Annotated in this window: 51 protein-coding genes (1 of these 51 cut by a window edge); 30 read left to right on the top strand and 21 right to left on the bottom strand. The window is 72.0% G+C overall.

All coding sequences use genetic code 11. From position 1 onward, the window contains the following. The 12 genes from glyA to ABZ404_RS07400 all read left to right on the top strand — a co-directional run. Nucleotides 1-1,236, top strand: partial view of a serine hydroxymethyltransferase gene (gene glyA, locus ABZ404_RS07345; RefSeq protein ID WP_358833305.1) — the 3' portion only. 51 nt of this gene lie to the left of the window's left edge; 1,236 of the gene's 1,287 nt are visible here — the last part of the coding sequence; the start codon falls outside the window, past its left edge; the stop codon is at nt 1,234-1,236. Nucleotides 1,237-1,329: 93 nt separating this feature from the next. Continuing rightward, on the top strand, nt 1,330-2,721 hold the full coding sequence (locus ABZ404_RS07350; protein ID WP_358833309.1) for an MraY family glycosyltransferase: 1,392 nt from the start codon (nt 1,330-1,332) through the stop codon (nt 2,719-2,721). A 261-nt stretch (nt 2,722-2,982) separates the two neighbouring features. Then, complete coding sequence (locus tag ABZ404_RS07355; protein ID WP_358833304.1) at nt 2,983-3,417, top strand: hypothetical protein; 435 nt, start codon at nt 2,983-2,985, stop codon at nt 3,415-3,417. Nucleotides 3,418-3,690: 273 nt separating this feature from the next. Next, nucleotides 3,691-4,461: a F0F1 ATP synthase subunit A gene (gene atpB, locus ABZ404_RS07360; RefSeq protein ID WP_358833308.1), complete on the top strand. Its 771-nt coding sequence runs from the start codon at nt 3,691-3,693 to the stop codon at nt 4,459-4,461. Nucleotides 4,462-4,539: 78 nt separating this feature from the next. Next, complete coding sequence (gene atpE / locus ABZ404_RS07365) at nt 4,540-4,776, top strand: ATP synthase F0 subunit C (RefSeq protein ID WP_067163944.1); 237 nt, start codon at nt 4,540-4,542, stop codon at nt 4,774-4,776. A gap of 38 nt (nt 4,777-4,814) precedes the next feature. After that, nucleotides 4,815-5,372, top strand: a complete 558-nt coding sequence (locus tag ABZ404_RS07370) for a F0F1 ATP synthase subunit B (RefSeq protein ID WP_358833303.1) — start codon at nt 4,815-4,817, stop codon at nt 5,370-5,372. Next, nucleotides 5,369-6,184 (top strand): F0F1 ATP synthase subunit delta, encoded by an 816-nt coding sequence (locus ABZ404_RS07375; RefSeq protein ID WP_358833302.1) that lies wholly within the window; start codon nt 5,369-5,371, stop codon nt 6,182-6,184. Before ABZ404_RS07370 ends, ABZ404_RS07375 begins: the two co-directional genes overlap by 4 nt. Before the next feature lie 139 nt (nt 6,185-6,323). Further along, on the top strand, nt 6,324-7,919 hold the full coding sequence (gene atpA / locus ABZ404_RS07380) for a F0F1 ATP synthase subunit alpha (RefSeq protein WP_358833301.1): 1,596 nt from the start codon (nt 6,324-6,326) through the stop codon (nt 7,917-7,919). 20 nt (nt 7,920-7,939) lie between these two features. After that, nucleotides 7,940-8,857, top strand: a complete 918-nt coding sequence (locus ABZ404_RS07385) for a F0F1 ATP synthase subunit gamma (RefSeq protein WP_358833300.1) — start codon at nt 7,940-7,942, stop codon at nt 8,855-8,857. Next, the gene (gene atpD, locus ABZ404_RS07390) at nt 8,857-10,299 is read left to right on the top strand and encodes a F0F1 ATP synthase subunit beta (RefSeq protein WP_358833299.1); all 1,443 of its coding nucleotides are present in this window, start codon (nt 8,857-8,859) and stop codon (nt 10,297-10,299) included. Before ABZ404_RS07385 ends, atpD begins: the two co-directional genes overlap by 1 nt. A gap of 119 nt (nt 10,300-10,418) precedes the next feature. After that, nucleotides 10,419-10,793 carry a F0F1 ATP synthase subunit epsilon gene (locus ABZ404_RS07395; protein WP_358833298.1) on the top strand — a complete coding sequence of 125 codons (375 nt, stop codon included), beginning with the start codon at nt 10,419-10,421 and terminating at the stop codon, nt 10,791-10,793. A 138-nt stretch (nt 10,794-10,931) separates the two neighbouring features. Continuing rightward, nucleotides 10,932-11,378 carry a DUF2550 domain-containing protein gene (locus tag ABZ404_RS07400; protein ID WP_358833297.1) on the top strand — a complete coding sequence of 149 codons (447 nt, stop codon included), beginning with the start codon at nt 10,932-10,934 and terminating at the stop codon, nt 11,376-11,378. Nucleotides 11,379-11,586: 208 nt separating this feature from the next. Here the strand turns inward: ABZ404_RS07400 and ABZ404_RS07405 are convergent, their stop codons facing one another. The 3 genes from ABZ404_RS07405 to ABZ404_RS07415 form a co-directional block, all read right to left on the bottom strand. Beyond that, nucleotides 11,587-13,434 carry a glycoside hydrolase family 18 chitinase gene (locus tag ABZ404_RS07405; RefSeq protein WP_358833307.1) on the bottom strand — a complete coding sequence of 616 codons (1,848 nt, stop codon included), beginning with the start codon at nt 13,432-13,434 and terminating at the stop codon, nt 11,587-11,589. A 179-nt stretch (nt 13,435-13,613) separates the two neighbouring features. Continuing rightward, nucleotides 13,614-14,261: a response regulator transcription factor gene (locus ABZ404_RS07410; protein ID WP_358833296.1), complete on the bottom strand. Its 648-nt coding sequence runs from the start codon at nt 14,259-14,261 to the stop codon at nt 13,614-13,616. After that, nucleotides 14,258-15,457 (bottom strand): histidine kinase, encoded by a 1,200-nt coding sequence (locus ABZ404_RS07415; RefSeq protein WP_358833295.1) that lies wholly within the window; start codon nt 15,455-15,457, stop codon nt 14,258-14,260. The genes ABZ404_RS07410 and ABZ404_RS07415 overlap by 4 nt, the downstream gene beginning before the upstream one ends. A gap of 173 nt (nt 15,458-15,630) precedes the next feature. Between ABZ404_RS07415 and ABZ404_RS07420 the strand changes: the two genes are divergently transcribed. Then, the gene (locus tag ABZ404_RS07420) at nt 15,631-16,182 is read left to right on the top strand and encodes a hypothetical protein (protein ID WP_358833294.1); all 552 of its coding nucleotides are present in this window, start codon (nt 15,631-15,633) and stop codon (nt 16,180-16,182) included. A 41-nt stretch (nt 16,183-16,223) separates the two neighbouring features. On the opposite strand, the gene ABZ404_RS07425 is transcribed toward ABZ404_RS07420, so the two are convergent. Then, nucleotides 16,224-16,796, bottom strand: a complete 573-nt coding sequence (locus ABZ404_RS07425; protein ID WP_358833293.1) for a cob(I)yrinic acid a,c-diamide adenosyltransferase — start codon at nt 16,794-16,796, stop codon at nt 16,224-16,226. A 271-nt stretch (nt 16,797-17,067) separates the two neighbouring features. Here ABZ404_RS07425 and ABZ404_RS07430 point away from each other — a divergent pair, with 271 nt between their 5' ends. The 3 genes from ABZ404_RS07430 (at nt 17,068) to ABZ404_RS07440 (ending at nt 21,395) form a co-directional block, all read left to right on the top strand. After that, nucleotides 17,068-17,916 carry a 3-hydroxyacyl-CoA dehydrogenase family protein gene (locus tag ABZ404_RS07430; protein ID WP_358833292.1) on the top strand — a complete coding sequence of 283 codons (849 nt, stop codon included), beginning with the start codon at nt 17,068-17,070 and terminating at the stop codon, nt 17,914-17,916. 159 nt (nt 17,917-18,075) lie between these two features. Beyond that, the gene (locus ABZ404_RS07435; RefSeq protein WP_067163978.1) at nt 18,076-18,399 is read left to right on the top strand and encodes an STAS domain-containing protein; all 324 of its coding nucleotides are present in this window, start codon (nt 18,076-18,078) and stop codon (nt 18,397-18,399) included. A 311-nt stretch (nt 18,400-18,710) separates the two neighbouring features. After that, a complete protein-coding gene (locus ABZ404_RS07440) occupies nt 18,711-21,395 on the top strand; it encodes an ATP-binding protein (RefSeq protein ID WP_358833291.1) in 2,685 nt (894 codons plus the stop codon). A gap of 299 nt (nt 21,396-21,694) precedes the next feature. On the opposite strand, the gene nucS is transcribed toward ABZ404_RS07440, so the two are convergent. Further along, on the bottom strand, nt 21,695-22,366 hold the full coding sequence (gene nucS, locus ABZ404_RS07445; protein ID WP_358833290.1) for an endonuclease NucS: 672 nt from the start codon (nt 22,364-22,366) through the stop codon (nt 21,695-21,697). A gap of 214 nt (nt 22,367-22,580) precedes the next feature. Here nucS and ABZ404_RS07450 point away from each other — a divergent pair, with 214 nt between their 5' ends. Beyond that, nucleotides 22,581-22,973, top strand: a complete 393-nt coding sequence (locus ABZ404_RS07450) for an SCO5389 family protein (RefSeq protein ID WP_351666312.1) — start codon at nt 22,581-22,583, stop codon at nt 22,971-22,973. A 111-nt stretch (nt 22,974-23,084) separates the two neighbouring features. Here ABZ404_RS07450 and ABZ404_RS07455 read toward each other — a convergent pair whose 3' ends face one another. Continuing rightward, nucleotides 23,085-24,116, bottom strand: coding sequence for an LLM class flavin-dependent oxidoreductase (locus tag ABZ404_RS07455; RefSeq protein WP_358833306.1), 1,032 nt, complete (start codon nt 24,114-24,116; stop codon nt 23,085-23,087). A 216-nt stretch (nt 24,117-24,332) separates the two neighbouring features. Between ABZ404_RS07455 and ABZ404_RS07460 the strand changes: the two genes are divergently transcribed. Then, nucleotides 24,333-24,659: an ATP/GTP-binding protein gene (locus ABZ404_RS07460; RefSeq protein WP_358833289.1), complete on the top strand. Its 327-nt coding sequence runs from the start codon at nt 24,333-24,335 to the stop codon at nt 24,657-24,659. Between the two features lie 18 nt (nt 24,660-24,677). On the opposite strand, the gene ABZ404_RS07465 is transcribed toward ABZ404_RS07460, so the two are convergent. The 7 genes from ABZ404_RS07465 to mce form a co-directional block, all read right to left on the bottom strand. Then, nucleotides 24,678-25,514 carry an ABC transporter permease gene (locus tag ABZ404_RS07465; RefSeq protein WP_358833288.1) on the bottom strand — a complete coding sequence of 279 codons (837 nt, stop codon included), beginning with the start codon at nt 25,512-25,514 and terminating at the stop codon, nt 24,678-24,680. Further along, complete coding sequence (locus tag ABZ404_RS07470) at nt 25,511-26,704, bottom strand: ABC transporter ATP-binding protein (RefSeq protein ID WP_358833287.1); 1,194 nt, start codon at nt 26,702-26,704, stop codon at nt 25,511-25,513. Before ABZ404_RS07470 ends, ABZ404_RS07465 begins: the two co-directional genes overlap by 4 nt. A 180-nt stretch (nt 26,705-26,884) precedes the next feature. Then, on the bottom strand, nt 26,885-27,664 hold the full coding sequence (locus ABZ404_RS07475) for an ABC transporter permease subunit (protein WP_358833286.1): 780 nt from the start codon (nt 27,662-27,664) through the stop codon (nt 26,885-26,887). Between the two features lie 3 nt (nt 27,665-27,667). Further along, nucleotides 27,668-28,690, bottom strand: coding sequence for an ATP-binding cassette domain-containing protein (locus tag ABZ404_RS07480; RefSeq protein ID WP_358833285.1), 1,023 nt, complete (start codon nt 28,688-28,690; stop codon nt 27,668-27,670). A 104-nt stretch (nt 28,691-28,794) separates the two neighbouring features. Then, complete coding sequence (locus ABZ404_RS07485) at nt 28,795-29,733, bottom strand: cellulose-binding protein (protein ID WP_101390172.1); 939 nt, start codon at nt 29,731-29,733, stop codon at nt 28,795-28,797. Nucleotides 29,734-29,847: 114 nt separating this feature from the next. Beyond that, entirely contained in the window at nt 29,848-33,975 is a 4,128-nt protein-coding gene (gene scy / locus ABZ404_RS07490; RefSeq protein WP_358990230.1) for a polarized growth protein Scy, read from the bottom strand. 169 nt (nt 33,976-34,144) lie between these two features. Continuing rightward, a complete protein-coding gene (mce, locus tag ABZ404_RS07495; protein ID WP_358834620.1) occupies nt 34,145-34,573 on the bottom strand; it encodes a methylmalonyl-CoA epimerase in 429 nt (142 codons plus the stop codon). 137 nt (nt 34,574-34,710) lie between these two features. Here mce and ABZ404_RS07500 point away from each other — a divergent pair, with 137 nt between their 5' ends. Both ABZ404_RS07500 and meaB read left to right on the top strand, forming a co-directional pair. Then, on the top strand, nt 34,711-35,913 hold the full coding sequence (locus ABZ404_RS07500; protein WP_358834621.1) for an acetyl-CoA C-acetyltransferase: 1,203 nt from the start codon (nt 34,711-34,713) through the stop codon (nt 35,911-35,913). A 52-nt stretch (nt 35,914-35,965) separates the two neighbouring features. Then, complete coding sequence (gene meaB / locus ABZ404_RS07505) at nt 35,966-36,940, top strand: methylmalonyl Co-A mutase-associated GTPase MeaB (RefSeq protein ID WP_358834622.1); 975 nt, start codon at nt 35,966-35,968, stop codon at nt 36,938-36,940. A 728-nt stretch (nt 36,941-37,668) separates the two neighbouring features. Here meaB and ABZ404_RS07510 read toward each other — a convergent pair. The 4 genes from ABZ404_RS07510 to ABZ404_RS07525 form a co-directional block, all read right to left on the bottom strand. After that, nucleotides 37,669-38,145: a MarR family transcriptional regulator gene (locus ABZ404_RS07510; RefSeq protein ID WP_358834623.1), complete on the bottom strand. Its 477-nt coding sequence runs from the start codon at nt 38,143-38,145 to the stop codon at nt 37,669-37,671. A 135-nt stretch (nt 38,146-38,280) separates the two neighbouring features. Then, the gene (locus ABZ404_RS07515) at nt 38,281-39,078 is read right to left on the bottom strand and encodes an AIM24 family protein (RefSeq protein WP_358834624.1); all 798 of its coding nucleotides are present in this window, start codon (nt 39,076-39,078) and stop codon (nt 38,281-38,283) included. Continuing rightward, complete coding sequence (locus ABZ404_RS07520) at nt 39,075-39,725, bottom strand: AIM24 family protein (RefSeq protein ID WP_358834625.1); 651 nt, start codon at nt 39,723-39,725, stop codon at nt 39,075-39,077. The genes ABZ404_RS07515 and ABZ404_RS07520 overlap by 4 nt, the downstream gene beginning before the upstream one ends. Beyond that, entirely contained in the window at nt 39,725-40,363 is a 639-nt protein-coding gene (locus ABZ404_RS07525; protein ID WP_358834626.1) for an AIM24 family protein, read from the bottom strand. The genes ABZ404_RS07520 and ABZ404_RS07525 overlap by 1 nt, the downstream gene beginning before the upstream one ends. A gap of 178 nt (nt 40,364-40,541) precedes the next feature. Here ABZ404_RS07525 and ABZ404_RS07530 point away from each other — a divergent pair, with 178 nt between their 5' ends. The 4 genes from ABZ404_RS07530 (at nt 40,542) to ABZ404_RS07545 (ending at nt 45,127) form a co-directional block, all read left to right on the top strand. Further along, complete coding sequence (locus ABZ404_RS07530; protein ID WP_358834627.1) at nt 40,542-40,886, top strand: DUF3817 domain-containing protein; 345 nt, start codon at nt 40,542-40,544, stop codon at nt 40,884-40,886. Further along, nucleotides 40,883-41,176: an MTH1187 family thiamine-binding protein gene (locus tag ABZ404_RS07535; protein ID WP_358834628.1), complete on the top strand. Its 294-nt coding sequence runs from the start codon at nt 40,883-40,885 to the stop codon at nt 41,174-41,176. Before ABZ404_RS07530 ends, ABZ404_RS07535 begins: the two co-directional genes overlap by 4 nt. A 165-nt stretch (nt 41,177-41,341) precedes the next feature. Further along, the gene (locus tag ABZ404_RS07540) at nt 41,342-43,168 is read left to right on the top strand and encodes a cellulose synthase catalytic subunit (RefSeq protein ID WP_358834629.1); all 1,827 of its coding nucleotides are present in this window, start codon (nt 41,342-41,344) and stop codon (nt 43,166-43,168) included. A 3-nt stretch (nt 43,169-43,171) separates the two neighbouring features. Continuing rightward, entirely contained in the window at nt 43,172-45,127 is a 1,956-nt protein-coding gene (locus ABZ404_RS07545) for a kelch motif-containing protein (protein ID WP_358834630.1), read from the top strand. A 35-nt stretch (nt 45,128-45,162) separates the two neighbouring features. Here ABZ404_RS07545 and ABZ404_RS07550 read toward each other — a convergent pair whose 3' ends face one another. After that, nucleotides 45,163-46,200 carry a glycoside hydrolase family 6 protein gene (locus ABZ404_RS07550; RefSeq protein ID WP_358834631.1) on the bottom strand — a complete coding sequence of 346 codons (1,038 nt, stop codon included), beginning with the start codon at nt 46,198-46,200 and terminating at the stop codon, nt 45,163-45,165. Nucleotides 46,201-46,359: 159 nt separating this feature from the next. Here ABZ404_RS07550 and ABZ404_RS07555 point away from each other — a divergent pair, with 159 nt between their 5' ends. The 3 genes from ABZ404_RS07555 (at nt 46,360) to ABZ404_RS07565 (ending at nt 49,081) form a co-directional block, all read left to right on the top strand. Continuing rightward, on the top strand, nt 46,360-46,869 hold the full coding sequence (locus ABZ404_RS07555) for a MarR family transcriptional regulator (protein WP_329401795.1): 510 nt from the start codon (nt 46,360-46,362) through the stop codon (nt 46,867-46,869). A gap of 88 nt (nt 46,870-46,957) precedes the next feature. After that, complete coding sequence (locus ABZ404_RS07560) at nt 46,958-47,296, top strand: DUF3817 domain-containing protein (protein ID WP_358834632.1); 339 nt, start codon at nt 46,958-46,960, stop codon at nt 47,294-47,296. An 84-nt stretch (nt 47,297-47,380) separates the two neighbouring features. Next, nucleotides 47,381-49,081 (top strand): methylmalonyl-CoA mutase family protein, encoded by a 1,701-nt coding sequence (locus ABZ404_RS07565; protein ID WP_358834633.1) that lies wholly within the window; start codon nt 47,381-47,383, stop codon nt 49,079-49,081. 517 nt (nt 49,082-49,598) lie between these two features. Here ABZ404_RS07565 and ABZ404_RS07570 read toward each other — a convergent pair. Both ABZ404_RS07570 and ABZ404_RS07575 read right to left on the bottom strand, forming a co-directional pair. Further along, nucleotides 49,599-50,975, bottom strand: coding sequence for a HAMP domain-containing sensor histidine kinase (locus tag ABZ404_RS07570; protein WP_358834634.1), 1,377 nt, complete (start codon nt 50,973-50,975; stop codon nt 49,599-49,601). After that, nucleotides 50,972-51,679, bottom strand: coding sequence for a response regulator transcription factor (locus ABZ404_RS07575; RefSeq protein ID WP_358834635.1), 708 nt, complete (start codon nt 51,677-51,679; stop codon nt 50,972-50,974). Before ABZ404_RS07575 ends, ABZ404_RS07570 begins: the two co-directional genes overlap by 4 nt. 63 nt (nt 51,680-51,742) lie before the next feature. On the opposite strand from ABZ404_RS07575, the gene ABZ404_RS07580 reads away from it, so the two are divergent. Both ABZ404_RS07580 and ABZ404_RS07585 read left to right on the top strand, forming a co-directional pair. Further along, nucleotides 51,743-52,906, top strand: a complete 1,164-nt coding sequence (locus ABZ404_RS07580) for a UDP-N-acetylglucosamine--N-acetylmuramyl-(pentapeptide) pyrophosphoryl-undecaprenol N-acetylglucosamine transferase (protein WP_358990233.1) — start codon at nt 51,743-51,745, stop codon at nt 52,904-52,906. Then, nucleotides 52,903-53,892, top strand: coding sequence for a GDP-mannose 4,6-dehydratase (locus ABZ404_RS07585; RefSeq protein WP_358835420.1), 990 nt, complete (start codon nt 52,903-52,905; stop codon nt 53,890-53,892). The genes ABZ404_RS07580 and ABZ404_RS07585 overlap by 4 nt, the downstream gene beginning before the upstream one ends. A gap of 530 nt (nt 53,893-54,422) precedes the next feature. Here ABZ404_RS07585 and ABZ404_RS07590 read toward each other — a convergent pair. Beyond that, on the bottom strand, nt 54,423-55,046 hold the full coding sequence (locus ABZ404_RS07590) for a TetR/AcrR family transcriptional regulator (RefSeq protein ID WP_358835421.1): 624 nt from the start codon (nt 55,044-55,046) through the stop codon (nt 54,423-54,425). Between the two features lie 297 nt (nt 55,047-55,343). On the opposite strand from ABZ404_RS07590, the gene ABZ404_RS07595 reads away from it, so the two are divergent. After that, nucleotides 55,344-56,309, top strand: a complete 966-nt coding sequence (locus ABZ404_RS07595) for a tetratricopeptide repeat protein (protein WP_358835422.1) — start codon at nt 55,344-55,346, stop codon at nt 56,307-56,309. Nucleotides 56,310-56,654: the final 345 nt, after the last annotated feature.

The following is a 56,654-nucleotide window of genomic DNA, read 5'->3' on the forward strand; positions in this document are numbered from 1 at the left end:
GGGGCGCTCGACGCCCTGCGGCGGCAGGACCCCGAGATCGCCGACGTGCTGCTCGGCGAGACACGGCGGCAGGCCACCTCGCTCCAGTTCATCGCCGCCGAGAACTTCACCTCGCCCGCGGTCCTCGCCGCCCTCGGCTCCCCGCTGAGCAACAAGTACGCCGAGGGCTACCCCGGCGCCCGCCACCACGGCGGCTGCGAGCTCGTCGACGTGGCCGAGCGGATCGCCGTGGACCGGGCCAGAGCGCTCTTCGGGGCCGAGCACGCCAACGTACAGCCGCACTCCGGCTCCTCCGCGGTCCTGGCGGCCTACGCGGCGCTCCTGCGCCCGGGTGACACCGTCCTCGCCATGGGCCTCCCGTACGGGGGACACCTCACCCACGGCTCGCCCGCCAACTTCTCCGGCCGGTGGTTCGACTTCGCGGGCTACGGCGTCGACGCGGAGACCGGCCTCATCGACTACGACGAGGTCGCCGCCCTCGCCGAGCGCCGCCGTCCCAAGGCGATCGTCTGCGGCTCGATCTGCTACCCGCGCCACCCCGACTACGCGGCGTTCCGCGAGATCGCGGACTCGGTGGGCGCCTATCTCATCGCGGACGCGGCGCACCCCATGGGCCTGGTGGCCGGGGGAGCGGCGCCCAGCCCCGTCCCGTACGCGGACGTGGTGTGCGCGACCACCCACAAGGTGCTGCGCGGGCCGCGCGGCGGGATGCTGCTGTGCGGCGCGGAGCTGGCGTCCCGGATCGACCGGGCGGTCTTCCCCTTCACCCAGGGCGGCGCCCAGATGCACACCATCGCCGCCAAGGCGGTCGCGTTCGGGGAGGCGGCGGCGCCCGCGTTCACGGGGTACGCCCATCAGGTGGTCGCCAACGCCCGCGTCCTCGCGGCCGGGCTCGCCGACGAGGGGTTCTCCGTGGTCACCGGCGGCACCGAAACCCACATCATCCTGGCCGACCCGGGACCCCTGGGGCTGGACGGACGGGCCGCCAGGGGCCGTCTGGCGGGCGCGGGCATCGTCCTGGACGCCTGCGCCCTGCCGTACGACGGGGCGCGCGGCATCCGGCTCGGCACGGCCGCGGTGACCACCCAGGGGATGGGCGAGGCGGAGATGGCCAGGCTCGCGGTGCTCTTCTCCGCGGCGCTGCGCGAGGACGGCGGCGCGGACGGCGACGGCCTCGCCTGGGTGCGGGCCGAAGTGCGGGAGCTGGCGGGGAGATTTCCCCCCTATCCGCACTAGAGGGGGTCGTCTGCAACCATCTCGTGTACCCGCGTGTCCTCAACCACGTAAGCGCGAAGCTAGTGTGTGGGGCTGAGATGGCCAGCGATACCTCTGGGGCAGCCCGTGCGTGAATACCTGCTGACGCTCTGCGTCACGGCCGCGGTGACCTACCTGCTGACCGGGCCGGTGCGGAAGTTCGCCATCGCGGCCGGCGCGATGCCCGCGATCCGCGCCCGGGACGTGCACCGCGAACCGACGCCACGGCTCGGCGGCATCGCCATGTTCGGCGGACTCTGCGCGGGCCTGCTCGTCGCCGACCACCTCGACAGCCTCAACGGCGTCTTCGAGCGCTCCAATGAACCGCGCGCGCTGCTCTCCGGCGCCGCGCTGATCTGGATCATCGGCGTCCTGGACGACAAGTTCGAGATCGACGCCCTGATCAAGCTCGGCGGCCAGATGATCGCCGCCGGCGTGATGGTCGTCCAGGGTCTGACGATCCTGTGGCTGCCCATCCCGGGCGTCGGCGCGGTCTCGCTCACCTCCTGGCAGGGCACGCTGCTCACGGTCGCCCTGGTGGTGATCACCATCAACGCGGTGAACTTCGTGGACGGCCTGGACGGCCTGGCCGCCGGCATGGTGTGCATCGCCGCCGCGGCGTTCTTCATGTACGCGTACCGGATCTGGTTCGGGTACGGCATCGAGGCCGCGGCCCCGGCCACCCTCTTCGCCGCCATCCTGATGGGGATGTGCCTGGGCTTCCTGCCGCACAACATGCACCCGGCGCGGATCTTCATGGGCGACTCGGGCTCGATGCTCATCGGGCTCGTCCTCGCCGCCGGCGCGATCTCCATCACCGGGCAGGTCGACCCGGACGCGCTGCGGATGAACCTCAGCCTCAGCGGCAGTGAGCGAGAGGCCACCCACGCGATGCTCCCGGTCTTCATCCCGCTGCTGATGCCGCTGACCATCATCGCCATCCCGATGGCCGACCTGGTGCTCGCGATCGTGCGGCGCACCTGGAAGGGCCAGTCGCCGTTCGCCGCCGACCGCGGGCATCTGCACCACCGGCTCCTGGAGATCGGGCACAGCCACAGCCGCGCGGTGCTGATCATGTACTTCTGGGCGGCGCTGATCGCCTTCGGGACGCTGGCGTACTCGGTGCACTCGGCGTCGATGTGGATCGTCTTCGTGATCGTGGCGCTGAGCGCGGTCGGTCTGGTCCTGCTGCTGCTCCCGCGCTTCACCCCGCGCGCCCCGCGCTGGGCCGAGGCGTTCGTCCCGCCGCGCTACCGCCGCCGCAAGCGGCCCGCCGGGGCCCGGACGGGCGAGGAGGCCGACGGGGTCGATGAGGCGGGTGGGGCCGATGGGGCCGACGGGGGAGCGGACGGCGAGGGCGAGGAGCGCGCGCCGGTCGTCGCGGGCGTCTCCGGCGTCAACGGGGCGACCGCCATCGGCCCCCGTTCGCGCTTCCCCGACCGGCGGAAGACCGGCGCCTCGCGCTGACGAATTGCCGCACCGGATCCCAATACCAGACAAGTTGCCGCCGTTCTTGCACATGCGCGCGCGTTCACTCTCATGTGTGACAGGCAGCACACCACCTTGGTAAAGACCTCATCAAATAGTTTGTGATACCGTTCACGAGACCCGGCAACAGAGCCGAAGGACCGTAGTGCGACGGCCCATTGGCCCGAGGGACCACCTCGGCCGGGGCCTACGCTCGTCCATGACGACACCCTGCCCCCACCAGTAAGCGGAGCTGCCGCCATGCCGTCCAACGACGCCCGCACCCTCCTTCGGACCGCCCTGCCCACCGCTGCCGCCGGCGTGATCGCCGTCGCCGTCAGCGCCGGGGTCGCGGGCGGCAAGGGGGCCGTCGGCGCCGCCATCGCGACGGTCGTGGTCATCGGCTTCATGGGCGTCGGGCTGCTCGTCCTGGAACGCACGGCGAAAAACCTGCCCCACCTGTTCCAGGCCATGGGGCTGATGCTGTACACGGCCCAACTGCTGTTGCTCTTCATCTTCGTCGCGGTCTTCAAGGACACGACGCTGTTCAACCCCAAGGCATTCGCCGCCACACTCGTCGCGCTGACCCTCGTCTGGATCGGCATGCAGGCACGTGCGCACATGAAGGCCAAGATCCTTTACGTCGAGCCGGATTCGGAGGCTCAGAAGCCCCAGAAATCCGGGTCTTCGTCGTGAAAGGTAGGGGCGGAATAAAAGCGAGTTCGAGACCCTGCTATCGTCCGGTGCCAACTGCGGCACTGCGGGCGCGGGCATCTGAGCTGACGCCTGCTCGAACGCGAGGCTTGATGCCCGACCGCCGCCCCATCATCCGTAACACCAGTCCAGTGCCGAACCGCGGCTGTGCGCCGCGCCGACACAACGAGGTTGCCGTACCTATGCGCCACGCTGAAGGAGCCCGCGGTGAGTGCTGACCAGACCCAGCTCGCCTTCGACTGGAACTGCCGCATCCTGTCCGACAACGGCTGTGGCTTTCCGGCTCCGGGCCTGCACTCCTTCCTCTTCAAGCCGCTCTTCACCGTAAACGGCTATGAGTTCAACAAGGTGATGATGCTCGCGCTCATCACCACGGTGCTCATCAGCAGCTTCTTCTGGGCGGCCTTCGGCAAGGCCAAGGTGGTCCCGGGCAAGCTCCAGATGGTCGGCGAGGCCGGCTACGACTTCGTACGCAAGAACATCGTGTACGAGACGCTGGGCAAGCGGGAGGGCGAGAAGTACGTCCCCCTGATGGTCTCGCTGTTCTTCTTCATCTGGATCATGAACATCTGGTCCGTGATCCCGCTGGCGCAGTTCCCGGTGTCCTCGGTCATCGCCTTCCCGATGGTGCTCGCCGCCCTCGTGTGGGTGCTCTGGGTGAGCGTGACCTTCAAGCGTCACGGCTTCGTCGGCGGCCTGAAGAACATCACCGGGTACGACAAGTCGCTCGGCGGCGTGCTGCCGCTCGTCATGGTCATCGAGTTCCTCTCGAACCTGTTCGTCCGGCCGTTCACCCACGCGGTGCGACTGTTCGCCAACATGTTCGCCGGTCACCTCATGCTGGTCATGTTCACGGTCGCCTCCTGGTACCTGATGAACAGCTACATGATCCCGGCCGCCGGTGTCTCGTTCGTCATGACCATCGTCATGATCCTCTTCGAGCTTTTCGTGCAGGCCGTCCAGGCGTACGTCTTCGTGCTGCTGGCCTGCTCGTACCTCCAGGGCGCTCTGGCCGAGCACCACTGAGTCCTGGCCCGCCCCGCAAACCCCCAGTCGTCCGGTGGCCAACCCCCACCGGTCCATGAAAGAGAAGGAAGAACTGGCATGTCCCAGATCCTCGCTGCCTCCGAAGTCACCGGCTCGCTCGGCTCGATCGGCTACGGCCTCGCGGCCATCGGTCCCGGCGTCGGCGTCGGCATCATCTTCGGTAACGGCACCCAGGCCATGGCCCGTCAGCCCGAGGCCGCCGGTCTGATCCGCGCCAACCAGATCCTGGGCTTCGCCTTCTGTGAGGCGCTCGCCCTCATCGGCATCGTTATGCCGTTCGTGTTCGGTAAGTAAGCACCGATTACTGACACGCATCGACGAAAGGCACTGATGTGATCGCCAACCTGGCTGCACTCGCGGCCGAGGAAGAGCAGAACCCGCTCGTACCCGCGGGCCCCGAGCTGCTCGTCGGCGCCATCGCCTTCGCCATCGTCTTCTTCGTCTTCGCCACGAAGCTGCTTCCGCGTATCAACAAGACGCTGGAAGAGCGCCGCGAAGCCATCGAGGGCGGTATCGAGAAGGCCGAGGCCGCGCAGACCGAGGCTCAGAGCGTGCTGGAGCAGTACAAGGCCCAGCTCGCCGAGGCCCGCCACGAGGCCGCCCGCCTGCGCCAGGAGGCGACCGAGCAGGGCACCGCGCTCATCCAGGAGATGAGGGCGGAAGGCCAGCGGCAGCGTGAGGAGATCATCGCTGCCGGACACGCTCAGATCGAGGCCGACCGCAAGGCCGCCGCGCACGCGCTCCGCCAGGACGTCGGCAAGCTCGCCACCGACCTGGCCGGCAAGCTCGTCGGCGAGTCCCTGGAGGACCACGCCCGGCAGAGCCGCACCATCGACCGCTTCCTCGAGGGTCTTGAGGACAGCGCTTCGAAGGCCGAGGCCACGCGATGAACGGAGCGAGCCGCGAGGCACTGGCTGCCGCGCGCGAGCGGCTCGACGCGCTGATGGACCACACGTCCGTCGACGCGGCGAAGCTCGCCGGGGAGCTGGCGGCCGTCACCGCGCTGCTCGACCGCGAGGTGTCGCTGCGTCGGGTCCTCACCGACCCGTCGCAGCCCGCCGAGGCCAAGGCCGAGCTGGCCGGGCGCCTCCTCGCCGGCCAGGTCGGCGGCGAGAGCACCGACCTGGTGAGCGGCATGGTCCGCGCCCGCTGGTCGCGCTCGCGCGACCTGGTGGACGCGCTGGAGGACCTGGCGGACACCGCCGACCTCACCGCGGCCCAGCAGAGGGGCGCGCTGGACGACGTGGAGGACGAGCTGTTCCGGTTCGGCCGGATCGTCACCTCCAACGCCGACCTGCGCTCCGCGCTGACCCACCGCGCCGCCACCGAGTCCGCCAAGGGCGAGCTGCTGCGCAGCCTGCTCGGCGGCAGGGCGAACGCGGCCACCGAGCGGCTCGTCACGCGTCTGGTGACCAAGCCGCGGGGACGTAGCCTGGAAGCGGGACTCGAGTCCCTCTCCAAGCTCGCCGCGGAGCGCCGGCAGCGGATGGTCGCCGTGGTCACCTCGGCGGTGCCGCTGACCGACGTACAGAAGCAGCGCCTCGGCGCCGCTCTGGCGAAGGTGTACGGCCGCCCGATGCACCTGAACCTCGACGTGGACCCGACGGTCCTCGGCGGGATCTCGGTGCGGGTCGGCGACGAGGTCATCGACGGCACCATCGCGCAGCGTCTCGACGAGGCGAGCCGGCGACTGGCCGGCTGACCTGCCTCGGCAGCGTCACCAACAACACAGGCAACACAGCGGCCCGGTTGGGCCGTGCAGAACTTGCAGAAGATTCCTGGGGGTCGCCCCCAGACCCCCTAAGAAGCTTCAGGCCCAACAAGGAGAGCAGGGAACCCAGATGGCGGAGCTCACGATCCGGCCGGAGGAGATCCGGGACGCACTGGAGAACTTCGTCCAGTCGTACCAGCCGGACGCGGCCTCGCGCGAGGAGGTCGGAACGGTCAGCGTTGCCGGCGACGGCATCGCGAAGGTGGAGGGTCTGCCCTCCGCCATGGCGAACGAGCTGCTGAAGTTCGAGGACGGCACCCTCGGTCTCGCCCTCAACCTCGAGGAGCGCGAGATCGGTGCGATCGTCCTCGGCGAATTCAACGGCATCGAGGAGGGTCAGCCGGTGCAGCGCACCGGTGAGGTCCTCTCCGTCGGCGTCGGCGAGGGCTACCTCGGCCGCGTCGTCGACCCGCTCGGCAACCCGATCGACGGTCTCGGCGAGATCGCGACCGAAGGCCGCCGCGCCCTCGAGCTGCAGGCCCCGGGCGTCATGGTCCGCAAGTCGGTGCACGAGCCGATGCAGACCGGCTACAAGGCCGTCGACGCCATGGTGCCGATCGGCCGTGGCCAGCGGCAGCTGATCATCGGCGACCGCCAGACCGGCAAGACCGCGCTGGCCGTCGACACGATCATCAACCAGCGCGACAACTGGCGCTCGGGCGACGTGAACAAGCAGGTCCGCTGCATCTACGTCGCCATCGGCCAGAAGGGCTCGACCATCGCGTCCGTTCGCGGCGCCCTGGAAGAGGCCGGCGCGCTCGAGTACACGACGATCGTCGCCGCCCCGGCGTCCGACCCGGCCGGCTTCAAGTACCTGGCGCCGTACACCGGTTCCGCCATCGGCCAGCACTGGATGTACGCCGGCAAGCACGTCCTGATCATCTTCGACGACCTGTCGAAGCAGGCCGACGCCTACCGCGCCGTGTCGCTGCTGCTGCGCCGCCCGCCGGGCCGCGAGGCCTACCCGGGCGACGTCTTCTACCTGCACTCGCGTCTGCTGGAGCGCTGCGCCAAGCTCTCCGACGACATGGGCGCCGGTTCGATGACCGGTCTGCCGATCGTCGAGACCAAGGCGAACGACGTGTCGGCGTTCATCCCGACCAACGTCATCTCCATCACCGACGGCCAGTGCTTCCTGGAGTCCGACCTGTTCAACGCCGGCCAGCGCCCGGCCCTGAACGTCGGTATCTCGGTCTCCCGCGTCGGTGGCTCGGCCCAGCACAAGGCCATGAAGCAGGTCTCCGGCCGGCTTCGCGTGGACCTCGCCCAGTACCGCGAGCTGGAGGCGTTCGCCGCCTTCGGTTCCGACCTGGACGCGGCCTCGAAGGCCTCGCTGGAGCGCGGCAAGCGCATGGTCGAGCTGCTGAAGCAGGGCCAGTACCAGCCGATGCCGGTCGAGGAGCAGGTCGTCTCCGTCTGGGCCGGTACCACCGGCAAGATGGACGACGTCCCGGTCGCCGACATCCGCCGCTTCGAGTCGGAGCTGCTGGAGCACCTGCGCCGCGAGCGCAAGGAGCTCCTCACCTCCATCGCCGAGGGCGGCAAGATGTCGGACGACACCCTCCAGTCGATCGCCGACGCCATCACGGCCTTCAAGCGGCAGTTCGAGACCTCGGACGGCAAGCTCCTGGGCGACGACGCGCCGGCCGTCAACGTCTCCAAGTGACGACGGAAGGGACCTGACTCATGGGAGCGCAGCTCCGGGTCTACAAGCGTCGCATCCGTGCCGTCACGGCGACCAAGAAGATCACCAAGGCGATGGAGATGATCGCCGCCTCGCGCATCGTCAAGGCGCAGCGCAAGGTGGCGGCGTCGATGCCGTACGCGACCGAGCTCACCCGCGCGGTGACGGCGGTGGCGACCGGCTCGAACACCAGCCACGCCCTGACCACCGAGGTCGAGACGCCGACCCGGGCCGCGGTCCTGCTCATCACGAGCGACCGCGGTCTGGCCGGCGGGTACTCCTCGAACGCCATCAAGCAGGCGGAGCGGCTCACCGAGCGGCTGCGCGGCGAGGGCAAGGAGGTCGACGCGTACATCGTCGGCCGCAAGGGTGTGGCGTACTACGGCTTCCGTGAGCGCAAGATCACGGAATCGTGGACCGGTTTCACCGACAGCCCGGCCTACGCGGACGCCAAGCGCGTCGCGGCGCCGCTGATCGAGGCCATCCAGACGGACACGGCCGAGGGTGGCGTCGATGAGCTGCACATCGTCTACACGGAGTTCGTGTCGATGATGACGCAGAACGCGGTCGACGGCCGGATGCTGCCGCTCAGCCTCGACAAGCCCGAGGAGGAGACCGGCGCGAAGGGCGAGATCCTTCCGCTGTTCGACTTCGAGCCGTCGGCGGAGGACGTCCTCGACGCCCTGCTGCCGCGCTACGTCGAGAGCCGTATCTACAACGCACTGCTGCAGTCGGCCGCTTCCGAGCACGCCGCCCGCCGCCGCGCGATGAAGTCGGCGACCGACAACGCCGGGGATCTCATCAAGAGCCTCTCCCGGCTTGCCAACGCGGCCCGCCAGGCCGAAATCACCCAGGAAATCAGCGAGATCGTCGGTGGCGCGAGCGCCATGGCCGACGCGACCGCGGGGAGTGACAAGTAATGACGACCACTGTTGAGACGGCCGCCGCCACGGGCCGCGTCGCCCGGGTCATCGGCCCGGTCGTCGACGTGGAGTTCCCCGTCGACGCGATGCCGGAGATCTACAACGCCCTCAAGGTCCAGGTCGCCGACCCGGCCGAGGACGGCAAGCTCAAGACGCTGACCCTGGAAGTCGCCCAGCACCTGGGTGACGGCCTGGTCCGCACCATCTCGATGCAGCCCACCGACGGTCTGGTCCGCCAGGCCCCGGTGACCGACACGGGCGAGGGCATCACCGTCCCCGTCGGTGACTTCACCAAGGGCAAGGTGTTCAACACCCTGGGCGAGGTGCTGAACTACCCGGAGACCAACGCCGAGGTCACCGAGCGCTGGCCGATCCACCGCAAGGCGCCGTCCTTCGACGAGCTCGAGTCGAAGACCGAGATGTTCGAGACCGGCGTCAAGGTCATCGACCTCCTCACCCCGTACGTCAAGGGTGGAAAGATCGGTCTGTTCGGTGGTGCCGGTGTCGGCAAGACCGTGCTGATCCAGGAAATGATCTACCGCGTCGCCAACAACCACGACGGTGTGTCGGTGTTCGCGGGCGTCGGTGAGCGTACCCGTGAGGGCAACGACCTCATCGAGGAGATGGGCGACTCGGGCGTCATCGACAAGACCGCCCTGGTCTTCGGCCAGATGGACGAGCCCCCGGGCACCCGTCTGCGGGTCGCGCTGGCCGGTCTGACGATGGCGGAGTACTTCCGTGACGTCCAGAAGCAGGACGTCCTCTTCTTCATCGACAACATCTTCCGGTACACCCAGGCGGGTTCCGAGGTGTCGACCCTGCTCGGCCGTATGCCCTCCGCGGTGGGCTACCAGCCGAACCTGGCCGACGAGATGGGTCTCCTCCAGGAGCGCATCACCTCGACCCGTGGTCACTCGATCACCTCGATGCAGGCGATCTACGTCCCCGCGGACGACCTGACCGACCCGGCGCCGGCGACCACCTTCGCCCACCTCGACGCGACGACGGTTCTCTCCCGTCCGATCTCCGAGAAGGGCATCTACCCGGCCGTGGACCCGCTGGACTCGACGTCCCGCATCCTCGACCCGCGGTACATCGCGGCGGACCACTACGCGGCCGCCATGCGTGTCAAGGGGATCCTCCAGAAGTACAAGGACCTCCAGGACATCATCGCGATCCTCGGTATCGACGAGCTGGGCGAGGAGGACAAGCTCGTTGTCCACCGTGCCCGCCGTGTCGAGCGCTTCCTGTCGCAGAACACCCACGTCGCCAAGCAGTTCACCGGCGTGGACGGTTCGGACGTGCCGCTCGACGAGTCGATCACCGCGTTCAACGCGATCTGCGACGGTGAGTACGACCACTTCCCCGAGCAGGCGTTCTTCATGTGCGGTGGCATCGAGGACCTGAAGGCCAACGCCAAGGAGCTCGGCGTCTCCTGACCCGAGCCGGTTTCCGTGACGACGAGGGGGCGGGTGCGTCCCGCCCCCTCGCTCACGCCCACTAGACTTTGACCCAACACCCGGCAGCAACCGCCGGGTGGTGACCCGAGGAGCCCACCTTGGCTGCTGAGCTGCACGTCGAGCTCGTCGCCGCGGACCGCAGTGTCTGGTCCGGCGAGGCCACCCTGGTCGTCGCGCGTACCGCGTCCGGCGACATCGGCGTCATGCCCGGTCACCAGCCGCTCCTCGGAGTGCTGGAGTCCGGCCCGGTGACCATCCGTACGAGCGAGGGCGGCACCGTCGTCGCCGCTGTGCACGGCGGGTTCATCTCGTTCGCGGACAACAAGCTCTCCCTGCTGGCGGAGATCGCGGAGCTCGCGGACGAGATCGATGTCCAGCGCGCCGAGCGTGCGCTGGAGAGCGCCAAGTCGGCCGAGGACGGCGCCGCCGAGCGCCGCGCCGAGGTCCGGCTGCGTACGGTGTCGGTGCGCTAGCACCCCGCCGAGGAGTTTTGCCCTCAGCCGCGGTCACGGGTCTGGAATCTTCCGGACCCGGCCGCGGCTGAGGTCGATGCAGGCACAAGTGACCGGGGCGATCCCCCGGCCCCGAATGGAGCGAGGAGGTCGGTGTAGATGACCCTCGTTCTGCTTGTGGGCGGCCTGGTCGTCGCGCTGGTACTGGTGGGACTCTTCGTCTTCGGTCTGCGCCGGCGGCTGATCCAGCGTTCCGGCGGGACCTTCGACTGCAGTCTGCGCTGGGACGTGCCCGAGGGCGGCGATCCCGGCGGCAAGGGCTGGGTGTACGGAGTCGCGCGGTACAGCGGTGACCGGATCGAGTGGTTCCGGGTCTTCTCCTACGCGCCTCGGCCGCGGCGGCTCCTGGAGCGCTCCGCGATCGAGGTCGTGACCCGGCGCAAGCCGGCGGGGGAGGAGGAGCTGGCGCTCCTGTCCGACGCGATCGTGCTCGGCTGTACGCACCGGGGCGTGCGCCTGGAGCTGGCGATGAGCGAGGACGCGCTGACGGGCTTCCTGGCGTGGCTGGAGGCGGCGCCGCCGGGGCAACGGGTCAACGTGGCGTAGCCGGGGCTTCGCCCCGGACCCCTGTTTCGTTTCGTCCGAGGGCCGTGGTCGGCTGGTCGCGCAGTTCCCCGCGCCCCTCGGGCACCCCCGCTGTGGCAGTCGTTCCGCTGGGGCGGAACGGGTGGGCACAGCGGACCACCGGCCCACGGACAAAGGGGCGACACCGGGGGAGGGGGACGGGCCCTCGCCCCGATGCCGGAGCCGAGGGCTACCTCAGGCCCGAGTCGATCGCCGTCATCAGCTCGCCGCCAGGCGTGTCCCCGCTGAACTCCCAGAAGAACGCCCCCTTGAGGCCCTGGGACTTCACGTACGCCATCTTGCCCGCGATCGTCGATGGCGTGTCGTAGCTCCACCAGTTGGAGCCGCAGTGGGCGTACGCCGTGCCCGCGATCGTGCCCGTCACCGGGCAGGTGTTCTTGAGGATCTTGTAGTCCTCGATGCCCTGCTCGTACGTGCCGGGCGCCGGGCCCGTCGCCGTGCCGCCCGGGGCGTCCTGGGTGACGCCGGTCCAGCCGCGGCCGTAGAACCCGATCCCCAGGTTGAGCTTGCTCGCGGGGACGCCCTTGCCCCGGTACTTCTGGATCGCCGAGTCCGTGTCGAAGCCGGCGATCGGGATGCCGTTGTACGAGGTGAGCGGGGAGTGCGGGGCCGTGGGGCCCTTCGCGTCCCAGGCACCGAAGAAGTCGTACGTCATCACGTTGTACCAGTCGACGTAGCTCGCCGCTCCGGCGTAGTCGGCCTGGTCCATCTTGCCGCCCGCGGAGCCGTCGGCCGTGACCGCCGCCGTCACCAGGTTCGAGGGGCCGAACTTGGCGCGCACCGCGGCCAGCAGGTTCTTCAGCGCGGCCGGGCCGCTGGTGTCGCAGGAGAGCCCGCAGGCGTTGGGGTACTCCCAGTCGATGTCGATGCCGTCGAAGACGTCGGCCCAGCGCGGGTCCTCGACCAGGTTGTAGCAGGAGTTGGCGAAGGCGGTGGGATTGGCCGCCGCCGCGCCGAAGCCGCCCGACCAGGTCCAGCCGCCGAACGACCACAGCACCTTGATGTTCGGATACTTCTTCTTCAGCTCGCGCAGCTGGTTGATGTTGCCCGCGACGGGCTGGTCCCAGGTGTCCGCGGTGCCGTCGACGCTGGAGGAGGCGTCGTACGTCTTCTGGTAGTCGGCGTAGGCGTCACCGATGGCGCACTGGCCGCCCGTGACGTTGCCGAAGGCGTAGTTGATGTGGGTCAGCTTGGCCGCCGAGCCCGAGGTGACGATGTTCTTCACGTGGTAATTGCGCTGGTAGACGCCCCAGTCGGTGAAGTAGCCGAGCTTGACCGCGGAGCCGGGTCCGGGTCCGGGGCCGGGGCCGCCGCCCGTGGTGGTGACGGTGACCGAGCCGGAGGCCGGGCCGGTCCGGTCGGCGGTGTCGCGCGCGGTGACGCTGTACGTGTAGGTCGTCCCGGCGGTCAGGCCCGTGTCGGCGTACGTGGTCCCGGTCACCGTGGCGACCTTCGCGGAGCCCCGGTAGACGTCGTAGTTCTTGACGCCCTTGTCGTCGGTGGCGGCGGTCCACGCCAGGCTCACCGAGGTGTCGGTGACGCCGCTCGCCCTCGGGGTGCCGGGCGCTGACGGGGGGCTGTCGCCCGGCGGGGTCGTACCGCCGTCGCAGGGGCCGCCGTTGAGTTTGCAGCCCGAGGGGGAGCCGGAGCCCGCGCCGTTGAAGCCGAACGTGACGCTGGCGCCGGGCGCGAGCGTGCCGTTGTACGCCTTGTTCTTGGCGGTCCAGTGGTTGGCGTCATGGGTGACGTCCGCGTCCCAGGACGAGGTCACGGACGTACCCGACGGGTAGTCCCACTCCACGGTCCAGGAGTTGAGCGCGGCGGTGCCGGTGTTCTTCACCGTCCACTGGGCGCCGAAGCCGGAGCCCCAGTCCTGGGTCTTGGTGTAGGTGGCGGTCGCGGAGGCGGCGGCCGCGGCGGGGGAGGCGCCGGCCAGGCCGACGAGTGCGGCCAGGGGAAGGGCCAGCGCGGTGAGGGTGGCGGCGGCGCGGGTTCTGAGGCGGGTGCGGGTGCGGATGCGCGTGGGAGTGCTCAAGGAAGCTCCTCGAGTGAGGTCCGACGGGTGTGGGGGTGGGACCTTGCTCCGCCCGGTGAGCGCACGGCCACGGTGTGGGCACGCTCACACAGCAGTGCCGTGAGCGTAGAAAGGTCTGGACCAAGCGTCAAGAGGTCCAGACCAACGGCCGGAAGCCGTCCTCAGAGGCCCAACTCCTGCGCCAGCACCGCCGCCTGGACCCTGCTGCGCAGCTCCAGCTTGCCCAGCAACCGGCTGACGTGCGTCTTCACGGTGGCCTCCGCCATCGTCAGCCGCGCGGCGATCTCCGCGTTCGACAGTCCCTCGCCCAGACACGACAGCACCTCGCTCTCGCGCCGGGTGAGCGTGTCCAGCGCGGCCGGGCGCTCGGCCGGGGGCCGTGCGGAGGTGGGGGCGGCGAACTCCGCGATCAGCCGCCGGGTCACCGCCGGGGCGATCATGCCCTCGCCGCGCGCCACCGTCCGCACCGCCTCGATCAGGTCCCGGGCGTCGGTGTTCTTCAGCAGGAACCCCGCGGCCCCCGCCCGCAGCGCCCCGAACACGTACTCGTCGAGGTCGAACGTCGTCAGCACGAGCACGTCCGCGAGCCGCTCGGCGACCACCTGACGGGTCGCCGACACCCCGTCCAGCCGTGGCATCTGCACGTCCATCAGGACCAGATCGGGCCGCAGCTCCCGGGCGAGGCGCACCGCCTCCTCGCCGTCCGCCGCCTCCCCGGCCACCTCGATGTCCGGGGCGCTGCCCAGGATCAGGACCAGCCCGGCCCGTACCGCCGACTGGTCCTCCGCGACCAGCACCCGGATCGTCATGCTCGCGACTCGCCTTCCCCCAGGGGCAGTTCGGCCCGTACCCGCCAGATCCCACGGCCGTCCGCCGCCGCCTCGGGCCCCGAGGCGAAGGTGCCGCCGAGCAGTATCGCCCGCTCCCGCATCCCCACCAGACCCGCCCCCGACCCGGGCGCCCGCGGCCCCGGACGCCGTCCCTCACCGTACGGGCTGCTCACCTCGACGGTCAGCGCCCGCCCGGTGTGCGCGAGCGAGGCGGTGACCGTGCCGGGGGAGGCGTGCTTGAGGGCGTTGGTCAGCGACTCCTGGACGATCCGGTACGCGGCGAGCTCCACCGGCGCGGGCAGCGCGGCCCCGGCCGGGCGGTCGTCCCGGAGCGTGAAGCCGAGTCCGCTGGAGGCGCCGTTGGTCCGCGCCTGGGCGACCAGCGCGTCCAGCCCGGCCAGCGTCGGCGCGGCGGCGGGCTCGTCGTCGGCGCCGCTGTCGCGCAGCAGCCCGATGAGGCGGCGCATCTCGGCGAGCCCGTCCACGCTGTTCTCCCGGATCACCGTGAGTGCCCGGCGGGTGGTGGCGGGCTCGTCGAGCGAGAGCGCCGCCGTGGAGTGGATGGCGATCGCCGAGAGGTGGCCCGCGACCAGGTCGTGCAGCTCACGGGCCATCCGGGCGCGCTCGGCCACCACCGCCTGCGCGCGGTCCAGCTCGGCGAGCAGCGCGGTCTGCTCGGCCCGCAGGGTGGCCGCCTCCGCCGTGTCGCGGTGGTTGCGCACCAGGGCGCCGGTGGTGGCGGGCGCGAAGCTGACGAGACCGGTGAGGATGCCCAGGAGCAGGGCCTGTGGGGTGCGGAACCAGGCGAGGTAACCGAGGGTCGTGGCCACGGTGACCAGGCCGGTGGTGACCGGGATGCGGCGGGCGGCCGCCGGGGTGCCGTAGAGGACGGCGGCGTAGACGAGGTCCGTGAACATCAGGACCGTCGCCAGGCTGCCCGAGGTGAACTGGTCGCCGACGATCGCGGCCGTACCGCAGAGGAGGGCGGCCTGCGGGCGGGTGCGGCGCATCAGCTCCAGCGCGGCCGTCACCGCCAGCGGCAGCAGCGTCCAGCCCCGGCCGAGCAGTCCGCTGCCCCCGGAGAACAGCCCGAGCGCCCACAGCACGAGGCCGCCCGCCAGCCCGACGGCGGCGATCAGGACGTCGTGGCGGTGCGGGCGGGGGAGGCGGTTCACGTACCCATGAAACACGGGGCCACGGCTGCGGACCTCCCCGCACCGGCGGAACTCCCGCCCCCGTCGGTACACCGAAGGATGCAGTGCCGTTTCCTCACTGCCGACGACGAGCGGGCGCGATCGGGGGCCGACGCTGGAGGAGTGCGGACGAGGAGCCGAGCGAGGAGAACGCCGTGATCGTCACCCTGATCGTCGTCTGCGAGGTGGGCTTCTGGGTGCTGCTCGCCGGCGGTCTGGCGCTGCGCTACGTCGCGAAGATGCCCAGGACCTCGGTGGCGGTGCTGCTCTGCGAACCGCTGCTCGAAGCGCTGCTCCTCGCGGTCACCGTGATCGACCTCAAAAACGGCGCCGAGCCCGACTTCAAGCACGGCCTCGCCGCCGTGTACCTGGGCTTCTCGGTGGCGATGGGCCACGGGCTGGTGAAGCGGTGCGACGCCTGGTTCGCCCACCGCTTCGCGGGTGGCCCGCGCCCCGCGAAGGCACCGGCGGGCGGCACGGCCCGCGCGGTCCACGAGTGGCGGACGGCCGCCCGCTGGACGCTCGCCGCCGTCCTCGCCATCGCCCTGCTCCAGGGCGCGATCTGGTACGTCGGAGGCGGAGGGGACGTGGAGTCCCTGCGGATGTGGCAGCAGCGGATGCTCTGGGTGATCGGCGTCAACCTGGTCATCGCGCTCAGCTACACGCTGTTCCCGAAGAAGGCGGAGCCGGCCCGCTCCCGCCACTGACCCGGCGGCCTCCACCGGAACACCGCCTCCGCGGCGGAGCGCTACCGCTCGCCGCCCGGCACCCACAGCACGTCCCCGGTCTCCACGTTCGCCGTCCTGGCCAGGATGAACAGCAGGTCGGAGAGGCGGTTGAGGTAGGTGGCGGTCAGCGGGTTCATCGTCTCGCCGTGCACCTCCAGGGCCGCCCAGGTGGAGCGCTCGGCGCGGCGCACCACCGTGCAGGCCTGGTGCAACAGCGCGGCGCCCGGGGTGCCGCCCGGCAGGATGAAGCTGCGGAGCTTCTCCAGCCGTTCGTTGAACCGGTCGCAGTCCGCCTCCAGCCGGTCGATGTAGAACTGCTCCACCCGCAGCGGCGGGTACTTCGGATCCTCGACCACGGGCGTGGACAGGTCCGCACCCACGTCGAACAGGTCGTTCTGCACGCGGGTGAGGACCTGGACGACCTCCTCGGCGAGACCGCCGAGCGCGATCGCCGTGCCGAGCACCGCGTTCGCCTCGTTGGCGTCCGCGTACGCCGAGATCCGCAGATCCGTCTTGGGGGTCCGGCTCATGTCGCCCAGGGCCGTGGTGCCCCGGTCGCCGGTGCGGGTGTAGATGCGCGTCAGATTGACCATGGGGTCAGCCTAGTTACGCGGGGGCCCGCCGCCACGCCCGTGTGCCGACCGTCACGGCCCGGTCCGAACGGGACGGACATTCCCCGCCCAAGTACGCGGTAGGGGACGAGCGGTGGGCTCCGGGGGGCCTTCGGTGAGACGCCGCTCACCCGTCTTGGTGTGATGTCCGTCATCTGAGACGTGACGCGCATCTCTTACGGCTCCCAAGACGCCTCACGGCCGATAGCCTCCGCCGGAGAGCCGTATCAGTAAGCCGTCAAAGGGGTGTGAAGTGGCCAGGAAGCTCGCCGTCATCGGGGCCGGACTCATGGGTTCGGGCATCGCGCAGGTCTCGGCGCAGGCGGGCTGGGACGTCGTACTGCGTGACGTCACCGACGAGGCGCTGACCCGGGGCACCGACGGCATCAAGGCCTCGTACGACAAGTTCGTGGGCAAGGGCAGGCTGGCCGCCGAGGACGCGGAGGCCGCGCTCGGCCGCATCACCACCACCACCGACCTGGACGCCGCCGCCGACGCCGACATCGTCGTCGAGGCCGTCTTCGAGAAGCTGGAGGTCAAGCACGACATCTTCCGTACGCTCGACAAGATCGTGCGCGCGGACACCGTGCTCGCCTCCAACACCTCCGCCATCCCGATCACCAAGATCGCGGCGGCCACCGAGAACCCCGAGCGGGTCGTCGGTGTGCACTTCTTCTCGCCGGTTCCGATGATGCAGCTCTGCGAGCTGGTACGCGGCTACAAGACGAGCGACGAAACCCTGGCCACCGCCCGGGAGTTCGCCGAGTCCGTCGGCAAGACCTGCATCGTCGTCAACCGCGACGTCGCCGGTTTCGTCACCACCCGGCTGATCTCGGCGCTCGTCGTCGAGGCGGCCAAGCTGTACGAGTCGGGCGTGGCCACCGCCGAGGACATCGACCTCGCGTGCAAGCTCGGCTTCGGCCACGCGATGGGCCCGCTGGCCACCGCGGACCTCACCGGCGTGGACATCCTGCTCCACGCCACCAGCAACATCTACACCGAGTCGCAGGACGAGAAGTTCGCGCCGCCGGAGCTGATGCGCCGGATGGTTGACGCCGGTGACATCGGTCGCAAGAGCGGGCAGGGCTTCTACAAGCACTGATTGACGCGCCCTCACCTCCCCTTGCCCCGGAATCACTCCATGGGGTGAATTAGGTATCGGTTCGCTTACAGACGGCAACTTCCCTGCGGTCTGTGCAGTCAGTTGGTGCAGTAAGAGACGACAGGCAGACAGGCATACGGAGCACTCCGGGGAGTTCATATGCACATCAGGGGCGACCACGTCGAGCTGGTCGTCGGGGGCCGCCTCGACGTCCGCAGCGCGGCGGACGCCCGTACGGTCCTGCACTCGGCCGTCGACGACGGAGCCGGCGACCTGGTGCTCGACCTGACCGAGCTGGACTCCTGGGACGCCACCGGCCTCGGGGTGATCATGGGAGCCCACCGGCGAGCCGGCCGCTGCGGCCGGCGGCTGGTGCTGCGGGGCGTCCCGCCCCAGATGCAGCGCCTGCTGGTGGCGACCCGGCTGCACCGCATCCTCGCCATCGAGGGCGGCATCGCCGCGGAGGCGCTGCCGCGCGTGTGAGCGCGCGCGGCGCCCCGCCGTACGCCGGTAGGCCGCCCTCCCGCCGCTCTGTTGCGCACGTCGGTTGCGCACGGCCTGTGCGGCACTGGTGCAGATCATGTGGAAGCCGGTCCTCCGCACGCAATCCTCACCGGACTGTGACGCTCTGGGCGGGTTGGCACCCCGCCCGTTCGGCGATACTGGGCGAAGGTTTAGGGTGCGGTCTCCCGCCGGTCGACATCCCTGCGGCGGGGACCGGACCAGAGCGACAGCGCAGTGCGTAGCGGCCGGGTGGGGCAAGGTTACGCAGGCGCATCTGGGGGGCTTTCACCATGAACCCGATGGACACCCGGGGACCGGACGAGTTCGACGACGAGCAGGACGGACACGGACCGGGCCAGGGCGCCGCGGCGCCGCGCAAGGAGCGCGACCGCGCCGCCGTCACCCCCGAACTCGGCACCCGCGCCGCCTCACTCGCGCGCACGGTCCGGCTCGTCTCGGGCGACTTCCTGCTCACCGTCAACCCCGTCGACGGCAGCGAGATAGCCGCCTGCCCGCCGGGCGAGATACCCGGCCGGCCCGAACGCCGCTCCGCCGCCGAACGCACCGAGCGGGAACGGGCGCTCAAGCCCCCCGTGCCCGCCGGTCCCGCGGCGCCCGCGCCGGTTCTGCTGGAGCGCGACGAGGAGCGCGAGCGGCTCGCGCGCCTGCTGGGCCGGGGCCGTTCCGTCCGGCTCACCGGCCCCGCCGGCTCCGGGCGCACCACCCTGCTCGACGCGGTGGCCGCCGACTGCGCCGGCCTCGCCCCCGACGGCGTCGTCCGCCTCAGCGGCCATCGCCGCACCCCGCAGGAACTCCTGCACGAGCTGTACGCGACCGTGTACCGCTCCCCCCTGCACCGGCCCGACCGGGCCGGGCTCCACGACCGGGTCCGCGAGATCGGGGCGATCGTCGTCGTCGACGACCTGGAGTTCGGCGGCGCCGCCCTGGAGGAACTGCTCTCCGCCACCCCCGAATGCGCCTTCCTCCTCGCCGCGACGCCCGACGTCGCCGCGCCCCTCGCCGAGTCCGCGCTCGAAGAGCTCCCGCTGACCGGCCTCGGGCGCGCCGCCTCCCTGGAACTCCTGGAGCAGGCCGTGGACCGGCCGCTCACCGACGACGAGGCCAACTGGGCGGGCGACCTCTGGTTCGAGTCCGAGGGCCTGCCCCTGCGGTTCGTCCAGGCGGGCGCGCTGCTGCGGCAGCGGGACGGGCTGCGCGGCGAGGGCGCCCCGCTCGACGAGTTCGGGCTGCCGGTCGAAGGGCCCGAGGACCTGTCGGTCTTCTCCGCCGAGGGCCGCGAGATGCCGCTGCCGTCGCTGGGCGAGGGCGCCGCACCCGCCGCGCCGCTCGCGGCCCGGCTCGGCCAGGCCGCCCGGGAGACCCTGCGGTTCGCCGTCGCGCTCGGCGGCGAGGTGCCGCACCAGGCGCATCTGCCGGCGCTCGTCGGCGACACCCACGCGGACGCCGCCCTCGGCGAACTGCTCGGCTGCGGGCTGCTCTCCCCGGTCGGTACGCGCTACCGGCTCGCGGCGGGCGTGCTCACCCAACTGGAGGCCGCCGGGTACGGCGAGTCCGAGGAGGGCACCGCCGAGCGGGCGCACACCGCCGCCCGCCACTACGCCTGGTGGACCGGCCACCCCTCGGTGACGCCCGAGCGGGCCGCGGCCGAGGCGGACGCGGTGCTCGCGGCGCTGGCCGCGCTGGTGCCCGGCGACGGCGCCGAGCACCCCGCGACGGCCGTGCGGCTCGCCCGCAGCGCGGCGCCCGCGTTCGCTGCGGGGCTGCACTGGGGGGCGTGGGAGCGGGCGCTGCGGATCGGCTCGGCCGCGGCCCGGCTCACCGGCGAGGTGGCCGACGAGGCGTACTTCCACCACGAACTCGGCGTCCTCGCGCTCTGCGCCGGCAACGTCGACCGCGCCCGGGCCGAACTGGAGGCGTCCATCGGGCTCAAGGGCGCGCTCTCCGACAAGCGGGGCACGGTCGCGGGCCGCCGCGCGCTGGCCCTGGTCGAGGACCGCTCCGGCCACCCGGCGGTGGTGGTCTCGGGCGGCCGCACCCCGGCCGGCGACGAGGTCCCGGCGGCGCGCCACGAGGAGTCCCAGTCGCCGCCCGCGGGCGTCCCGGCGCCGGTGCCGTTCCCGGCCCTCGCCCTGGCCCCCGCACCGCCCCCCGAGGGCGTGCCGACCGTACTGATACCCGGCGCGGCGCCCGGATCGGCGAAGCGGACGCTGTTCACCGGCACGCGCCGCAACCTGGTGGCGGCGGGCGCGGGGGCCGTGCTGGCGGCGGTCCTGGGCACGGTGGTGACGCTGGGCGCGACCTCCGGTTCGGACGCGCCCGACGACAAGGTCGAGCAGCAGCGGCAGTCGGTGGACGAGGGGGACGGCGGGGAGGCGGGTCTTCCGGCGGACAGCCCGACGCCGCCGGCGACGAGGCGCCCCCGGTCCGGGGGCGGTTCCGCGACGCCGCCGTCCTCGTACCCGGCCCACCAGGGCGTGCCCGGGACGTCTCCGTCCTCGGTCCCCTCGTCGCCCACGACGTCCTCGGGGAAGCCGTCCACGCCCACGGGGTCGCCGTCGAAGCCGACCGGGAAGCCCTCGACGTCCGGGGGAGGGTCGTCCACGACGGGCGGCTCGTCCACGACCGGAGGGACCACGGGCACGGGCGGTACGTCCACGGGCGGGACCACGGGGTCCACTACGGGGTCGCCCACCGGGGGTACGTCCTCGACCGGCGGGACGACGTCCAGCGGCGGCACGTCGGATGGCGGCACCACCGGCTCGACCTCGGGCGGCTCGACCACGACCGGCGGGCCGACCAGCGGCGGGGAGACCACGACGGGCGGGTCGGGTACGGGCGGGACGTCCACGGGCGGTACGGACGGGACTTCGGGGGCGACCACGGGGTCGTCCGCGTCCGGGGGGACGACCCCGAGCGGCAGCGCGTCCGCCCCGGCGGCGTCGCCTTCGGCGTAGATTCCCCCACCCCGCCCCTTCCCGAAAGCCTCCGGCGGTCGTCGCTCGTCCGCGGGAGCGCGGGGGCCGGCCGCGCAGTTCCCCGCGCCCCTGAGGCAACTCCGCCGGCCGCACCCGCCGACCTCGGGGCGCAGCCCCGCCTCGTAGAGGCGCGGGGAACCGCGCGACCAGCGCCCACCGGGGCCGCGGATGACCACGGGGTTTGGGGCGAAGCCCCGTTCTCAGGGGCGCGGGAACCTGGCTGCCAGCGCCCACCGGCCGCAGATGGTCACCCAAGAAACCGGGGCCGGGGCCCGAGGTCAGAACAGGCGGAGTTTGTCGTCCTCGATGCCGCGCAGCGCGTCGTAGTCCAGCACCACGCACCCGATCTCCCGGTCCGTCGCCAGCACCCGTGCCTGCGGCTTGATCTCCTGCGCCGCGAACACCCCCCGTACCGGGGCCAGGTGCGGGTCGCGGTTGAGCAGCTCCAGGTAGCGCGTGAGCTGCTCGACCCCGTCGATCTCGCCGCGCCGCTTGATCTCCACCGCCACCGTCCCGCCGGACGCGTCCCGGCACAGGATGTCGACGGGCCCGATCGCCGTCGGGTACTCGCGGCGGATCAGGGTGTACCCCTCGCCCAGCGTCTCGATGCGGTCCGCGAGCAGCTCCTGGAGGTGCGCTTCCACGCCGTCCTTGATGAGGCCCGGGTCCACGCCCAGCTCGTGGGAGGAGTCGTGGAGGATCTCCTCCATCGTGATGATGAGCTTCTCGCCCGCCTTGTTCACCACGGTCCAGACGTCGACACCGTCCGCCGTCCCCTCCTTGAGGGTGCAGGGCGGAGACATCCAGTTGAGGGGCTTGTACGCCCGGTCGTCCGCGTGAATGGAGACGCTGTTGTCCGCCTTCACCAGGATCAGCCTGGTGGCGGAGGGCAGATGGGCGGTGAGGCGGCCCGCGTAGTCGACGGAGCAGCGGGCGATGACGAGACGCATGGTCGGCAACGCTACTCGAATCCCCCCGCCGAACGCGATTCGTCCGGCAAAGCACTGTTCGTTATTGGCCGGTTACGTGCCAAGTACCTGTCGCAGCCACCATGCCGCCCCTACCGTGTAAGCGGGAGGTCGTCGGTCAGGCACGCAGCGTGGCCGACTTCGTTCCTTTCCCTGGCCGTAAGACCCCCTCCCCGGGGTCGCGAGAGGAGAAACCATGTCGCTCGACGTCTCACCGGCCCTACTCGAACAGGCCGAGCGAGGCGAGGTCGACGAAGCCGATTTCGTCGACTGCGTCCGGACCTCCCTGCCGTACGCGTGGGAGATGATCAGTTCTCTGGTGGCCCAGCTGAAGGTGGACGGTGGCGAGTTCGCCGACAACCAGACGCCTCCGCCGGACGAGCAGGCGCGCGGCCAGCTTCTTCGTGCGCTCGCGAGTGACGCCATCCGCGGTGCGCTGCAGCGGCACTTCGGTGTCCGCCTGGCGTTCCAGAACTGCCATCGCGTGGCGGTGTTTCCGCTGGACCCGTCGGTCGACGAGCGGCTCGCCCGCTTCACCTCGATCCGGGGTCAACTGCTCAACCAGTCTCCGGAGTTGAGGGACTGCTGAGGTCTTCGCCGCCGCTCCGCATCGCGGGAGGTGCGACTGATGCGGAGCGGGGGCTCTCCGCGGCGGCCCCCGGCCTCGCGCCCGCTCGGGGCGCCGTCCCCCTCGGGCCCCTCATCCCAGCAGCGGCAGCACGTCCGCGCCGAGCCTGCGGACGTTCTCCTCCGTGGCGGCCAGGTCCCCCGATCCCTCCACCAGGAAGGCGAAGCGCGTGATGCCCGTCCTCTCCGCCGTCGCCGCGATACGGTCCGCCGCGAGCCGCGGTGTGCCGACCGGGTGGAGGTCGCAGAGCAGTTCCGTGTACTCCACGGGGTCGCGCATGGCCCGGTGGCGGCCGTCGACCGTCACATGCGCGTCCAGCCCCTGCTTCAGCCAGCCGGGCATCGCCTTCAGCAGGGTCTCGGCGGCCTGGGCGCTGTGGTCCTCGATCTGCGCCACCCCCGCCGACACGTGCGGCGCCGCCGCCACCGCCTCCGGTGCCACCCCGGACGCCAGCGCGTGCGACCGCCACAGCGCGACCATCTCCGCCTTCTCCTCGTCGCCGCAGTGCATCCCGAGCAGCATCGGCAGACCGCGCTCGGCCGCCAGCCGCACGCTCTTCGGCGAGGTGCACGCCACGATGACCTCGGGGCCCGCCGGGCCGTCCGCCGGCCACTCGTCGGGCCTCGGCACCACCGGGACCTCCCGGAAGGCGAAACGTTCGCCCTCGGAGGAGACCCGGGGGTCGGACAGCCAGCGCAGCAGCAGGTCCAGCGACTCCGGAAAGCCCTCCTCGTACGCCCGCAGGCCCGCGCCGAAGACCTCCAGATCGACCCAGGGACCGCCCCGGCCGACCCCCAGCGAGAACCGGCCGCCGGACGTCAGGTGCAGCAGCGCCGCCTGCTCGCCCAGCGCCACCGGGTGCGCGCTCGGCAGGACACTGACCGCCGTCCCCACCCGGATCCGGCGGGTGCGCCCCAGCAGCAGCGCCGCCAGCGTCACCGCCGACGGGCAGACCCCGTACGGCACGAAGTGGTGCTCGGCGAGCCACACCGAGTCCAGGCCCGCCTCCTCGGCCACCTCGGCGGACCGCACCGCCCGGTGCAGCGCCTCCCCCTGGCCCTGGCCCGGGAACTGGGCGGCCAGTACAAATGTTCCGACACGCATCGCCTTCATGCCTCCTCGCGGCCGACGCGGCTCCCCCTCTTACCGGCAACAACGTCTGACAAGTGCCAAGGGCACGGCCGGGCGCGAACTTGTTGCGATAGTCCGGTAAGTGTCCCCCGTACGAGTTACCGTGCCACCCCTGTGCGGCTCGGGTACCCGGGGCAAGTACCTCTACGCTGGAGGCAGTCCGTCCGCCCGGCCCCGTGAGGTGTTTCCGTGTCCCCGCGCCGCAACCGCCCCAAGGGCGGCGACCAGCCGACCGCACCGACCGGCGGGTGGGGGGACCGCTTCGGCCTCGGGCGCACCGAGACGTACCAGGGCGAGGAGTGGTCCGTCCGGCACGTCAGCGGAGCGAGCGCCCAGGGCAAGCGCTACCGCTGCCCCGGCTGCGACCAGGAGATCCCCTCCGGCGTCCCGCACGTGGTGGCCTGGCCCGAGTACGGCGGCGTCGACGACCGCCGCCACTGGCACAAGGCCTGCTGGAACGCCAAGGACCGCCGCACCAGCAGGGTGCAGCGGTCCAGGAACGCGCCCAGGTACTAGATCGGATACGGGCGGGCCTCACACGTCCCGGCTGTTGAGCGCCGCGAAGGCACCGCCGAGCGCCGCCGCCGAGACCGCGCCCAGGATCAGCAGCGGGGTCCAGCCGGTGGGGCCCGAGTCGCTCACCGTGGAGCCGTAGAAGACGGCCAGCTGGCTGGGGATCGAGTACTCGAACAGGGCGTCGCGCACCGACTCCAGCGACGGCGAGAACATGAACAGGCCGAGCACCAGCGGCAGCAGCACCAGGCCGATCATGATCGTGATCGCGCCGGCCGAGTGCCGGATCACCGCGCCGACCGCGAGCGAGAGCAGGCCGAGCGTGGAGACGTAGAGGCCGACGCCGACCGTCGCCTTGAACAGCTCGGAGCCGGTCGGCTGCGCGGCGCTGTCCACCATCCCCGTCTGCATCATCGCCACCAGCCCTGTGGTGAGCGTGACGATGACGAAGGACAGCAGGAAGAAGACGATCGACTTGGCGGCGAGGATCCGGGCCCGGCTGGGGCAGGCCGTCAGCGTGGTGCGGATCATGCCCGTGCCGTACTCGGAGGCGATGGTCAGCACGCCGAGCGTGATCACGCAGATCGAGCCGAGCAGGACGCCGTAGAACCCCAGGGCGAGGAGCGGGGTGTCGCCCATGTCCGAGCTGGAGGAGTTGACCGCGACCGCGGCGAGCAGTCCGATGCCGATCACGAGCGCGATCAGCACGCCGAGGGTCCACAGGGTGGAGCGCACCGAGCGGATCTTCGTCCACTCCGAGGCGATGGCGTCGCCGAGGGAGGCGGGCCGCACCGGGATCGGCGAGGTGTACGTCCCGAGGGGCGCACCCGGTGCCTGCTGCTGGTGGGGGGTGGTCATCGGGCGTCCTCGGGCTTGGTCAGGGAGGGGGCGGTCGCGGGGGCGGCCGGAGCGGGCTGCCGCGGGGCCGCGGCGGGCGCCTGCGGCACGGGAGCCTGCGCCGGGGCGGCCGGGGCACCCGGGGGCGCCGCCGGGGCCTGCGCGGGGGCGTGCGGGGCCGCGTAGGGGTTCTGCCCGGGCGGCGGCGGGGCGTACCAGCCCTGGGTCGGCACCTCGGGGATCACCGGCGGCGGCTGGTGGCCGGGCGGCAGCGGCTGCATCAGACCGGCCTTCTGGTCGGCCGTGGAGCGGTAGTCCACCGCGCCCTGCGTCATCCGCATGTACGCCTCCTCCAGCGAGGCCTGGTGCGGGGAGAGCTCCCACAGGCGTACGTCCGCCTCGTGGGCGAGGTCGCTGATGCGCGGCAGCGCGAGGCCGGTCACCCGCAGGGCGCCGTCCGGCTCCGGCATGACCTGGCCGCCGGCCTCGGTCAGCGTGGCCGTCAGCTTCTCCCGGCCCGTGGGCTCGGGGGTGCGCACGCGCGCGAAGTCGGCGGAGTTGTGGGAGATGAAGTCCGTGACGCTCATGTCGGCGAGCAGCTGCCCCCGGCCGATCACGATGAGGTGGTCGGCGGTCAGCGCCATCTCGCTCATCAGGTGCGAGGAGACGAAGACGGTACGGCCCTCGGCGGCGAGCCGCTTCATGAGGTTGCGCACCCACAGGATGCCCTCGGGGTCGAGGCCGTTGACCGGCTCGTCGAAGAGCAGCACCTGGGGGTCGCCGAGCAGGGCCGCGGCGATGCCCAGCCGCTGGCCCATGCCGAGCGAGAACCCCTTGGAGCGCTTGCCGGCCACCTCCTGGAGCCCGACGACCCCGAGCACCTCGTCGACCCGGCGGGCCGGGATGCCCGAGAGCTGGGCGAGCGAGAGCAGGTGGTTGCGGGCGCTGCGGCCGCCGTGGACGGCCTTGGCGTCGAGCAGCGCGCCGACCTGGCGGGGCGCGTTGGGGAGCGAGCGGTAGGGGTGGCCGCCGATGGTGACATGACCGGACGTGGGCTGGTCCAGGCCGAGGATCATGCGCATGGTCGTCGACTTGCCGGAGCCGTTGGGCCCCAGGAAGCCGGTGACGGCGCCCGGCCTCACCTGGAAGGAAAGGTTGTACACGGCTGTCTTGGCGCCGTAGCGCTTCGTCAGGCCGACTGCCTCGATCATTCTCCAGCCCCATCGACGGTGTGGGTCGTCGGGGCGGTGGCCGATCGCCAGGGTGCCCCCGTATGAGTGAGGAGCTTATCCAGGACTTTACGGTTCCGGCCAAGCGATGACAGTTGGGTTACGTCGGCTTTCGTCCCTTATGTCCACCGACTTTCCGCAGGTCGGGGGCCCGTCGCGGGTTCAGGCGTCGCGTTTTCTGAGGACGAGGTAGCCGCCCGCGAGCGCCGCCGCCACCCACAGCGCCATGATCCCGAGCCCGGCCCACGGCCCGTACGGCGGCGGTTCGCTGTTCATCGCGTTCGGCACCACCTGCATGATCTTGGAGCCCGCCTGGTCGGGGAAGTAACGGGCCACCTTCTTGGCGCCCGGGACCGCCGACAGGATCTGCGAGATCAGGAAGAAGAACGGCATCAGGATGCCGAGCGAGAGCATCGAGCTGCGCAGCATCGTGGCCACGCCCATCGAGAAGAGGGCGATCAGCGCCATGTAGAGCCCCGCCCCGACGACCGCCCGCAGCACGTTCGGCTCGCCGATGGCGGTGCGGTGCGGGCCGAGCAGCGCCTGGCCGAGGAAGAAGGAGAGGAAGCTGGTCGCCATGCCCACGACCAGGGCGAGCGCGGTGGCCACCAGGAGCTTGGCGAAGAGGAAGGTGGCGCGCCGCGGCACGGCGGCCAGCGAGGTGCGGATCATGCCCGAGCTGTACTCGGTACCGACCACCAGGACGCCGAAGACCACCATCGCCAGCTGGCCGAGCACCATCCCCGAGAAGCTGATGTAGGTCGCGTCGAACGTCATGCGCTCGGCCGGCTTGAGATCGTCGAACTGCGACTTCATCAGCGCGCACAGGGCCGCGCTCACCGCGACGGTGACGACGAACGCGCAGATCAGCGTCCAGGACGTGGAGGAGACCGACCGGATCTTGGTCCACTCCGAGCGGAGGACCGCGGGTACCGAGGCCATCGGTCACACCCCCCGGTCCGGGCCGTCCGGGGTGTTCCCGGCCGGGCCTCCCCGGGTCCGGGCCCGGTAGCCCTCGCCCCAGGCCGGCGCCGGCGCCGCCGGGGCCGGGCCGTGCGCGCTGTCGGAGTGCGCGTGGTACTCCACCGATCCCGCCGTCATCCGCATGAACGCCTCCTCCAGCGAGGCCTGCTGGCCCGACAGCTCGTGCAGGACGATCCGGTGCTGCGCGGCCAGCTCGCCGAGCCGCTCGATCCTGCCGTTGTCGACCTCCAGGGCGCCGTCCCCGGTCTGGGTGACGGGGATCCCGGCCCGCGCCAGGACATCGAGCAGGTGTTCCCATTGGGGCGAGCGCAGCCGGACGAAACTCCGTGAATTCTGCCGAATGAAATCCGCCATCGATGTATCGGCGAGCAGTCGGCCCTGGCCGATGACGATCAAATGATCCGCCGTCAGCGCCATTTCGCTCATCAGATGAGACGAGACGAAGATCGTTCTGCCCTCCGCCGCGAGGGCTTTCATCAGATTGCGGATCCAGTGAATTCCCTCGGGGTCCAGACCATTGACGGGTTCGTCGAACATCAGGATCTCGGGGTCGCCGAGCAGCGCGGAGGCGATTCCCAGCCGCTGGCCCATGCCGAGCGAGAACCCCTTGGACTTCTTCTTCGCCACCGCCGTCAGCCCGACCGTGTCGAGGACCTCGGCGACCCGGCGCTCGGGAATCCGGTTCGACTGCGCCAGGCACAGCAGGTTGTTGTACGCGCTGCGGCCGCCGTGCATCGACTTGGCGTCGAGGAGCGCGCCGATGTACTTCAACGGCTCGTCCAGCTCGCGGTAGTGCCGCCCGTCGATGCGCACGGTGCCGCTGGTCGGGTTGTCGAGGTCGAGCATCATCCGCATGGTGGTGGACTTGCCGGCGCCGTTGGGGCCCAGGAAGCCGGTCACCACACCCGGCCGCACCTGGAACGACAGGTCGTCGACCGCGGTCTTGTCGCCGAAGCGCTTGGTGAGACCGGCCAGCTCGATCATGCGGCCACGATAGGGGCGGACAAAGCCCCCCGCCACCGGAGTGGCGAGGGGCTCATCGCGTCACCGACGCAGCCCACGGGGGAGGAGCTGCGGCACGGACGGGACTAGCGGGACTGCTGCGCCGGGACGCCGCGCGAGACGGGCTCGTCGTCGACCGGGGAGCCGGCCGCCGCGACCGCCGCGCCCGTGAGGGTCGCCAGCATCTCGCGGACGTTGGTCAGCTGCGCGTTGATCGAGTCGCGGCGGTTGGTGAGCGCCGCCAGCTCGCGCTCGGATTCCGAACGGATGCGGTCGGCCTTGGCGTTGGCGTCCGCCACGATGTCCTCGGCCTGGCGCTGGGCCGTCTCGACCGTCTGACGGGCCCGGCGCTCCGCGTCCGTACGCAGCTTCTCGGCCTCCAGGCGGAGCTGCTCGGCGCGGTGCTCGATCTCGGCGAGACGCTTCTCCGCCTTCGCCTGACGCGAGGCCAGGTCACGCTCGGACTGCTCGCGGCGCTTGGCGAGGTTCGTCTCGAAGTCGGCCGCCGCCTGCGCGGCCTTGGCGCGGGTCTCCTCGAAGAGGGCGTCCGCCTCCTCGCGCTTGGACTGCGCGTCCTTCTGCGCCTCGGAGCGCAGCGTGGAGGCGTCACCCTTCGCCTTCTCGACGATCCGGACGCCCTCGTCCTCCGCCTTCGCCTTGCGCTCGGCGGCGAACGACTCGGCGTCGTTGCGCACCTGCTGGGCCGCCGACTCGGCCAGCTCGCGGTGCTGCTCGGCGGCGCGGCGCGCCTCCTCGCGCAGGTCCTTCGCCTCTTCCTCGGCGAGACGCAGGATCTTCTCGACCCGCGCGCCGAGGCCCGCGTACGACGGCTCCGCGTCGTTCACCTGGGCCTGGGCGTTCTGCGTTTCGAGGTGCAGTTCCTCGATGCGCTTTTCCAGAGAAGTGATCCGTGCCAGAGCGCTGTCACGGTCGGCGACGAGCTTGGTAATGCGGTCGTCCACCTGACCGCGGTCGTAACCACGCCGCACGAGCTCGAAGCCGAAGGGGGAGGAAGTGTCGCTCATGGGGTTCCTGTCGAATGAGACCGGTGAGGTGATAGGGGGAATCCTAGGGGCCCAGGCGGCGTGGCATCGAGCGTATGCCCGTTTGATCTGGAGAATGTCCAGCCTTTTGAGTGGCTACCCCTCCGAAGACTTGCCACTCGAACGGGTTGCTCCGGCCGAGGCCCCCGCCTTGGCGGCCTCCTTGCCGCCGGAGGCCGGGGCCTCGAAAGACTCCAACGCCTCCAGGACGTCCTGGACACGCGAGATCTCCGCGTTGATGTCCGCCCGGCGCCGGACCAGCACGTCCAGCTCGCGCTTGCCCTCGTCGACCGTGCGCCGGGCCTCCGCCGCCGCCTCGTCGCGCAGTCTGGTCGCCTCGCGGATCAGCTCGGCCTTCTTGGTCTCCGCCTCCTTGAGCAGCGCCTCGGCCTTCTTCACCGCCGCGATCCGCACCTTGCTCGCCTCGGAGTTGGCGTCCGAGAGCAGCTCCTTGGCCTTCGCCTCGGCCTGCTCCGTCTGCTCGGTGGCGGCCTTGACCAGCTTGTCGACGCGCTCGCCCGCCGTCTTCATCTGCTCCGCGCTCTCGCGCCGGGCCCGCTCGTGCAGCTCCTCGATCTCCGCCTCGGTCCGGGCCCGCACCTCCTCGGTGCGCTCCCTTATGGCCGTCGCGTCCGCGCGCGCCCCGGCGAGCAGCTCGTCCGCGTCCGTACGGGCCTTCTCCACCAGCGTATTGCCCTCCACGGTCGCCTCCGCGACGAGCCGCTCGGCCTCCTTGCGGGCCGCGCCCACCATCGTGTCGGCCTGCTCCTCCGCCAGCGTCGCCGCGAGCAGCGCCTCCTCCTGGGCCTTCGCCACGAGCTGGTCCGCCTGCTCGGCCGCGTCCGCACGGCGCTTGGCCGCGGCGGTACGCGCCTCGTCCAGCAGCCGGTCGGCCTCCTCGCGGGCCTCGGCACGGGTCTTCTCGGCCGCCTCCTCGATCCGGGCGCGGCTCTTCTCGGCCTCCGCGCGGATCCGCTCCGCGGCCTGCTGGGCCGAGCCCACGGTCTCGGCGGCCTCGGCGCGCAGCCGCTCCGCCTCCCCGTTCGCCTCGGTGAGCATCCGCTCGGCCTCGCCGGTCGCCTCCGCGACGAGCTGGTCCGCCTGCGCCGCCGCGTCCGCGCGCCGCTTGTCGGCGGCCTGGCGTGCCTCGTCCAGCAGCCGCTCCGCCTCCGAACGCGCCTCGCTCAGGAGCAGTTCGCCCTGCTCGCGGGCGTCGGTGACCGTCTGCTCGGCCTCGGCCGCCGCGGCGGCCAGGACCGCGCCGGCGTCCGCGCGCGCCTCGGTGGTGACGAGCTCGACATAGGTGTCGGCCTCGGAGGTGGTGCGCTCGGCGTGGGCGGTGGCCTCCGCGAGCAGCCGGTCGTGCTCCGACTGGCCCTCGTCGCGCAGCTGCTGAGCCTCCGCCACCAGCCGCTCGGCGGTCGCCGTCGACTCGGCGGCGAGCCGCTCGGCCTCCGAAGCGGCCTCGGTGACCAGCCGGTCGGCCTGGCTCGCGGCGTCACCGCGGATGCGGTTGGCGTCCTCGCGGGCGTCCGCCCGGGTGCGGGCGGCGTCCTGCTCGGAGGAGGCCAGCGCGTCCGAGGCCTCGGTACGCATCCGCTGCGCGTACTCCGAGGCGTCCGAACGGGCCTTCTCCGCCTCCGCGATGGCGTCCGCCACGGTCCGCTCGGCGAGCTCCCTGGCGGCCTCGGCCTCCTCCTGCGCCCGGGCGCGCATCCGCTGGGCGTCCTCGGCGGCGCGCTCGCGCTCGGCGTGCGCGTCGGCGCGGACCCGGTCCGCCTCCTGCTGCGCCTCCGTCTTCGTACGCTCCGCCACGTGCTCGGCCGTGGAGCGCAGCCCGGCGATCTCCTGCTCGGCCTCCTCGCGCAGCCCCGCGACGGAGTCCCGGACCTGCTGGGCGGTCTGCTCGGCGGCGGCCACCAGCTCGGTGGCGCGCCGGTCGGCCTCCTCGCCCAGCCGCACCGCCTCGGCCTGCGCCTCCTCCACCCGCTTGCGGGCGGAGGCCAGCAGCTCCTCGCTCTGCTCGCGGGCCTGCGCCCGCTCCGAACCGGCCTCGCTGCGCGCCGAGTCCAGCGTCTCCTCCGCCTCGCGGCGCCGGCGCGCGGCCTCCTCCTGGGCGGCGGCGAGCGCCTCGGCGGCCTCCGCGCCGACCCGCTCGGCGGCGGCCGCGGCCTCCGCGCGCATCCGGTCGGCGGTCTCCTGCGCCTCGGACTTCAGCCGCTCGGCCTCCGCGGCCGCCTCGGACCGCAGCCGTACGGCGGCGCCCTCGGCCTCGGCACGGGCGGTCGAGGCGTCGGCGGCGGCCTCGGTACGCAGCCGCTCGGCCTCCTGCTCGGCCTGCGCCGTGAGCGTACGGACGCGCTCGGCGGCCTCCGCGCGCAGCCGCTCGGTCTCCTCGGCGGCCTCGCGCCGGATCCGCTCGCTCTCGCCGCGCGCCTCGGCGAGCGCCTGCCCGGCGGAGGCGTGCCGCTGCTCGGCCTCGGTGTGCAGCCGCGCCAACTCGGCGGCGGCCTCGGCCTGGCGGGCCGCGACGGCCCGCTCGGTCTCCTCGCGCAGCGTGGCCGCGGCCTGCTCGGCGGCCGCCCGGACGGCCTCGGCCTGCTCCTCGGCCTCCGCGCGCATCCGCTCGGCCTCGGCGCGGGTGCGCTCCAGGGTCTCCTCGGCCTGCTTGCGCAGGGTCGTGGCGCGCTCCATGGCCTCGCCGCGGACCCGCTCCGACTCGGCGCCCGCCGAGGTGCGCAGCTCCTCCGCGTCGGCCTTCGCCTTGGTCAGCAGCTCCTCGGCGGTCCTGGCCGCCTCCTCGATCTGCTGGACGCCCTCGCGGCGCGCCTCGCCCCGGATGCGCTCGCCCTCGGCGACCGCCTCGGCCCGCAGCTGCTCGGCCTCGCCGCGCAGCCGGCGCGCCTCCTCCTGGAGCTCGACCGTCCTGGCGCGGTACTCCTTGGTGTCGTCCTTGGCCGCGCCCTTGAGCTCGTCGGCCCGCTCCTCGGCCTCCAGGCGCAGCCGCTCCGCCTCGGCGTCTGCCTCGCGGCGGATCCGCTCGGCCTCCTCGGACGCCTTGCGGGTGGTCTCCTGGGCGTCCGCGGAGGCCTTGGAGAGCACCTCCTCGGCGGCCCTCGCGGCCTTGGCGAGCTGGGCGGCGGTGTCCTCGGCGGCGCTGGTGCGGGCCTTCTCGGCGGCCTCCGAGAGAAGCCGCTCGGCCTCGGCGCGGGCGTCGGCGAGCGCCTGCTCGGCCTCCGTCTTGAGCGCCTCGGACTCCTTGGTGGCCTCGGCCACGAGCCGGGCGATCTCGGTCTTGGCGGTACGGGTGCGCTGCTCGTTGGCGGACTCGGCGCCCGCGAGCTGCCTGGCCGCCGACTCCTTCGCCTCGGCCAGCACCTTCTCGGCCTCGGCGCGCGCCTCGCGCAGCGCCGACTCGGCCTCCTGCATCCGCTGCTCGGCGGCCCGGCTCAGCTCGGCCGCCTGCCGGCGCGCCTGGTCGGACTCGGCGGTGGTCGACGAGCGCAGCTGCTCGGCGTGGGAGGTGGCCTCCTGGGCCTGCGTGGAGGCGGCGGTCAGCAGCCGCTCGGCGTCCTTGCGGGCCCGCAGCAGGATCGCTTCGGCTTCGGTACGGGCCGACTCGGCCTCGGCGCCGAGGCGTTGACGGGTCTCCTCGGCCAGCCGCGCGGCCTCCGCGCGGGCGGCGGCCAGCGCCGCCTCGCTCTCGGCGCGCGACTCCTCCAGCAGCCGCCTGGCCTGCGACTCGGTCCGCGCCCGCAACTGCTCGGCCCACGCCACGTTCTCGTTGACGTGGGACTCCACGGTCGCGCGCCGCTCGGCCAGCTCCTGGTCGAGCCGCTGGCGGCGGTTGACCGCCTCCGCGTGCAGCTCGGCCTGGAGCCGGGCCTGGTGCTCGGCGTGCTCCTGGAGGATGCGCTGGGTCTGGGCACGGGCCTCGCGCAGCTCGCGCTCGGCGTCGTTGCGGAGTTGCTCGGCCTGCATCTGCGCGTTGCGCAGCAGCTGTTCGGCCTGGTAGCCGATGTCCGCGGCGTCATAGGCAGGACGCGTCGCGAGGTTGCGGCGCGCCTCGTGCAGCTTGGCGCGCAGCACCTCGACCTGGTAGCCGAGGTCCTCGGCGTGCTGGACGGCCTTCTCCCGCTCGGTCTTCAGCCGGTCCATCTCGGCCTCGAACCGCGAGAGGTGGTCGTCAGGCCGGTGGCTGTCCTGGCGTTCGTAGCCCCGCACTGCGCGGTCCCATCCGTCCCCTGGTCGCGAACACTGCCCGTACGAGCACCGTCCGACGACGGACGGGCCCCCGGTGAATGGTGTCAGATCGACAAGGGGGCGTGGGTCCCAGGCCCCGACCCGACCCCGGCCCGGAAGGGCCCACTGTACCGGCCCCGGAATCCCGGGGTCAGTGCTCGTCCGCCGAGGTGACCAGTTCGGTCAGTACGCCGTGGCAGTCCTTGGGGTGCAGGAACGTGATGCGGGACCCCATCGAACCGATGCGCGGCTGGTCGTAGAGGACCCGGACGCCCTTGCCGCGGACGGCCTCGGCGTCCCCGTCGACGTCGGCCGTGCCGAAGGCGATGTGGTGCACGCCCTCGCCGTTCTTGGCCAGCCACTTGCCCACCGCGGAGTCCTCCCGGGTGGGCTCCAGGAGCTGGAGGTAGGAGGCGCCGCCGTCGGACGTATCGTTGATCTTGAGCATGGCCTCCCGCACGCCCTGCTCCTCGTTGATCTCGGAGTGATACACCTCGAATCCGTACGTAGCACGATAGAACTCGACGGTCTTGTCGAGGTCGAAACAGGCGATCCCGATGTGGTCGATGCGCGTCAGCATGCGACCAGTGCACCGCCCCGGGAGGTGGTTACGCAACGTGCGCGCGATCACACCGGCTGCCCGGTGACGCCCCGCGTACCGCTCAGTACATTCATGTAAACCCTCGTTCACTCCTCATCCCCAAGGGGCCGTGCCTCATGTCTGGAACGACCGGTACCACCTCAGTGATCGTCGCGGGCGCCCGCACGCCCATGGGCCGACTGCTCGGCTCCCTCAAGTCCTTCTCCGGCGCGGACCTCGGCGGCGTGGCCATCAAGGCCGCGCTCGACCGGGCCGGCATCGGCGGCGACCAGGTGCAGTACGTGATCATGGGCCAGGTGCTCCAGGCCGGCGCGGGCCAGATCCCCGCCCGCCAGGCCGCCGTCAAGGCCGGCATCCCGATGAACGTGCCCGCGCTCACGATCAACAAGGTCTGCCTCTCCGGCCTCGACGCGATCGCGCTGGCGGACCAGCTGATCCGCGCCGGCGAGTTCGACGTGGTGGTCGCGGGCGGCCAGGAGTCGATGACCAACGCGCCGCACCTGCTGCCGAAGTCCCGCGAGGGCTACAAGTACGGCGCCATCGAGATGCTCGACGCGATGGCGTACGACGGTCTCACCGACGCGTTCGAGAACATCGCGATGGGCGAGTCCACGGAGAAGCACAACACCCGCCTCGGCATCGAGCGCGCCCCGCAGGACGCCTTCGCCGCCACCTCCCACCAGCGCGCCGCCGCCGCCCAGAAGAACGGGCTCTTCGAGGCCGAGATCACCCCGGTGGAGATCCCGCAGCGCAAGGGCGAGCCGGTGGTCTTCGCCAAGGACGAGGGCATCCGCGCGGAGACGACCGCCGAGTCCCTCGGCAAGCTGCGCCCGGCCTTCGCCAAGGACGGCACCATCACGGCCGGCACCTCCTCGCAGATCTCGGACGGCGCGGCCGCGGTCGTGGTCATGTCCAAGGCCAAGGCCGAGGAGCTGGGCCTGGAGTGGATCGCCGAGATCGGCGCGCACGGCAATGTGGCGGGCCCCGACAACTCGCTCCAGTCCCAGCCGTCCAACGCGATCCGGCACGCCCTGTCCAAGGAGGGCCTCGGCGTCGAGGACCTCGACCTCATCGAGATCAACGAGGCGTTCGCTGCGGTCGCCGTCCAGTCAATGAAAGACCTCGGCGTCTCCCCGGAAAAGGTGAATGTCAACGGTGGCGCGATCGCCCTGGGCCACCCCATCGGCATGTCGGGCGCGCGCGTGGTGCTCCACCTGGCGCTGGAGCTCAAGCGGCGCGGCGGCGGTACGGGCGCGGCGGCGCTGTGCGGCGGCGGCGGCCAGGGCGACGCCCTGATCATCAAGGTCCCCGGCAAGTAGGGGCCACTCCCGCTGTACGTACGCAACGACCCCTGAACCGAACGGAGCGGCAATGGTGGACGTCCCCGAACTGGTGGCACAGGCGAGAGAGGGCCGGCCGCGGGCCGTGGCCCGGCTGATCTCGCTGGTCGAGGGGGCGTCCCCGCAACTGCGCGAGGTGATGGCGCGGTTGGCGCCGCTGACGGGCGGGGCGTACGTGGTGGGGCTCACCGGCTCGCCGGGCGTCGGCAAGTCGACCTCGACGTCGGCGCTGGTGACGGCGTACCGGCGGGCGGGGAAGCGGGTGGGTGTCCTTGCCGTCGACCCGTCCTCGCCGTTCTCCGGGGGCGCGCTGCTCGGCGACCGCGTCCGCATGTCGGACCACGCCTCCGACCCCGGCGTCTACATCCGCTCCATGGCGACCCGCGGCCATCTGGGCGGCCTCGCCTGGTCGGCCCCGCAGGCGATCCGCGTCCTGGACGCGGCGGGCTGCGAGGTGATCCTGGTGGAGACGGTCGGTGTCGGCCAGTCCGAGGTCGAGATCGCCTCCCAGGCGGACACCTCGGTGGTACTGCTGGCGCCCGGCATGGGCGACGGCATCCAGGCGGCCAAGGCCGGGATCCTGGAGATCGGTGACGTGTACGTGGTGAACAAGGCGGATCGGGACGGCGCGGACGCCACGGCCCGTGAGCTGAACCACATGCTGGGCCTGGGGGAGTCCCGAGGCCCCGGCGACTGGCGGCCGCCCATCGTCAAGACGGTGGCGGCCCGCTCCGAGGGCGTCGAGGAGCTGGTGGAGGCGCTGGAGAAGCACCGCGCGTGGATGGAGGAGCGGGGCGTGCTGGCCGAGCGGCGCCTGGCCCGCGCGTCCCGCGAGGTCGAGACGATCGCGGTGACGGCCCTGCGGGAGCGGATCGGCGACCTGCGCGGCGACCGCCGCCTGGACGCGCTGGCGTCGCGGATCGTCGGGGGCGAGCTGGATCCGTACGCGGCGGCGGACGAACTGGTAGCGGTCCTGACGTCGGCCCCACCCCGCCCCTCCACCTGAACCCTGCCGGGGGCGGGCGGGTGGTCCGGATGAGGTTTTTCCGGGGCTCCGCCCCAGCCCCCCATCGCGGGGCCCGCGGCCCCGGACGCACCCCGGGGCTCCGCCCCCGGCCCCCGAACCCCACCCGGGGCTCCGCCCCGCACCCCGCTCCTCAAACGCCGGAGGGGCTAACGCCGAAGGGGCTAACGCCGGAGGGCCTTTTGTCTGCGGACCGTGGTGGGCTGGTCGCGCAGTTCCCCGCGCCCCTCAAGCCGCCTCCGGCGCCCGAGGGCCGGGGCACGGCCCCGCCCTCAAGGGGCGCGGGGAACGGCGCGCTGGGCCCCGCCGGCCTGCGGACGAACGTGAAAGCCGGCTGCGGGCCCGGGGCGCAAGCCCCGCCTTTAAGGGGCGCGGGGAACTGCGCGATCAGCCCCCACCGGCCCGCAGACGAACGCGAAAGCCGGCCGCGGGCCCGGGGCGCAAGCCCCGCCTTTAAGGGGCGCGGGGAACGGCGCGCTCAGCCCCCACCGGCCCGCAGACGAACGCGAAAGCCGGCTGCACGTCCGGGGCGCAAGCCCCGCCTTTAAGGGGCGCGGGGAACGGCGCGCTCAGCCCCCACCGGCCCGCGGGCGAACGCGAAAGCGGGGTGCGGGGGCCGTAGGCCCCGCGCCGGGGGGCCGGGGGTGTAGCCCCCGGGGAAAGCCTCCCCCACCCCCGGAGGGTTTAGGGAAGGGGCGGGGTGGGGGCGATCAGAGTTTGCCCCGGTGCCCCCGCAGATGCTCCGCCACCGGCGTCAACGAAGCCCGCAGATCCGCCAGCGCCTCACTCGACAGCAGATCGATGAAGTGCTTGCGCACCGACGCCACATGATGCGGCGCCACCTTCTCCATCGTCTCCACCCCCGCCTCCGTCAGCACCGCGAACAACCCCCGCCGGTCGGACTCGCAGTTCTCCCTCCGCACCAGCCCCGCGTTCTCCATCCGGGTGATCTGGTGCGAGAGGCGGCTCTTGGACTGAAGGGTCGCGGCGGCGAGGTCGCTCATGCGCAGCCGCTGCCCCTCGGCCTCCGAGAGGTTGACCAGGATCTCGTAGTCGTTGTTGGTCAGGCCGAACGGCTGCAGGTCCTTTTCCATCTGGTGCGTCAGCATCCTGTTGACGTCCAGATAGGTACGCCAGGCGCACTGCTCGCTTTCGGTCAGCCAGTTGGTGGCCGTCTCGGTCTCCATATGTGGATTCTACCTAAGAAGTTGAATTCTGAACGAAGCCTCGGAATGTGACGCCCCGCACGCACCGGCACAAGGGTCGTGGTCAGCGCCCGGCAAGGGTGCACGCGTTCGACGTCACACTCCGCAGACTACCGCTCACAGGCCGAAGCGACGCTGGAGGTCCCCGAGCTGGCCGGGAAGACGCGGTGCCGAACCCGCCGGACCGTGCCCCCCGCCCGCCGCCCCACCGCCCGGAACGCCCGGCTCCGCGGGGACCTGCCCGGTCGTCTGCTCGGCCATCAGCACCTCGGTGGACTGGAGCAGCACCGTGCCCGCGCCCACGAACTCGAACTGGTGCTCCTCGCCGGACGTCCCGCCGAGCCCGGTCAGTGACCGGATTCCGCCCAGTACGCCCGTCATGTAGCCGTGATCGTAGTGGTGGCAGGGCGAGGGGCAGTCGGCCCAGCCGACCAGCGCCTGCGGGTCCACCCGGATCGGCGGCTCCATGAACACCACCGGTCCGTTGGACGCCGCCACGAACTTCCCGGTTCCGATCAGGGTGAGGAATCCCGGCACGATCGACTGCTTCAGGGCGAGCGTCGGCTGGTAGGCCAGCAGGTTCCCGGCCCGGATCGTCAGGTTGCCCTCGTCCAGGTCGTAGGAGTTGACGTCGAACGCCCGGTCCGCGAGCAGCATCTTGCCGGAGCCCTCCGCCACCACCCAGTCGCTCGCGTGCAGCGGCGAGTGGAAGCTGGTGCGCAGCAGCCGGTCCAGGCGGCCGTGGCCGATGCCGTTGAAGTCGATGCGCCCGTAGTAGGCGATCATCTTGCCCTTCTGGAGGAACCACTGGCTCGACTTGAGCTCCACGCAGAAGGTGTACTTGTTGACGTTGTCGTCGGCGGGCAGCGAGTGCGGGTCGAAGACCGTCGGCCCGCCGGGCTGAGGGGTGCTCACAGCTTCTCCTCCGAGGCCTGGACGTACACCGCGCCGCTGCCGGACAGTTCGAGCTGGAAGGCCTCTCCCGAGCCCCGGCCCACCATGTCCCGCCAGCCCAGCGCCGTGGACAGCTTGTTGCGTACGTCACCGTGGTGGGCCACGTACGCCTGCGGGTCGACGTGGACCGGGCGCTGCGGGGTGATCGGCAGCTCGACGACCCCGCCGTGCGCCATCACGGCGACCGCGCCGTGGCCCTTGAGGGTGGTGGTGAACAGGCCCTGCCCGGTCACCTGGCCCCGGACCATGCCCATGACTCCGCCCTGCGAGCCCAGGAACATGGTGCCCTGCTGGAGGGTGCCGTCGAAGGCGAGCAGCCGGTCCGCCTCCACATAGAGCGTGTCCCCGGCGAGGTTGATGACCTGGATGTGGTGGCCGCCGTGGCCGAACATCACGGTGCCGCTGCCCTCGACCGTCATCAGCGGGGTCGCCTCGTTGGCCACCCGCCGGCCGATCATCGACATCAGCCCGCCCTGGCCGCCCTGCATGTTGGGCGTGAACGACACCTCGCCCTTGTACGCGAGCATCGCGCCGCGCTGGCTGAACATCTTCTGGCCGGGAGCCACCACGGCCTCGACCATCTTGGAGTTGATCTCGCGGAAGGGCATCAGACGTCCCCTCCGACCGTGTTGCGCTCGCTGGGCTGCACGTAGACCAGTCCCTCGCCCTCGAAGCGGATCTGGAACGCCTCGCCCGAGCCCTCGCCGAGCAGGGTGCGGAAGGTCACCCCGGACTGGAAGTGCTGCTGGAGGTCGCCCTGGTGGGCGATGTAGGCGCCGGGGTCGACCATGAGCGGGTACTGCGCGGAGACCCGCAGCACCACCGCGGGCCCGTCCGACATGATCGCCGCCTGGCCGTGGCCCTCGACGGTGGTCGTGAACAGGCCGTTGCCCTGGGTCGCCCCGCGCAGCCCGGTGAAGGTGGTGCCGGTGCGCAGCCCCGCGTCGGTGGCGAGCAGGTTGCTCGCCTCCACCCAGAGCCGGTCGCCCCGGAGCGAGACCAGGTTGATCTCGGAGGCCCGGTCGGCGAAGTAGCAGGTGCCGTTTCCCTTCACCTCCATCACGGTCATGGATTCGCCGGTCAGCCGGCGGGTCACCATGCCGCGGATGCCCTCACCGCCGCCGGACATCTTCTTGAAGGCCATCTGGCCGTCGTAGGCGACCATCGAGCCGTTCTTCGCCTTGACGGCGTCGCCGGTCATGTCGACGGCAAGCACTTTGCTGCCCTGGAGTCGGAACGTTGCCACGGGCTGACGTTAGCCGCCCGGTCGCGGCCGGGGCCAGGCTTCGGGCCCCGGGGCCCCCGATCGCGGTCCTCCGCGGGGACCCCCGCCACGGTCCGGGCACCACCGGTGTCACAATGGGGAACGTTTGTGCTTGCGTTCACAAGCAACACCCTCCGACCCTCCCACCGAAGGTGCCCCCGTGGACATCAAGACCGCATCCGCCCTCCATCGTCTCCGGCTGGTCTCCGCCCCGGAGGCCGTCTCCTTCCTGCTGCTGCTCGTGTGCTCGGTGCTGAAGCGGACCACCGACGTCAACGCCGTCCCGGTGATGGGCGCGATCCACGGCATCCTCTTCATCCTGTACGTGATCTTCTGGGCCGACGCCTGGAACAAGGCGAAGTGGCCGGTGGGGACCGCCGCCCTGTACTTCGTCCTGTCCGTGCTGCCCTTCGGCGGCTTCGTGGCCGAGCGCCGGCTCAAGCGCCAGGCCGAGGACGCCCTGATCGCCGCGCGCGCCCGCAAGGAAGGCGTGGTCGGAGCGTGATCGTCGCCTTCTCGGTCACCCCGCTGGGCGTCGGCGAGGACGTGGGGGAGTACGTCGCCGACGCCGTGCGCGTCGTCCGCGAGTCCGGACTGCCCAACCGGACCGACGCCATGTTCACCTCGGTCGAGGGCGAGTGGGAGGAGGTCATGGACGTGGTCCGGCGCGCCGTCGCCGCCGTCGAGGCCCGCGCCCCGCGCGTCTCGCTCGTCCTCAAGGCCGACATCCGGCCCGGTGTCACCGACGGGCTCACCTCCAAGGTGGAGACGGTCGAGCGCCACCTCTCCGCCTGACCGGCCCCTCCCGGCCGCCTCGACGCCCTCCCAGGCCCCCGGCCCGCCCCGCGCGGCACCGGGGGCTCTGCCGTGCCAGGACCCGCAGGACGGCCGTATGCCGTCCCAAACAAGAACCGCTCACTCGGAGTACTCCGGTCGACACGCCGAGGAATCTCCACTTTTGTGGGGATATCTACCTGTCTCGATCAGCTGGAGGGCACAGTGCGGTCGGAGAGTCCGTCGGAGCGTTACGACTACGAGGCCCACAGCCGGCTCGCCGGACCGCTCACGGAACCGGACAGGACGGGCTACCGGGTGCGGTACCGGAGTCTCCTCTCCGCCGAACCCCGCCGAATACGCGCCGTCCTGCTGATGACCCTGGCGCCCGTGCTCACCGCGGTCCTCCTCGTCTACCTGGTGTGGCCCACCCACTGGGTGGAGCGCGAGGGCGGTGACGAGTGGCTGGTCGGCCTGGACATCGCGATGCTCGTCGCGATCGGCCTGATCGAGTTCTTCATGGTCGTCAACGTCGTCTCGATCGCGCACGCCACGATGGTCGCCCAGGACCCCGTCCCGGTGTACCCCGAGCCCGGCACCCGGGTCGCCTTCCTCACCACCTGGGTGCCCGGCAAGGAGCCGATAGCCATGGTCCGGGCCACCCTCCAGGGCGCGGTCCGGCTGCACCACGCGGGCCCCCTCGACATCTGGCTCCTGGACGAGGGCGACGACGACCGGGCCAAGGCGCTCTGCGAGGAACTGGGCGTACGCCACTTCACCCGCAGCGGCGTCCCCGAGTGGAACCGCAAGAAGGGCCCGCACAAGGCGCGTACCAAACACGGCAACTACAACGCCTGGCTCGCCATGCACGGCGCCGACTACGACTTCTTCGCCTCCGTCGACACCGACCACGTACCGCTGCCGAACTTCCTGGAGCGGATGATGGGCTACTTCCGCGACCCGGACGTGGCGTTCGTGGTCGGCCCCCAGGTCTACGGCAACTACGACTCGCCCGTCACCAAGGCCGCCGAGTCCCAGCAGTTCCTCTTCCACGCGCTGATCCAGCGGGCCGGCAACCGCTACCGCGCCCCGATGTTCGTCGGCACCAACAACATCGTCAGGATCAGCGCGCTGCGCCAGGTCGGCGGGCTCTACGACTCGATCACCGAGGACATGGCCACCGGCTTCGAGCTGCACCGCCGCCGCAACCCCGGGACCGGCCGCTTCTGGAGGTCCGTCTACACCCCGGACGTCCTCGCCGTCGGCGAGGGCCCCGAGTCCTGGACCGACTTCTTCACCCAGCAGACGCGCTGGTCGCGCGGCACGTACGAGACGCTGTTCAAGCAGTACTGGAAGGCGCTGTTCCGGGTCCCGCCCGGGCGGCTCCTCTCGTACTCCCTGATGCTCGTCTACTACCCGATGACCGCCGTCAACTGGCTGCTCGGCATCGTCAGCTGCGTCCTGTTCCTGTGGTTCGGCGCCTCCGGAACCCAGGTCTCCGCCTCCGTCTGGCTGATGCTCTACAGCGACGCCGCCGCCCTCCAGATCGGGCTCTACCTCTGGAACCGCCGCCACAACGTCTCGCCCCACGAACCCCAGGGCTCCGGCGGCCTGGCCGGCATGGGCATGTCCGCGCTCTGCGCGCCCGTCTACCTCAAGTCGCTCCTGTCGGCGGTGCTGCGCACCCGCGGCGGGTTCGTCGTCACCCCCAAGGGCGGCGCGGCCAGCCCCGACCGGCTGTGGACCTTCCGCATCCACCTCTTCTGGGCCGCGGTGCTCATCGTCTCCCTCGGCGCCTCGGTCCACTACGGCCACACCCACGCGGCGATGCGGACCTGGGCGGTGCTCGCCCTCGCCATCGCGCTCGCCCCCGTCGCCGTCTGGTCCCTCAGCGTCCGGCGCGAGCGCGCGGCAGCCCGGCGCCGGGCCCTGGTCCGCCCGGCCGAGCCCGCCGAGACGGAGGCCGCGCTCGCCGCCACCACACCGGCTGCCTCGACGACCGGAGGGAACTGACCCATGGACTACCGGCCCTCCCCGCGCACCAAGAAGACGCTCCTGGGCGGCGGCGCCGTCCTGCTGCTCGCCGGGCTCAACGCCCCGGCCGCGCTCTCCTTCGCCGAGGAGCAGTACCACGCGTACCAGATCAGCCGGCCCGAGTACAAGCGCAAGTACGGCGCCTGGGACACCGTCGACATCCCCAGGGAGTACCGCACCAACGCGATCCACGCGGCTCTGCTGCACACCGGCAAGGTCCTGATCATCGCCGGGTCCGGCAACAAGCAGGAGAAGTTCGACGCGGGCTCCTTCGACACCGTGCTGTGGAACCCCAAGGACAACACCTTCAAGAAGGTCCCCACCCCCGAGGACTTCTTCTGCTCCGGCCACGCCCAGCTCCCCGACGGCCGTCTGCTGGTGGCCGGCGGCACCGCCCGCTACGAGGTGCTGGACGACCAGGTCAAGCGGGCCGGCGGCGGGATGCGGGTGAAGAACGAGAACCCGGACAGGGCCGTCACCATCAAGAAGGGCACCCGCTTCCGCTCCCCGTCGGGCGTCGCGTACGTGTCGCGGTTCGACGTGACCGTGCCCCCGGCCAAGCGCGAGTTCGAGATCGGCTACTACGCCACCGGCCAGATGAGGCCGTGGAAGACCAAGGTCACCGCGGCCGAGGCCCGGGTCTTCGTCGAGGCGGCCGCCGAGGGGCCCCGGTCGGTCGCCACCCAGCAGGCGCAGTACGCCATCGAGGGGCTCAGCGGCGAGGACGCCGCGAACACCTACGGCCTCGCCGAGAAGATCACCCTGGACAAGCAGGACTTCCAGGGGATCCGCTCGGCGTACGAGTTCGACCCCAAGGCGGAGAAGTACCTCCCCGTCGCCCCCATGCGGGAGGCGCGCTGGTACCCGACGCTCACCACCCTCAAGGACGGCCGGGTGCTCGCCGTCTCCGGGCTCGACGACGTCGGCACGATCCTCACGGGCGAGAACGAGATCTACGACCCGAGGACCAAGAAGTGGTCCAAGGGGCCGTTCCGGTACTTTCCGACCTACCCCTCGCTCTTCCTCACCAAGAGCGGCAAGCTCTTCTACACCGGCGCCAACGCGGGCTACGGGCCCGCCGACAAGGGCCGCGAGCCGGGCCTGTGGGACCTGCGGACCAACACCTTCCAGAAGATCGGCGGGCTGGGCGACGGCGACCAGCTGGAGACGGCCAGCTCGCTGCTGCTCCCGCCCGCCCAGGCCCAGCGGTTCATGCTGCTGGGCGGCGGCGGGGTCGGCGAGTCCAAGAAGTCCACGCCCCGCACCGCCCTGGTCGACCTCGCGCAGGACAGCCCCGCCTTCACGGCCGGACCCGCGCTCCCGCAGGGCACCCGCTACCTCAACAGCGTGATCCTGCCCGACGACTCCGTCTTCACCAGCGGCGGCTCCAAGGACTACCGGGGCCGTGGCGCCAGCAACATCCTCAAGGCCCAGTTCTACGACCCCGCCTCCAACGCCTTCCGCGCGGCCGCCGACCCCACGGTCGGGCGCAACTACCACTCGGAGGCGCTGCTGCTGCCCGACGGCCGGGTCGCCACCTTCGGCTCCGACTCGCTCTTCGGCGACAAGGACAACACCAAGCTCGGCAAGTTCGAGCAGCGCATGGAGATCTACACCCCGCCCTACCTCTACCGCGACAAGGACAAGCGCCCGGAGCTCGGCGACGGCCCGCAGGCGGTCGGCCAGGACCGCCGCGCCACCTTCCCCACCGCCCACCCCGAGCGGATCGCCAGGGCCCGGCTGATGCGGCCGAGCGCCGTCACCCACACCACCGACGTCGAGCAGCGCTCGATCGACGTACGCCTGACCAAGGACGCCAACTCGGTCACCGTGGAGGTGCCGACCGACAAGGCGCTCGTCCCGCCCGGCTGGTACATGCTCTTCGTCACGGACGCCGAGGGCACGCCGTCCGAGGCGAAGTGGCTGATGATCGACTGACGCCGACCGGCCGGGCCGCGGCGCCGGGCGGCGGCTCAGGCCCGGGAGCGGCGGGCCAGGTCCAGGGCGTACTCGGGCCACCAGGCGCCCGCCGAGGGCCCGCCCCGGCAGGTCCCGTCCGAGTCGCCGGGCCGCTTGATCCACAGGTACGCGTCGAGCAGCGGGTCCTCGGTGCTGGTGGTCGGCGGGGTGCCGAGCGCCCGGCCGGGCGGGTTGCACCAGGCCTGCTCGGGGTCCTCCAGGAGCGGCCCGGCTCCGTTGCGGCTGGTGTCGACCACGAAGTGCTTGCCGCCGAGGCCCTGGGAGACCTTGGCGCCGTACGCGCGTACGGACTCGTCCGTCTGGAAGTTGGAGACGTTCAGCGCGAACCCGTCCGCGCGGGCGACCCCGGCCCGGGTCAGCGGCTCGACCAGCCGGGCGGGATCGGGCACCCAGGCCGGGTTGCCCGCGTCCAGGTAGACCTTGGTGTTCGGCAGCCGCTTGAAGTGCTCGATCGCCTCGTTGAGCAGCTGGTACCGCTCGTCCCGGTGCTCGGAGGTGGTGCAGCCGTCGACGATGTGGGCCACCGCGTCCGGCTCCAGGACCACGATCGCCTTCGCGTCCCCGATCGCCTCGGCGAACCGGCCGTACCAGGCGCGGTACGCGGCCGCGTCCGGGGCGCCGCCCGCCGAGTGCCCGCCGCAGTCGCGGTGCGGGATGTTGTACGCGACGAGCAGGACCGTGCGCCGGTCCTCGGCGGCGCCCGCCACGGCCCGGCGGATCCCCGGGCCCGGGTCGTCCCCGGAGGGCCAGTCGGCCACGGGCCGGTCCGCGATGCGCCGCAGCGCCTCGGCGTCGGCGGTGCGCCCCTGCGCCTTCCAGGCCTTGATCTGCCGGGCGGCGTTGCTCTCCGGGTCGACCCAGAAGGGTCCGCCGGGCACCGGCTCGGCGCCCCCGCCGGTGGAGTGGCGCTGGGCGGAGGTGGTGGCGGGCGTGGGGGAGCCGGAGCAGCCGACGGCCAGGGTGAGCAGGGCGGCGGCGAGCAGGATGCGGTGCCGGGCGTGGGCGGGCCGGGCCTTTCCGTGCCGGGACATGCGGCTCCCTGGGGGTCACGCGCCTACACAGGACGCGGGCAATCGTGACATAGCGGTCACCCTTCCCCCGGGAGCGCCACGGGCCGGCCGCGAGCGGATGCGTCGGCCGAAGTGTGAGACGGAGCTGACCGCCATGTGACCAGTCGGTAAGGTCGACGCGTGCCGAAGCCCCTCAGCCTCCCGTTCGACCCCATCGCCCGCGCCGACGAACTCTGGCAGCAGCGCTGGGGGCCGGTCCCCTCCATGGGGGCGATCACCTCGATCATGCGCGCGCACCAGATCCTGCTCGCCGAGGTCGACGCGGTGGTCAAGCCGTACGGGCTGACCTTCGCGCGGTACGAGGCGCTGGTGCTGCTCACCTTCTCCAAGGCCGGTGAGCTGCCGATGTCCAAGATCGGCGAACGGCTGATGGTCCACCCCACGTCGGTGACCAACACGGTGGACCGGCTGGTGCGGTCCGGGCTGGTCGACAAGCGGCCCAACCCCAACGACGGCCGCGGCACCCTGGCCTCCATCACGGACAAGGGGCGCGAGGTCGTGGAGAACGCGACCCGGGACCTGATGGAGATGGACTTCGGGCTCGGCGTCTACGACGCGGAGGAGTGCGGGGAGATCTTCGCCCTGCTGCGGCCGCTGCGGGTGGCCGCGCGCGACTTCGAGGACGAGTAGGGGGCGGCCGGCCGCGGGCCGTCGCCGCGCCTTCCGGCGGAGCGGACCCGGCCAAGATCGCGGGTCCGCGGCCGTTACGCTCGTAGGCATGAAAAAGAGCGTGCTGACCCGGTACCGGGTGATGGCCTACATCACGGGCGTCCTCCTCGTCCTGCTGACCCTCGGCGTCATCGCCAAGTACCTGATGGACATGGACGGCGCGGCCGACTTCACCAAGATCGTGGGCATCGCGCACGGCTGGCTGTACGTCCTGTACCTCGTCTTCGCCTTCGACCTCGGCTCCAAGGCGAAGTGGCCGGTCGGCAAGCAGCTGTGGGTGCTCCTCGCCGGAACCATTCCCACCGCCGCGTTCTTCGTCGAGCGCAAGGTCTCCCGCGAGGTGGAACCCCTGGTCACGGACTCGGCGCCGGTCGGAGCCCAGGCGTAGGAGCCGGTCCGGCCCCCCGCCCGCGAAGAACCGCGGGCGGTCGGCCATCGACATTTACTAGGACGTCCTAGTAAATTCGTGGGTATGGACGCTGACGCCATCGAGGAGGGCCGCCGACGCTGGCAGGCCCGTTACGACAAGGCCCGCAAGCGGGACGCGGACTTCACCACGCTCTCCGGGGACCCGGTCGAGCCGGTCTACGGGCCCCGGCCCGGCGACACCTACGAGGGCTTCGAGCGGATCGGCTGGCCCGGCGAGTACCCGTACACGCGCGGACTCCACGCGACCGGCTACCGGGGCCGGACCTGGACCATCCGCCAGTTCGCCGGGTTCGGCAACGCCGAGCAGACCAACGAGCGCTACAAGATGATCCTCAAGGCGGGCGGCGGCGGCCTCTCCGTCGCCTTCGACATGCCGACCCTGATGGGCCGCGACTCCGACGACCCGCGCGCGCTGGGCGAGGTCGGCCACTGCGGTGTCGCCATCGACTCGGCCGCCGACATGGAGGTCCTCTTCAAGGACATCCCGCTCGGCGACGTCACCACGTCCATGACGATCAGCGGCCCCGCCGTGCCGGTCTTCTGCATGTACCTGGTCGCCGCCGAGCGCCAGGGCGTGGACCCCGGCGTCCTCAACGGCACGCTCCAGACCGACATCTTCAAGGAGTACATCGCCCAGAAGGAGTGGCTCTTCCAGCCCGAGCCGCACCTGCGCCTCATCGGCGACCTGATGGAGCACTGCGCGGCGGGCATCCCCGCCTACAAGCCGCTCTCCGTCTCCGGCTACCACATCCGCGAGGCCGGGGCGACGGCCGCGCAGGAGCTGGCGTACACGCTGGCGGACGGCTTCGGCTACGTCGAGCTCGGCCTCTCGCGCGGCCTCGACGTGGACGTCTTCGCCCCCGGCCTGTCCTTCTTCTTCGACGCGCACCTGGACTTCTTCGAGGAGATCGCCAAGTTCCGCGCCGCGCGCCGGATCTGGGCCCGCTGGATGAAGGAGGTGTACGGGGCCAAGTCCGACAAGGCGCAGTGGCTGCGCTTCCACACCCAGACGGCCGGGGTCTCGCTCACCGCCCAGCAGCCGTACAACAACGTCGTACGGACGGCCGTGGAGGCCCTCTCCGCGATCCTCGGCGGCACCAACTCGCTGCACACCAACGCCCTGGACGAGACGCTCGCCCTGCCGAGCGAGCAGGCCGCCGAGATCGCCCTGCGGACCCAGCAGGTGATCATGGAGGAGACGGGCGTGGCCAACGTGGCCGACCCGCTCGGCGGCGCCTGGTACGTGGAGCAGCTCACCGACCGCATCGAGGCGGACGCGGAGAAGATCTTCGACCAGATCAAGGAGCGCGGGCGGCGGGCGCACCCCGACGGGCAGCACCCGATCGGGCCCATGACCTCGGGCATCCTGCGCGGTATCGAGGACGGCTGGTTCACCGGCGAGATCGCCGAGTCCGCCTTCCAGTACCAGCAGTCCCTGGAGAAGGGCGAGAAGCGGGTCGTGGGCGTCAACGTGCACCACGGGTCGGTCACCGGGGACCTGGAGATCCTGCGGGTCAGCCACGAGGTGGAGCGGGAGCAGGTCCGTGTCCTGGCGGACCGCAAGGCCGCGCGGGACGAGACGCGGGTGCGGGCCTGCCTGGACGCGATGCTCGCCGCCGCGCGCGACGGCTCCAACATGATCGCGCCGATGCTGGACGCGGTACGGGCGGAGGCGACTCTGGGGGAGATCTGCGGGGTGTTGCGGGACGAGTGGGGGGTGTACACGGAACCGGCGGGGTTCTAGGCCCTCCCGGCCCCGGCCCGGGGTCCGTCCGCGGGCGGCCCGGTGGCGGCCTGCCTGAAGGCACTGGTTCGCCTGCGGACCGGTGGTGGGTTGCTCGCGCAGTTCCCCGCGCCCCTGGAAGCCCTCGTTTGGCTGCGGGCGGTGGGTGGCTGGTCGCGCAGTTCCCCGCGCCCCTTAAGGCCCTCGTTCGGCTGCGGGCCGTGGTCGCTTCTCGCGCAGTTCCCCGCGCCCCTGGGCGGTCCGCCGGTACCCGGACGTTCCAGCTCGGCCACTGCCCCCTCAGGGGCGCGGGGAACTGCGCGGCCGGCCACCCACCACCCGCACACGAAACCCGGCCGAACAGGGGCGCGGGGAACTGCGCGAGCAACCCACCACGACCGGCACACGAACCCCCGGCCGAAAAGGGGGCGCGGGGAACTGCGCGCTCGGGGCCCGCCGGTCCGCAGTCGTACGGGTCCGGCCGCCCGGCCAGGGCTTTCGGGGAGGGGCGGGGTGGGGGGCAGCCCGCGCAGCGGGGTCACGACGCCCACATCACCCGGAACTCCGCACCCCCGCCGGAGGCATTCCGCACCGAGAGCTCCGCCCCGTGCGCCCGGGCGATCTGGCGGGCCATCGCGAGCCCCAGGCCCGATCCGGGCAGCGCGCGGGCCCGGTCCGCCCGGTAGAAGCGGTCGAAGACGTACGGCAGGTCCTCCTCGGCGATGCCCGGCCCGTGATCCCGTACCGTCAGCGCCCCGCCCGACAGCGCCACCTCCACCTCCGCGCCCGGCGGACTGAATTTCGCCGCGTTGTCCAGCAGGTTGGACAGCAGGCGGGCGAGGCGGGCCGGGACGCCGGGCAGCGTGGCGGACGCGTCCGCCAGGTCGAGGCGGAAGGGCGTGGCCGGCCAGTGCGCCCGGGCCGTGTCCACGGTGTGGGCGACCAGGGGCGCCAGACGCACCTCCTCCAGGAGCGGGACGGGCTCCTCGTCCCTGGCCAGGTCGATCAGGTCGTTCACCATCACCGTCACCTCCCGGATCTGCCGGCCGAGCGCCGACGACGCCCGGGCGCGCTGCGCTTCGGTCAGGCGGTCGGCGCGGGCCAGGAGTTCGGCGTTGGTGCGCAGCGCCGTCAGCGGGGTGCGCAGCTCGTGCGAGGCGTCCGCGACCAGCCGGCGCTGTGCGGTCACCGACTGCTCCAGCTCGCCCAGCATGGTGTTGAACGACACCGCGAGCCGGGTCACCTCGTCCTCCTTGTAGGCCGGGCCCGGCGGCAGCTCGATGCGGTGGCCCGGGTCGCGGGTGGCGGCGATGTGCTCGGCGGTCGCGGTGAGCCGGGCCACCGGGGCGAGGCCGGTCCGGGAGACCCCGTAACCGAGCCCGGCGGCGAGCAGCACCCCCGCCGCGCCCACGCCGCCGAGCCACCAGGCCGCCTGCCGGACGCCCTGCTCGACCGTGTCCGCCCGCAGCGCGACTTGGAGCGCCCGGCCGTGCGGCAGCGTGGTGGTGAGCATCCGGGCCGGGTGGCCGGAGAGCCGGAGATTGGTGAAGTACGGGCGGCGCTGCCCTGCGGCGACCTCGCGGGCCTGCGGCGGGACGGGCAGCAGATACGGCTTGGCCGGATCGTCCGCCCGGCTCCGGGGGACGATCTGGGCGCAGGCCGGGGCGGCGAGGAAGCGGCACTCGCCGCTCAGCACCCCGGGGGCCTCGCCCCGGTTCTGCTGGGCGGCCAGCGTCGCGGACTGGGTCAGGTTCAGGTCGAGCTGGTGGAACAGCTCGTAGCGGATCACGAAGAACGCGGCCGTGCAGACGCCCAGCGCGACCAGCGCCACCGCCGCCGAGGCGGCCAGCGCCAGCCGGGTACGCAGCGGCCGGTGGCGCCGCCAGCGGGCACCGAGGCGGCGGCGGGCGCTCACGCGGTGTCCAGGCGGTAGCCGACGCCGTGGACGGTGTGCACGAGCCGGGGCTCGCCGTCCGCCTCCAGCTTGCGGCGCAGATAACCCACGTACACCGCCAGCGAGTTGGAGTCCGGGCCGAAGTCGCGCCCCCAGACGAGCTCCAGGATCATCTCGCGCGGCAGGACCTGCCCGGGGTGGCGCATCAGCAGTTCCAGGAGGGCGGACTCGGTGCGGCTGAACTCCAGGGGGCGCCCCGAGCGGTGGCCGGACCGGGTGGCCGGGTCCAGGACCAGGTCCGCGAAGACCAGCCGCTCCGGGTCCGGCTCCTCGGGCGCGGCCCGGCGCAGCAAGGCCCGTACGCGCGCGACGAGTTCGTCCAGCGCGAAGGGCTTGACCAGATAGTCGTCGGCGCCCGCCTCCAGGCCGTCGACGCGCTCGCTCACCGAGTCGAGCGCGGTCAGGACGAGGATCGGGGTGCGGTCTCCCAGCGCCCGCAGCCTGCGGCAGACGGCGAGCCCGTCCAGAACCGGCATCATCACGTCCAGGACCACCGCGTCCGGCTGCCAGGCGGCGATCGCGGTGAGCGCCGCCAGCCCGTCGGCGGCGCCCCGTACCTCGTACCCCTCGACGGACAGACCGTCCTCCACGGCGGCCCGCACCTCCGGCTCGTCGTCGACGACGAGGATGCGGGCCGGGGGCCGGGCGTGTGCGCTGCTGCTCATGGGCCCAGCGTGCCAAACACCGCTCTTAGAACCCTCTTAAGCCACCCCGCGACCGTTCGGGACATGCGCACACCACTGTCTGTCGTGATCGGTGCGGGCGGCACCGGCGGCCACATCTACCCCGGGCTCGCACTCGCCGAGGCGCTGCGCCGGGCCGTCCCGGACGCGGTGATCTCGTTCGTCGGTACGGAACGGGGCCTGGAGGGCGAGCTGATCCCGGCCGCCGGCTACCGGCTGCACACCGTCGACATGATCCCCTTCGACCCGGCGCTCGGCGCCCGCCGCTATCTGCTGCCCGCCGCACTGCTGAGGTCCGGCGCCCAGTGCCGGGCGATCCTGCGGGCCCAGGGCGCGCGGGTCGCCGTCGGGATGGGCGGCTACCCGAGCGCGCCCGTCATCGTCGGGGCCAGACTCGCCGGACTGCCCAGCCTCATCCACGAGTCCAACGCGGTACCGGGCCGGGCCAACCGGTTCGCGGCCCGGCTCACCCGGAACGTCGCGGTCGCCTTCGACCGCAGCCGGGCCCATCTCGCGGGCGGCGCCGACGCCGTCACCACCGGGATGCCGATCGCCTCCGCGCTGGCCCGGCTCGACCGGCCGACGCTGCGGGCCGAGGCGCGGCGGGCCCTGGACGTGCCGCCCGGGGCGCGGCTCGTGCTCGTCAACGGCGGCAGCCTCGGCGCGGCCCGGCTCACCGAGGCGGCGGTCGGCCTCGCCCGGCGCTGGCAGGGGCGCGACGACGTCCATCTGCTGATCAAGACCGGTCCCGCCGCCCTGGAGGAGACCCGGCGGCGGCTGACCGGGCTGTGGGGCGCGCGGGCCGTGCCGTACCTGGACCGGATGGACCTCGCGTACGCCGCCGCCGACCTCGCGGTGTGCCGGGCCGGCTCGGCGACCGTCGCGGAGCTCGCCAGCACGGGGCTGCCGGCGGTCCTCGTCCCCTATCCGCACGCGCCCGGCGACCACCAGACGCACAACGCGCGGGTGCTCGTCGACGCCGGGGCGGGCCTGCTGCTGCCCGACGCCGAGGCCACCCCCGCGCGGCTGGCCGAACTGGTCGAGCCGCTCCTGTCCGACCCCGCGCGGCTCGCCGCGATGACGGGCGCGGCCGACCCCGGACCACACGCCGTCGCGGCGGACCTGCTGGCGGCGCGAGTCCTGGAACTGGCCGCCCACCCCACCCTCCCCACCCCTTCGTACGCGTACACCGAGGAGCACACCGCATGAGCAGCTGGCAGAACCGGACCGTCCTGGTCACCGGGGCCGAGGGATTCATCGGCTCGACCCTGGTGGACCTGCTGGTCGAGCGGGGCGCGCGGGTGCGGGCCCTGGTGCACTACAAGCCGTACGCGGAGAAGGGCCACCTCGCGCATCTGCTCGACCACCCGGCCGTCGAGACGATCGCGGGCGACGTACGCGACGCCGGGCGGGTGTCGGACGCGGTCGCCGGCTGCGACACCGTCTTCCACCTCGCCGCCCTGATCGGCATCCCGTACAGCTACGACTCCCCGGGCGCGTACGTGGCGACGAACGTGGTCGGCACCGAGAACGTCGCGGAGGCCTGCCGGCGGCACTCGGTGCGGCGGCTGGTGCACACCTCCACCAGCGAGGTGTACGGGACGGCGCGGACGGTGCCGATCTCGGAGGCCCATCCGCTCCAGCCGCAGTCGCCCTACTCCGCCTCGAAGATCGGCGCGGACATGCTGGCGCTGTCGCACTGGCACGCCTTCGAGCTGCCGGTGACGGTGGTGCGGCCGTTCAACACGTACGGGCCGCGGCAGTCGGCGCGGGCCGTGATCCCGGCGATCCTGGCCCAACTCCACGCGGGTGTAAGTGAGATACGGCTCGGCTCGCTCACGCCCACGCGGGACTTCACGTATGTGACGGACACCGCGCGGGGGTTCCTGGCGGTGGCGGAGTGCGAGCGTGCGGTGGGGGAGGTGGTGAACCTCGGCTCGGGCCGCGAGATCGCGATCGGCGACCTGGCCGCCGCGCTGATCGCGGCCTCGGGCCGCGAGGCGCGGATCGTGACCGATCCCGCACGCCTGCGGCCGTCCGGGAGCGAGGTGGAACGCCTGCTGTCGGACAACTCCCGGGCGCGGGAGTGGGCGGGGTGGGAGCCGGAGGTGGGGTTGGGGGAGGGGTTGAGGCGGACGTCGGAGTGGGTGCGGGGGCGGGGCGGGGTGCTGCTCGGTACGGGGTACGCGGTCTAGCCCCCACCCCGCCCCTTCCCTGAACCCTCCGGGGGTGGGCGGAGGTGGTCTACCGGGGGCTACGCCCCCGGACCCCTGTTGAGGGTCCTGCGGCCCCTGCACCCCGCTCACGGGGCTGCGCCCCGAACCCCGCTTACGGGGCTGCGCCCCGAACCCCTCCTTCGTCTGCGGACCGTGCTGGGTTGCTCGCGCAGTTCCCCGCGCCCCCGAGGGGGATGCCCGCAGCCGGAGCACTCGGCTCAGCCACACGCTTTGAGGGGCGCGGGGAACTGCGCGACCAGCCCAACTCAACGGTCAGCCGAAGGCCATGCCCTTCAGGGGCGCGGGGAACTGCGCGAGCGACCACAACGCACCGGCAGTCGAAGTCCGGGCCTTCAGGGGCGCGGGGAACTGCGCGAGCGGCCACAGCGCACCGGCAGTCGAAGTCCGGGCCCTGAAGGGGCGCGGGGAACTGCGCGATCAGGCCCCACCGGGTCGCGGGTGAACACGGGCGTAAGCAGGGGTTCGGGGGCTTGGCCACCGAGGGGGTGTCAGGTGGGGGATTGCAGGCCCGTGCAGATCAGGACCGCGAACTCCCGCGCCCACTCCCGATCCACCGGCTCCGCACTCACCAGAGCCCGATGCACCACCGCCCCCGCCACCACATCGAAGATGAGATCGGCGTGCCGCGCGGAAGCGACCGCGTCGTCCTCGTACGGCAGTTCCCCCCGCACCTGCGCCCGCTCCCGGCCGATCAGTACGAGCCGTTTCTGGCGGTCCACGATCGCCGAGCGGATCCGTCCGCGCAGCGCGTCGTCGCGCGTGGACTCCGCGACCACCGCCATCAGCGCCGTCTTCGTCTCGGGCCGCTCCAGGATGGACGCGAACTGGAGCACCACGCCCTCCACGTCCGCCGCGAGGCTCCCGAGGTCGGGGAGTTCGAGCTCGTCGAAGAGGACCGCGACCGCGTCCACGACCAGCTCGTTCTTGCCGGCCCAGCGCCGGTACAGCGTCGTCTTGGCGACCCCCGCGCGCGTCGCCACGTCCCCCATCGTCAACTTCGACCAGCCCAGTTCCACCAGCGCCTGCCGGGTCGCCAGCAGGATCGCCGCGTCCGCCTCGGCGCTGCGAGGTCGGCCGCGGACGGCTCTGGCGGGGCTGGGTTCGGCACACATGACGTACGACCATACCGGCCGGTAAGGAAAGCGCCGGGGAACACGCTGTGGGGGAGATCACGGCCCCGGGAGGGCGCTCCCGTACGGTCTCCAGTTACGCTACGACTCGTAGCGAAAGGCTCCAGCGGCCTTGAGCGACAACCACAGAACAGACCACAGAACGACCACGCGGTCGACGACGCGGTACGACGACGCGACGCGGTACCGCGGGGATCAGGCGCCGGGTGGGGACCCAGGTGCGCCGGGATCCTGCCACGGGTTGACCACACACGCGCGCGGAAGGGGGAGGATGTACGCATGCAGCCTAGGAACATGTCCATGAGCGGCGTCGTCGACCTCGCCGCGGTGAAGGCGGCCGGTGAGGCCAAGGCCAAGGCGGAGCAGGCCCGAGTCGAGGCCGCCCGCCAGGGCGGGAGCGCGGCGGTGGCGCCGTCCGCCCTCGTGATCGATGTCGACGAGGCCGGGTTCGAGCGCGACATCCTCCAGCGTTCGGCCGAGGTGCCCGTCGTCATCGACTTCTGGGCCGAGTGGTGCGAGCCGTGCAAGCAGCTCGGCCCGCTCCTGGAGCGGCTGGCCGCGGAGTACAGCGGCCGCTTCCTCCTCGCCAAGATCGACGTCGACGCCAACCAGATGCTGATGCAGCAGTTCGGGATCCAGGGCATCCCCGCGGTGTTCGCGGTGGTCGCCGGGCAGGCGCTGCCCCTGTTCCAGGGCGCGGCCCCCGAGGCCCAGATCCGCGAGACCCTCGACCAGCTGATCCAGGTGGCCGAGGAGCGCTTCGGCCTCACCGGCATCGCCGTCGACGCGGACGCGGCCTCCTCGCAGGCCCCCGCCCCGATGGCCGGCCCGTACGACGCCCTGCTCGAAGCGGCCGTGTCGGCCCTGGACTCCGGCGACCTCGCCGGCGCGGTCCAGGCGTACAAGAACGTCCTCGCCGACGACCCCGGCCACCCCGAGGCCAAGCTCGGTCTCGCCCAGGCCGAACTGCTGCGCCGCGTCCAGGAGATGGACCCGCAGCAGGTCCGCAAGGACGCCGCCGAGAAGCCGGCCGACGTCACCGCACAGATCGCGGCGGCGGACCTGGACCTGGTCGGCGGCCATGTCGAGGACGCCTTCGGCCGCCTCGTCGAGGCCGCCCGCGTCACCGCGGGCGACGACCGCGACGCGGCGCGCGTGCGCCTGCTCGAACTCTTCGACGTGGTCGGTCCGGACGACCCGCGGGTGACCAAGGCCCGGGGCGCGCTGGCGCGCGTTCTTTACTGAACCGAGGCCCGGAGTCCGGGCCGCCTCCGGGCCCCTCAGGGGCGCTGAGCTGTCATCGCGTGCCTGTGCGGCACTGACGATTTGGCGACACGGAGACAAGCGGCGGCCGCGCTTTACCAAAACTTGGTAAACGCGGCCGCTGTTACTGGCAGTAAATTGAACTGCTTCTTACGTCCGACTTGAGACGTCTATTTCCCCTTCTGTCCGGTGACTCGGGGGTACGAAGTGTGGCGGCCCGATGCCGGGCTGTCGCGCCACGGTTATCCCTCCGTTACTGGCAAGTAACGAACCCCCTTGCGCCCCTCCCCCGAATGGACCACGATCGGCCACGCTCGGTCCAATAAC

Source organism: Streptomyces sp. NPDC005878 (assembly GCF_040629815.1).
In the GTDB taxonomy this organism is placed as follows: domain Bacteria; phylum Actinomycetota; class Actinomycetes; order Streptomycetales; family Streptomycetaceae; genus Streptomyces.

Coding starts and splice junctions, on each gene's coding strand:
- ABZ404_RS07585 (WP_358835420.1), top strand. CDS start 52,903: ATGAGCAGCTGGCAGAACCGGACCGTCCTGGTCACCGGGGCCGAGGGA.
- ABZ404_RS07440 (WP_358833291.1), top strand. CDS start 18,711: ATGAACCCGATGGACACCCGGGGACCGGACGAGTTCGACGACGAGCAG.
- mce (WP_358834620.1), bottom strand. CDS start 34,573: ATGCTGACGCGCATCGACCACATCGGGATCGCCTGTTTCGACCTCGAC.
- ABZ404_RS07595 (WP_358835422.1), top strand. CDS start 55,344: ATGCAGCCTAGGAACATGTCCATGAGCGGCGTCGTCGACCTCGCCGCG.
- ABZ404_RS07480 (WP_358833285.1), bottom strand. CDS start 28,690: ATGATCGAGCTGGCCGGTCTCACCAAGCGCTTCGGCGACAAGACCGCG.
- ABZ404_RS07580 (WP_358990233.1), top strand. CDS start 51,743: ATGCGCACACCACTGTCTGTCGTGATCGGTGCGGGCGGCACCGGCGGC.
- ABZ404_RS07545 (WP_358834630.1), top strand. CDS start 43,172: ATGGACTACCGGCCCTCCCCGCGCACCAAGAAGACGCTCCTGGGCGGC.
- ABZ404_RS07425 (WP_358833293.1), bottom strand. CDS start 16,796: ATGGTCAATCTGACGCGCATCTACACCCGCACCGGCGACCGGGGCACC.
- ABZ404_RS07575 (WP_358834635.1), bottom strand. CDS start 51,679: ATGAGCAGCAGCGCACACGCCCGGCCCCCGGCCCGCATCCTCGTCGTC.
- ABZ404_RS07385 (WP_358833300.1), top strand. CDS start 7,940: ATGGGAGCGCAGCTCCGGGTCTACAAGCGTCGCATCCGTGCCGTCACG.
- ABZ404_RS07560 (WP_358834632.1), top strand. CDS start 46,958: ATGAAAAAGAGCGTGCTGACCCGGTACCGGGTGATGGCCTACATCACG.
- ABZ404_RS07500 (WP_358834621.1), top strand. CDS start 34,711: ATGTCTGGAACGACCGGTACCACCTCAGTGATCGTCGCGGGCGCCCGC.
- ABZ404_RS07355 (WP_358833304.1), top strand. CDS start 2,983: ATGCCGTCCAACGACGCCCGCACCCTCCTTCGGACCGCCCTGCCCACC.
- atpE (WP_067163944.1), top strand. CDS start 4,540: ATGTCCCAGATCCTCGCTGCCTCCGAAGTCACCGGCTCGCTCGGCTCG.
- ABZ404_RS07465 (WP_358833288.1), bottom strand. CDS start 25,514: ATGACCACCCCCCACCAGCAGCAGGCACCGGGTGCGCCCCTCGGGACG.
- atpD (WP_358833299.1), top strand. CDS start 8,857: ATGACGACCACTGTTGAGACGGCCGCCGCCACGGGCCGCGTCGCCCGG.
- ABZ404_RS07435 (WP_067163978.1), top strand. CDS start 18,076: ATGCACATCAGGGGCGACCACGTCGAGCTGGTCGTCGGGGGCCGCCTC.
- ABZ404_RS07410 (WP_358833296.1), bottom strand. CDS start 14,261: ATGACGATCCGGGTGCTGGTCGCGGAGGACCAGTCGGCGGTACGGGCC.
- ABZ404_RS07520 (WP_358834625.1), bottom strand. CDS start 39,725: ATGCCCTTCCGCGAGATCAACTCCAAGATGGTCGAGGCCGTGGTGGCT.
- ABZ404_RS07400 (WP_358833297.1), top strand. CDS start 10,932: ATGACCCTCGTTCTGCTTGTGGGCGGCCTGGTCGTCGCGCTGGTACTG.
- atpA (WP_358833301.1), top strand. CDS start 6,324: ATGGCGGAGCTCACGATCCGGCCGGAGGAGATCCGGGACGCACTGGAG.
- ABZ404_RS07550 (WP_358834631.1), bottom strand. CDS start 46,200: ATGTCCCGGCACGGAAAGGCCCGGCCCGCCCACGCCCGGCACCGCATC.
- ABZ404_RS07565 (WP_358834633.1), top strand. CDS start 47,381: ATGGACGCTGACGCCATCGAGGAGGGCCGCCGACGCTGGCAGGCCCGT.
- ABZ404_RS07485 (WP_101390172.1), bottom strand. CDS start 29,733: ATGAGCGACACTTCCTCCCCCTTCGGCTTCGAGCTCGTGCGGCGTGGT.
- nucS (WP_358833290.1), bottom strand. CDS start 22,366: ATGCGTCTCGTCATCGCCCGCTGCTCCGTCGACTACGCGGGCCGCCTC.
- ABZ404_RS07450 (WP_351666312.1), top strand. CDS start 22,581: ATGTCGCTCGACGTCTCACCGGCCCTACTCGAACAGGCCGAGCGAGGC.
- ABZ404_RS07590 (WP_358835421.1), bottom strand. CDS start 55,046: ATGTGTGCCGAACCCAGCCCCGCCAGAGCCGTCCGCGGCCGACCTCGC.
- ABZ404_RS07510 (WP_358834623.1), bottom strand. CDS start 38,145: ATGGAGACCGAGACGGCCACCAACTGGCTGACCGAAAGCGAGCAGTGC.
- meaB (WP_358834622.1), top strand. CDS start 35,966: ATGGTGGACGTCCCCGAACTGGTGGCACAGGCGAGAGAGGGCCGGCCG.
- ABZ404_RS07375 (WP_358833302.1), top strand. CDS start 5,369: ATGAACGGAGCGAGCCGCGAGGCACTGGCTGCCGCGCGCGAGCGGCTC.
- ABZ404_RS07455 (WP_358833306.1), bottom strand. CDS start 24,116: ATGCGTGTCGGAACATTTGTACTGGCCGCCCAGTTCCCGGGCCAGGGC.
- ABZ404_RS07470 (WP_358833287.1), bottom strand. CDS start 26,704: ATGATCGAGGCAGTCGGCCTGACGAAGCGCTACGGCGCCAAGACAGCC.
- ABZ404_RS07475 (WP_358833286.1), bottom strand. CDS start 27,664: ATGGCCTCGGTACCCGCGGTCCTCCGCTCGGAGTGGACCAAGATCCGG.